Below are 56,055 nucleotides of genomic sequence, written 5' to 3'. Positions count from 1 at the left end.
ACAAAGAGGGTCAGTTGGCCGCGGGACGCCTGCTGCTCGACGCGCTCGCGCCCGGCTCCAGGATCCTGGACGTGGGCTGCGGAACGGGTCTGCCCACCGCCGCGCAGCTGGCCGGATCGGGTCACACGGTGCTCGGCACGGACATCTCTTCGGGCATGCTCGAACTGGCGGGAAAGAACGTCCCGGCAGCGGAGTTCCGGCAACTGGACATCGCGGACCTCAGGGCCGAAGGCCCGGACGGGGTCGGTACGTTCGACGCCGTCGCGTGCTTCTTCGCCCTGCTGATGCTGCCGCGCGCCGAGATCCCCGGCGCGCTGCGGCGCCTGCGCTCGCTGCTGCGTCCCGGCGGCCTGATGGAGCTGTCCATGGTCGAGGCCGACCTGGACGACTCGGCAATTCCGTTCCTGGGGCACACGATCCGGGTATCGGGTTACCTGCGGGACGAACTGCGGCAGGTCGTACAGGACGCGGGCTTCGAGATCACCGGCGAGGACACGTACTCGTACGCCCCCGCGAGCGCCGACGCACCACCGGAACACCAGGTCTTTCTGCACTGCCGACGCGGCTGAGCAACGTGCAACGCTGGACGGCGCGCACGGCGCGCAGCCCCGGACGGACGGATTCGAAACGCGTGACGGAGCACCTCACCCCCCACGAGGGTCGCAAGGCACCAGGTGCCAGGACGACCGCCCCCGCGGACCCGCGCGGGGCGCTGCTGCGTTCCCCCGAGACGCCTCAGGGCGGGGGCGCCGCCCTACCGGCACAGGCACGCACGGGCGACGCGCCCTCGGGAGCCCCGATGACGTCAGGTGACGAGCACTCTCAGCCCTCCGCGTACTCCGCCGCCGAGCCCGACCCGCACCGGCCGCGCCCCGAGCCCGAGGGCGGCCCCGCCCCGCAGGGCCCGCCGGACGGCGAGGAGCGGCGCACCGGGCAGCCGAGGCCGCCGGGGACAGGCCCCACCGCGATGCGGCGCGACGGCGACCGGCTGCGCTACGTCGGCGCGGCCACCCGGCGCATCGCGCGCGGCATCGACCTCGACGAGATCGTGATGGGCCTGTGCCGGGCGACGGTGCCGACGTTCTCCGACGCGATCCTGGTCTACCTGCGCGACCCGCTGCCGGTCGGCGACGAGCGGCCCACCGGACCCCTGGTGCTCCGCCTGCGCCGCACCGACCGGCTGCGCTCCATCGACGAGAGCTCCGAGGACCCGGACACCGAGAGCGGCGGCACGCTGCCCGCGCTCCAGGTCGTGCAGCCCGACATCACCGACGTCATGTCCACCGCGGAGCTGTGCGAGGTGCGTCCCGGCGGCGCGCTCGCCGAGGTCCTGCGGGGCGTGCGTCCGGTCTTCGCGGACTCGGCGGCGGCCCGCGCCGCGCTGCCCGAGCTGCTCGGCGAGGGCCGCACGGTGCCCTCGGGGCAGCGGGCGATCCTGGCCCCGCTGCGGGGCAGGCGCCGGGTGATCGGCGCCGCGGTCTTCCTGCGCCGCCCCGACCGTCCCGCGTTCGAGGCGGACGACCTGCTGGTGGCGGCGCAGCTGGCCACGCACAGCGCGCTCGGCATCGACAAGGCCGTCCTGTACGGCCGCGAGGCGTACATCGCCGACGAGCTGCAGCGCACGATGCTGCCCGAGACGCTGCCGCGCCCGACCGGCGTGCGGCTCGCCTCGCGCTATCTGCCCGCCGCGGAGACGGCCCGGGTCGGCGGCGACTGGTACGACGCGATCCCGCTGCCCGGCAGCCGGGTCGCCCTGGTCGTGGGCGACGTCATGGGGCACTCGATGACCTCGGCGGCGATCATGGGCCAGCTGCGGACGACCGCGCAGACCCTCGCGGGGCTCGACCTGCCGCCCCAGGAGGTCCTGCACCACCTGGACGAGCAGGCCCAGCGGCTCGGCTCGGACCGCATGGCGACCTGCCTGTACGCGGTCTACGACCCGGTCTCGCACCGCATCACCATCGCCAACGCGGGCCACCCGCCGCCCGTCCTGCTGCACCTGGGCGGCCGCGCCGAGGTGCTCCGGGTGCCGCCGGGCGCCCCGATCGGCGTGGGCGGCGTGGACTTCGAGGCGGTCGAGCTCGACGCCCCCGCGGGCGCCACGCTGCTCCTGTACACGGACGGGCTCGTCGAGTCCCGCCTGCGCGACGTGTGGACCGGCATAGAGCAGCTGCGGGAACGGCTCGCCGCCACCGCCCAGTTGACGGGCCCCGACCACCCGCCGCCCCTGGAGGCCCTCTGCGACGAGGTGCTCGACATGCTCGGCCCTGGCGACCGGGACGACGACATCGCGCTGCTCGCCGCCCGCTTCGACGGGATCGCGCCCAGCGACGTGGCGTACTGGTTCCTGGAACCCGAGGACGCGACGCCGTCCCGGGCCCGCCGGCTGGCCCGCAGCGCCCTGGTGCGCTGGGGCCTGGAGGACATGACGGACTCGGTGGAGCTGCTGGTCAGCGAGGTCGTCACCAACGCCGTGCGGTACGCGTCGCGCCCCGTCACGCTGCGCCTCCTGCGTACCGACGTGCTGCGCTGCGAGGTCGGCGACGACGTGCCGCAGCTGCCCAGGCTGCGGCAGGCGCGGGCGACGGACGAGGGCGGGCGCGGCCTGTACCTGGTCAACAAGATGGCGCGGCGGTGGGGTGCCACGCGTCTGAGCACCGGAAAGGTGGTCTGGTTCGAACTGAACCGGAATTAGACCCGGTCCAAATGTTGCCGACATCCCGTCGGCAGCGTTCACTGGCGTGTGTGCCCGAGCTGCCACCAAAGGGAGGACGCTCATGACGTACACGACCAACAACGCCGGGATCCCGATCGAGAGCGACGAGCACTCGCTCACCGTCGGCTCGACGGGCCCCATCCTGCTCCACGATCACTACCTCATCGAGAAGATGGCCCAGTTCAACCGCGAACGGGTCCCCGAGCGGGTGGTGCACGCCAAGGGTTCCGGAGCGTACGGGACCTTCGAAGTGACCAACGACGTCAGCCAGTTCACCAAGGCCGACCTCTTCCAACCGGGCAGGCGCACCGAGATGCTCGCGCGCTTCTCGACCGTCGCGGGCGAGCAGGGCTCCCCCGACACCTGGCGCGACCCCCGCGGCTTCGCGCTGAAGTTCTATACCGAGCACGGCAATTACGACATGGTCGGCAACAACACGCCGGTCTTCTTCGTCCGTGACCCGATCAAGTTCCAGGACTTCATCCGCTCGCAGAAGCGCACGTTCGGCAGCGCGCTGCGCGACCACGACATGCAGTGGGACTTCTGGACCCTCTCCCCCGAGTCCGCGCACATGGTGACGTGGCTGATGGGCGACCGGGGCATCCCGAGGACGTACCGCCACATGAACGGGTACAGCTCGCACACCTACATGTGGATCAACGGCGGCGGCGAGAAGTTCTGGGTGAAGTACCACTTCAAGACGGACCAGGGCATCGAGTTCCTCACCCAGGACGAGGCCGACACGCTGGCGGGCACCGACGGCGACGCGCACCGCCGCGATCTGCACGACGCGATCGCGCGCGGCGAGCACCCGAGCTGGACGCTGAAGGTCCAGGTCATGCCGTTCGAGGACGCGGCGGACTACCGCTTCAACCCGTTCGACCTGACGAAGGTGTGGCCGCACGGCGACTACCCGCTGATCGACGTCGGCCGGATGACGCTGAACAAGAACCCCGAGGATTTCTTCGTCCACATCGAGCAGGCCGCGTTCGAGCCCTCCAACATGGTGCCCGGCATCGGCCCGTCGCCGGACAAGATGCTGCTCGGCAGGCTCTTCTCCTATCCGGACACGCACCGCTACCGGATCGGCCCCAACTACGCGCAGCTGCCGCCCAACCACGCGCGTGCGCCGATCAGCTCGTACGCCAAGGACGGCGCGATGCGCTACGAGCCCCCGAACGTGGCGCGCCCCTACGCCCCGAACTCCTACGGAGGCCCCGCGGCGCCCGTACAGCAGTCCGTCGACCCGGCGGGCTGGCAGGTGGTCGGCGAGATGGTCCGCGAGGCGTACGCGCTGCACGCCGAGGACGACGACTTCGGCCAGGCGGGCACGCAGGTCAGGCAGGTCCTCGACGACGCCCAGCGCGAGCGTCTGGTCGGCAACATCAGCGGCCATCTGCTCGACGGCGTCTCCAAGCCGGTGCTCGACCGCGCCCTGCAGTACTGGCGCAACGTCGACAAGGACCTCGGCGACCGGGTCGCGGCCAAGGTCAGCGAGGGCTGACCGGCCCGCCCTACGACGCGAAGGCGCCCCGGACCTCGCGGTCCGGGGCGCCTTGCGTGCCGTGCGGGCGTCAGTCCCTGCCCATCAGTCCCTGTCCAACAGTGAGTCGTCCGGATCGTCAGGGAGCCCGGCGGAACTCGACGGGTCCGGATCCTGGGTGGGCGGCTTGGTCGTCGGAGTCGGCGTCGTCGGCGGAGCCGTGGGCGTCGTCGGCGTCTGCGTCGGCTCGGTCGGCTTCGTCGTCGGCTTCTTCGTCGGGTCGTCGTCCGGCTTCGTCGGCTCGTTCGTCGGTTCCTTGGGCTCCCCGGTCGTCGGCTCCACGGGCGGGGCGATGGCCGCGCCCATGCTCGTGTCGAGGTCGAACTCGCTCGGCGCGCCCATCGCGTCGAACGTGTACGCGGCCCAGATCTCGGAGGGGAAGCCGGAGCCGTTGACGCGCTTGAAGCCGCCCGCGCCCCTCATGGACACCTGGTTGCCCTTCTCCCCCTCGCCGAACAGGCCGACCGAGGTGACCAGCTTGGGCGTGTAGCCCGTGAACCAGGCCGACTTGTTGTCGTCGGAGGTACCGGTCTTGCCCGCGATGTCCTGCGAGGCGTTGCGCACCGCGCGGCCCGTACCGTCGTCGACCACGCCGGTCAGGACCGAGGTGATCGAGTCGGCGGTGCCGCGCTTGATGACCTCGTCACCGATCGGGTCCGGCAGGTCGACGGTGCGGTCCTTGTGCTCGACGGAGGCGACGAGGGCCGGGGTGACCTTCTTGCCGTGGTTGTCGAGCGTGGCGTAGACGCCCGCCATCTCCAGCGGGCTCGCGCCCATGGAGCCGAGGGTCTGGGCGGGCACCGCGGGCACGCCCTTGACGTCCATGCCGAGCTTGCCCGCCGTCTCCAGGACCTTGGGCATGCCCACGTCCACGCCCATCTGCGCGAAGACGGAGTTGACGGACTTGTTCATCGCCTTCTGGACGGTGACGGGTCCGTAGCTGACGTCGTCCTCGTTGGGCGGTGCGAAGGCCACGTCGCCGCCCTTGACCGGGCGCTCGCTGGTGCCGTCGTAGACGGTGCTCGCCGTGATCGGCTTGCCGTCCTGCGTCGTGGAGCCGTTCTCCAGGGCCGCGGCGAGGATCAGCGGCTTGAAGGTGGAGGCCGACTGGTAGTCGCGGCGGGTGGCGTTGTTCGTGTAGTGCTTCACGTAGTCCTCGCCGCCGTACATGGCGAGGACCTTGCCCGTCTTGGGGTCGACGGACGCGGCGCCCGCCTGGACCCGGGCGTCCGCCTTGTTCTTCTTGCGGTCGAGCTTGTCGTTCAGCTTCGCGTCGACGGCCTTTTCGAGCTGCTTCTGCTTCTTCGGGTCGATGTTCAGCGTGACCGTGTAGCCACCGGCCTCGAACTCGGCCTCGCTGAGGCCGCTGTTGCGCAGGACCTCGCGCTTGGCCTCCTCCACCAGGTAGCCGATCTGGCCCTCACGGCCTGGCGGCGCCTTGGGGTTCTCGGGCGTCGGGAACGTCATCCCGGAGCGCTTGCCGGAGTCCAGCCAGCCCTCCTCGACCATGTTGTCGAGGACGTAGTTCCAGCGCTGCTTCACGAGCTTCTTGCCGGTCGGCGTCGCGGCCGCCCAGTCGTACTGGCTCGGGGCCTGGAGCAGCGCGGCGAGGTAGGCGCCCTGCCGCACGTTCAGCTTCTTGGCGTCGATGCCGTAGTACGCCTGGGCGGCGGCCTGGATGCCGTAGGCGCCGCGGCCGTAGTAGCTGGTGTTGATGTAGCCCGCGAGGATGTCGTCCTTGCTCGTCTCGCGGTCCACCTTCAGCGAGACGACGAGCTCCTTCAGCTTGCGGCTGACGGTCTGGTCCTGGCTGAGGTAGTAGTTCTTCACGTACTGCTGGGTGATCGTCGAGCCGCCCTGCTTGCCCTTGCCGGTCAGCGTGTTGAGGACGCCGCGGGCCGTGCCCTTGAAGTCGATGCCCTCGTCCTTGTAGAAGGACTTGTTCTCGGCGGCGACGAAGGTCTTCTGGACGTCCTCGGGGACCTTGTCCAGGTCGACGATCTCGCGGTTCACGTCGCCCGTGCGCGCGATGACCTTGCCGTTGCTGTACCGGTAGACGTTGCTCTGCTTCTTCGCGGCGGCATTGCCCTCGGGGATGTCCACCACGAGGTAAAGGATCACGAAACCGAGCATGCCGAGCAGGCAGAACCCGAAGAACGTCCCGAGGATCTTCTTCCAGGTGAAGAAGCGGCGTATGCCGGTGCGCTTGCCGCCGGACGGGCGCCCACGGCGCGCTGCCCTGCGGGCACCGCGCGTCCGCGCTTGTCGTGCTTCGGCTCGGCCCATGACTGAGAGTGCTCCGCTTCCGTCTAGTCCTCATGCGTACGTCGAGTCAGCTCATGAAGCTAACACCGCACCTCGGGGCAAACTCCTGCCGATCCGGTCTTTTCCGGACGTGACAATGAGCACCTGTCCCTATGAAACCGACGAACACAGGGCTCGGATGGTTGCCCAGATATCGAACCCGTGAGCTCTACACGAGGGGTATACATCGCAGGTATACACACCGTGTAGAGTGCTCCGCATGTCCATTGGCCACACCCTTCTGGGACTCCTCGAGTCGGGCCCCCGGCACGGCTACGACCTCAAACGCGCCTTCGACGAGCGGTTCGGGCACGACAAGCCCCTGCACTACGGGCAGGTCTACTCGACCATGTCCCGGCTGCTGAAGAACGGCCTCGTCGAGGTCGACGGCATAGAGGCGGGCGAGGGCCCCGAGCGCAAGCGGTACGCGATCACCGAGGCCGGCATCACCGACGTCCAGCAGTGGCTGGCCACCCCGGAGAAGCCGGAGCCCTACCTCCAGTCGACCCTCTACACCAAGGTCGTCCTGGCCCTGCTCACCGGCCGCGACGCCGGCGAGCTCCTCGACGTACAGCGCGCCGAACACCTGCGCCTGATGCGCATACTCACCGACCGCAAGCGCAAGGGTGATCTCGCCGATCAGCTCATCTGCGACCACGCGCTCTTCCATCTCGAAGCCGATCTGCGCTGGCTGGAACTGGCCACCGCGCGGCTCGGCAAGCTCGCCCAGGAGGTGCGCTCCGCATGACCCCCGCAGGTTCTCTCCTCGTGGCCGACGGACTCCGCAAGGTCTACGGCCCCACGACCGCGCTCGACGGCGCCGACTTCTCCATCCACCCCGGCGAGGTCGTCGCCGTCATGGGCCCCTCCGGCTCCGGCAAGTCGACGCTGCTGCACTGTCTGGCGGGCATCGTCCGGCCCGACTCCGGCTCCATCACGTACGGCGGCCGTGAGCTGACCGGCATGTCCGACACCCAGCTCAGCGCCCTGCGCCGCAGCGAGTTCGGCTTCGTCTTCCAGTTCGGCCAGCTCGTCCCCGAGCTCACCTGCGTGGAGAACGTCGCCCTGCCCCTGCGGATGAACGGCGTGAAGCGCAAGGAGGCCGAGGCCACCGCGCTGGCCTGGATGGACCGGCTCGACGTCGCCGAGGTGCGCGACAAGCGGCCCGGCGAGGTCTCCGGCGGTCAGGGCCAGCGCGTCGCCGTGGCCCGCTCCCTCGCCCCGAGCCCGCGCGTGATCTTCGCCGACGAGCCGACCGGCGCGCTGGACTCCCTCAACGGCGAGCGCGTCATGGAGATGCTCACGGACGCCGCCCGCTCCACCAACGCCGCCGTCGTGCTCGTCACCCACGAGACCCGGGTCGCCGCGTACTCGGACCGCGAGATCGTCGTGCGCGACGGCAAGTCCCGCGACATGGAGCGGGCCTCATGAGCGGCACCCACGTGCGCTCCAGGACCCCGATCGCGGCGCCGACCGCCGTGGCGCCGACCGGAGCCGCCGCCTGGGTGCGCGACCTGGGCATGGGCATGCGGTTCGCGACGGGCGGCGGCCGCGAGGGCTGGATCCGCACGATCCTGACCGCCGTCGGCGTCGGCCTCGGCGTCGCCCTGCTGCTCGGCGCCGCCTCGGTGCCGAACATGATGCAGAACCGCGACGACCGGTCCGTCGCGCGCACGCCGCACTCCTCCTTCGACGGCGGTCCCGTCAAGGCGAGCGACTCGACGGTGGTCATACGCAACACCGGCACCACCTTCCGCGGGAAGAGCCCAAGTGGCGTCGTCCTGCGCGCCGACGGCAAGAACCCGGTGCTGCCGCCGGGACTCGACAAGATCCCCGGACCCGACGAGATGGTCGTCTCGCCCGCGATGCGCGACCTGCTCGACGACCCGGCGAACAAGCTCCTGAAGGAACGCTTCAGCAACTACCGCGTGACCGGCACCATCGGCAAGGCGGGCCTCCTCTCCCCGGTCGAGCTCTACTACTACGTGGGCAGCGACAAGATCACCGCGACGGGCAACAACTACCGCGTCCAGAGCTTCGGGCAGGACAACTCTCTGCCCCTCGACCCGTTCCTGATGGCACTCGTCGTCCTGATCTGCGTCGTCCTGCTCACCCCGGTGGCGATCTTCATCGGTACGGCCGTGCGGTTCGGCGGCGACCGGCGCGACCGGCGGCTCGCGGCCCTGCGCCTGGTCGGCGCGGACTCCCGCGCCGTGCGCAGGATCGCGGCGGGCGAGGCGCTGTTCGGCGCGCTGCTCGGCCTCGTCGTGGGCGCCGCCCTCTTCCTGCTCCTGCGGGAGCTGGTGGGCGTGGTCGACATGACGAACGTCAGCGCCTACCCGACGGACATGGTGCCCTCGCCCGGCCTGGTCGCGCTCGTCGCGGCAGGCGTGCCGGTGTCGGCGGTCCTGGTGACGCTGATCTCGCTGCGCTCGGTCGCCATCGAACCGCTCGGCGTGTTCCGGGGCACCAAGCAGCGCAAGCGCCGCCTGTGGTGGCGGCTCGTGCTGCCGGTCCTCGGCATCGGCATCCTGCTCTACTCCGGCCGCATCGACCGCGACATGGGCAACGAAGCGGTCAACGTGACGGCGATCGCCGCGGGTTCGGCGCTCTCCCTGATCGGGCTCAGCGCACTGCTCCCCTGGCTCGTCGAGGCCGTCGTGGGACGGCTGCGCGGCGGCCCCGTGCCCTGGCAGCTCGCCGTCCGCAGGCTGCAGTTGACCACCGGCACCGCCTCCCGCGCGGTCAGCGGGATCACCGTCGCGGTGGCGGGCGCGGTGGCGCTGCAGATGATGTTCGCGTCCATGCACGACGACTTCAACGAGATCACGGGCCAGGACACCACGCGCGCCCAGCTCACGGTCCGCAGCGGGAAGGCCAGCGGCCCCCTCACCCAGCAGATGATCGACGACTTCGCCGCGACCAAGGGCGTCACCAAGGTCATCGGGACCGTGCAGGCGTTCGTCACCCGCCCCGACGGCAAGAAGGTCAACGACCTCACGCCGACCACGGAGGTGACCATCGGCACCTGCGCGACGCTGCGCGAGCTGGCCCACCTCCGCTCCTGCGAGGACGGCGACGCCTTCGTCGTGCACACCGGCAGCAAGGAGCAGGACGGCTGGGTGGACCAGACGGCGCGCCCCGGCAAGCCGGTCAACATCGGGCCCGACCCCGACTTCAACAAGAACGCCAAGCAGGTCCTGTGGACCCTGCCCAAGGACACGCGCACCGTCGACGCGCGGAACAACCCGTCCGGCAGGAAGATCGACGGCATCTTCGCGACGCCGAGCGCCATCGACATCAAGAAGCTGGACGACGCGTCGACGACCTCCTGGGTGCAGACCGACCCGAAGGTGGCGGACGCCGAGGAATACGTACGCAACACGGCGGCCCGCATCGACCCGTTCACCGGCGTGGACACCCTGAAGTCGGTCGACCGCGACAAGCAGTACGCGTCCATCGCGCGCGGCCTGCAGATCGGCGCGAGCGCCACGATGGCGCTGATCGCGGCGTCCATGCTGGTGTCGATGATCGAGCAACTGCGCGAGCGCAAGCGGCTGTTGGCGGTCCTCACCGCGTTCGGCACGCGCCGCTCGTCGATGGGCTGGTCACTCCTGTGGCAGACGGCGCTCCCGGTCGCCCTGGGCCTCGGCCTCGCGATCGTCGGCGGCCTCGGCCTCGGCGTGGTGATGACCCGCATGATCGACAAGGGCGTCACCGACTGGTGGTCGTTCCTGCCCCTGACGGGCGCGGGCGCGGCGATGGTGGCGATCGTGACGCTCCTGAGCCTGCCGCCCCTGCGCCGCATGATGCGCCCGGACGGCCTGCGCACGGAGTAGCGCCCGAAGGGACGCGGGGAACTGCGCGCCCAGCCACACACGGCCCGCGGAGTACCGGGAGACGGCCGTCGCAACGGAACGCCGGTGCGGGTTCACACGACCCGCACCGGCAACGGCCGCACCGCCTCCTTGAGGGCAAGCGCCAACTCCTCGTACTCCGCCCCCCGCGCGGCACCCGCCCGCATCGCGAGCGCGATCCGCCGAGTCGGCGCCGGATCAGCGAAGTACCCGGTCAGGAGTTGATTGCTCCGACTCGTCTCGACCCGCACCGCCGTACGCGGAAGCAGCGTCACCCCGAGCCCCCCGGCCACCAGTTGAACGAGGGTGGAGAGCCCGGCGGCGGTCGTGGTCACCGGGGCGTCCGCACGGCCCGCCTCGCGGCAGATGTCCAGCGCCTGATCGCGCAGACAGTGCCCCTCGTCCAGGAGCAGCAGGTTCAGCTCCTTGAGCGCCTCGCGCGGAATGCCCTCGCGGCCGCCGAGCCAGTGGTCGAGCGGCGTGACGAGCACGAAGTCCTCGTCGAACAACGGCAGTTCGGTCACCCCGGGCACACCGAGCGGCACGGCGAGCAGCAGCAGGTCGAGCCGTCCCGCCGCGAGCCCTTCGAGAAGCGAGGACGTCTGCTCCTCGTGCACCTGGAGATCGAGGTCCGGGTACTTCTCGTGGACCAGCGCGATCACCGTCGGCAGCAGGTACGGCGCCACGGTCGGGATCACGCCGAGCCGCAGCGCCCCGGTGAACGGCGCGCGGACCGCGTCGGCCTCCTCCAGCAGCGCGCCCACCTCGTCGAGCACCGCCTTGGCGCGCACCGCGAGCCGCTCCCCCGCCGACGAGAGCAGCACCTTGCGCGTCGTACGCTCCAGGAGGGTCACCCCGAGTACGTCCTCCAGCGCGGAGACGGCGCCGGACAGCGCGGGCTGGCTCATCCCTATCGCGGCGGCCGCGTCCCTGAAGTGCAGGTGTTCCGCGACGGCGGCGAAGGCCCGCAGCTGGGCGAGGCTCGGCTGGCGCGCGCCCCTCTTGGCGACGGCAGTGACGGCCTTGGGGCTGGCCACGGGCTCTCCTCTATAGGACGGGGACTGATAGCTGGAACCGATCAACACGACCCACTCTAGCTATTTCCCTAATCAATGCACCCTGTGCCACCATCGACAGCAGTCCAACCCCCCAGGAAACTCCCCAAAAGGGATTTTCTTTGCTGCAAGGAGAGCGCGTGCTCACTGTCGGTGACAAGTTCCCCGAGTTCGACCTGACTGCCTGTGTCTCGCTGGAGAAGGGCTCGGAGTTCGAGCAGATCAACCACAAGACCTACGAGGGCAAGTGGAAGATCGTCTTCGCGTGGCCCAAGGACTTCACCTTCGTGTGCCCGACCGAGATCGCGGCCTTCGGCAAGCTGAACGACGAGTTCGCCGACCGTGACGCCCAGATCCTCGGCTTCTCCGGTGACTCCGAGTTCGTGCACCACGCCTGGCGCAAGGACCACCCGGACCTCACCGACCTGCCCTTCCCGATGCTGGCCGACTCGAAGCACGAGCTCATGCGTGACCTCGGCATCGAGGGCGAGGACGGCTTCGCGCAGCGCGCCGTCTTCATCGTCGACCAGAACAACGAGATCCAGTTCACGATGGTGACCGCCGGTTCCGTGGGCCGTAACCCCAAGGAGGTCCTCCGGGTCCTCGACGCCCTGCAGACCGACGAGCTCTGCCCGTGCAACTGGTCCAAGGGCGACGAGACCCTCGACCCGGTCGCGCTGCTCTCGGGCGAGTGAACGGAGCCTTCTGACATGGCACTCGACGAACTGAAGTCCGCCATACCGGACTACGCCAAGGACCTCCGCCTGAACCTGGGCTCGGTCATCGGCAACTCGGACCTGCCCAAGCAGCAGCTCTGGGGCACGGTGCTCGCCTGCGCGATCGCCTCCCGCTCCCCGAAGGTGCTGCGCGAGCTGGAGCCCGAGGCGAAGGCGAACCTCTCCCCCGAGGCGTACACGGCTGCCAAGTCGGCCGCCGCCATCATGGCGATGAACAACGTCTTCTACCGCACGCGCCACCTGCTCTCCGACGCGGAGTACGGGACGATGCGTGCCGGTCTGCGGATGAACGTCATCGGCAACCCGGGTGTCGAGAAGGTCGACTTTGAGCTGTGGTCCCTCGCGGTCTCCGCGATCAACGGCTGCGGCCAGTGCCTGGACTCGCACGAGCAGGTCCTGCGCAAGGCCGGCGTCGACCGCGAGACGATCCAGGAGGCCTTCAAGGTCGCCTCGGTCATCCAGGCGGTCGGCGTGACGCTTGACTCCGAGGACGTCCTCGCGTAACTCGCACGGACGCGAAGAAGGGGCCGGAACCACTGGGTGGTTCCGGCCCCTTCCGCATGCCCCGCGCTACTTCTGCGGCTCCACGGGAGCGACGTCCGTCGCCGACGCCCCCCGCGGCTGCGGCGACTGCTTGAGCGCCGCCTCGCGGGAGTACGCCCGCAGATAGCCCACGACCGTGTTCGTCACGGCGACCAGCGGCACCGCCACGACCGCGCCGCCGATCCCGGCGACGAGACCGCCCGCGGCGACCGAGAGCACGACCGCCAGCGGATGCACCCGCACCGCCCGGCCCAGGATGAACGGCTGCAGGATGTGGCCCTCGATCTGCTGGACGGCGAGGACCACGGCCAGCGCCATCACCGCGGTGAACACGCCCTGCGTGACCAGCGCGACGACCACCGCGAGCGCGCCGGAGACCACGGCGCCGACCAGCGGGATGAACGCGAACAGGAAGATGAAGACGGCGAGCGGCACCGCCATCGGCACCCCGAGGAAGTAGATGCCGAGGCCGATGAAGATGGCGTCGATCAGAGCCACTATCACCGTGCCGCGCACGTACGCGGTGAGCGTGCGCCAGGCCCGCGGGCCCGCGCCCTCCACACCGGGCCGCGCCTGGGCGGGCACCAGCTTCAGCGTCCACTGCCAGATCCGCTTGCCGTCGTACAGCAGGAAGAGCGTCGAGAACATCGCGAGCAGGATGCCGGTCATCGCCTCGACGATGACCGTGACGCCTTCGAGGCCCGCGGAGGTGAGTTCCTCCGTGTTGGCGCCGACCGCGTCGCGCAGGCTCTTGGCGATGTCGTTGATCTGGTCCTCGGTCACGTGGAAGGGGCTGTTCAGCAGCCACTTGCGCAGGTCCTCGATGCCGTCCTGGACCTGCCGCGACAGTTCGTCGACGTTGTCCATGACCTGCCAGACCACGAACCAGCCGACCAGGCCCATGATGACGAAGCCGAGGATCGCGGTGACGGCCGTCGCGAGCCCGCGCGGCAGCCCGAGGCGCTTGAGCCTGGCCACCGTGGGCTGCAGCATCGCGGTGATCAGCAAGGCGGCCACGAAGGCGAGCACCACCAGCTGCACCGCGCTGATGACCTTCATCAACACCCAGAGCGTGCCCGCGAGGACGAGCAGCCGCCATCCGGCCTCGGCCGCGACCCGCATCCCCCACGGCACGGCCGCGACGGGGTCGGGCCTGGCCGCTATGGCCGGCGCGTAGGCGGGCGGCGGGGGCACGTGCTCGTGGTCGCCGCCGTGCTCCTCCGCGTCGTCGTCGACGTGGTCGTGGCCGCGGCGGTGCTCGTGACCGCCGTCGCGCTCCCTGGCCTCCCTGGCCAGGTCGTCGCGGACCTCACGCTCCACGTCGTCGCCGTCGTCGACGTCCTTGTCGCGGCGCTGCTCGTTCAACCGCTCGCTCATCTCGCTCAGGCCCGCGCCGAGCCGCCCGAGCCACCCTGGCACTCGCGACATGATCCGTCCTCTTCCCCCGTCTTTCCCCACCACTCCCCCCTGGAGCTGTCCGGACCGACCGTACACGTGCGAGACCCCTCACCGAAGGACGGTGAGGGGCCTCGAAAGGTTGAGCACGGCAGTGACCCGTGAGGGCCTAGTACCAGTTGTTGGCCTGCCAGAAGCTCCAGGCACCGCACGGGCTGCCGTAGCGGTCGTTCATGTAGTTCAGGCCCCACTTGATCTGGGTGGCGGGGTTCGTCTGCCAGTCGGCGCCGGCCGACGACATCTTGGAACCCGGCAGCGCCTGGACGAGGCCGTACGCGCCCGAAGAGGCGTTGGTGGCCTTGTAGTTCCACGTCGACTCGTGGTTGACGATGTTGCTGAAGCACTGGAACTGATCCCCGGGGATCATCTGCCGTGCCATCGCCTGGACCTGCGAGACGCTGTAGGAGCTCTGAGGAGCGAAGCTGGAGGCATCGCGTCCGGAGGAACGGCTGGCCTTGGTCTCGGCCTTCTCCTCGCGTTCCTTCTTCGCGGCGGCCTTCTTGGCCGCCTCTGCCTTCTCCGCGGCCTTCTGCTTCTCGATCGCCGATGCGGCGGCCTGCTTGCGGGCCTCCTCCGCGGCGGTCTTCTTGGCAGCGGTGTCGGCGGCCATCGCCTGCGCGTCGGCCTGCTGCGTCAGAGAAGCGGTCTGGACCTGGGCCTGCTGGCCCGCGGGTATGTCTGCGAGGAGCGTCGCGTCGCTTGCCGCTGCCTCGAGGTCGTTCGTGTTCGAGGGCTGGGTGTCGCCCGAAGCCACACCCACGACAGCGCCGACGGTGGTGACCGCGGTGGCGGATGCCACGGCGAATCCCCGGACCGAAATCCGGCTCACACGGTTTCCTTCCAGCATCGCCCGCATAGGTGACCTCGCGGACGCAATCGTGCCCCTGGCGCTGGCCTCCGCTTGCTACTCGGTCACGGGAGGCACGGGCCCGGTGGACAACTCCCGTGGTGGGAGCGCCGCGTGGTGCTTCGGGCGGCATGCGACGGCCACTATGAAGTTCTGTTGTGCTGTACCGCTGGGGGTACACGTGTGTCGCATGCGGGGCCTGACAGGACCCAGACTCTGCCCCAGCCGTACGCCGCAAGGCAATTATCTGTTGCGTGGGAAAGCTCACACCCCGTTTGCCCCAGGAGTTTTCTGGAAACCGGGGCGCATCAAGAAGCCGCCCGGCTAAGCTCCTTCGCTTTGCCGGGCGGCGCCTCGTGCGGCACAACTGCCGCTCAATGCCTCAGATCTGACCGTCCTCCAGCATTTCGGTCACCAGGGCCGCGATCTGCGAACGCTCCGAGCGCGTGAGCGTGACGTGGGCGAAGAGCGGATGGCCCTTCAGCTTCTCGACGACGGCGACCACTCCGTCGTACCGCCCCACGCGCAGGTTGTCGCGCTGGGCCACGTCATGGGTCAGGACGACCCGGGAGTTCGCCCCGATCCGGGACAGAACGGTCAACAGGACGTTCCGTTCCAGGGATTGCGCCTCGTCCACGATCACGAACGCGTCGTGCAGCGAGCGCCCGCGGATGTGGGTGAGCGGAAGCACTTCCAGCATCCCGCGCGCCGTGACCTCCTCGATGACCTCCTTGCCCGCCACCGAGCCGAGCGTGTCGAAGACGGCCTGCGCCCAGGGCCCCATCTTCTCGGCCTCGGTGCCGGGCAGATAGCCGAGCTCCTGCCCGCCCACCGCGTACAGCGGCCGGAAGACCATCACCTTCTGGTGCTGCCTGCGCTCCAGGACGGCCTCCAGGCCCGCGCAGAGCGCGAGCGCCGACTTGCCGGTGCCCGCGCGCCCACCCATCGACATGATGCCGATGTCCGGGTCCAGGAGGAGATCGAGCGCGATGCGCTGCTCGGCGCTGCGGCCCTTGAGGCCGAATGCCTCCCGGTCGCCGCGCACGAGGCGCACGTTGCCCTCGGCCGTGACGCGGCCGAGCGCCTTGCCGCGCTCGGACTGGATGGTGAGGCCCGTGTGCACCGGCAGGTCGGCGGCCTCGGGGACGTACAGGGTGTCTTCCTCGAAGAGGAGGTCGACCTGCTCACCGGAGAGGGGTAGTTCGGACATTCCGGTCCAGCCGGAGTCCGTGATGGCGAGTTCGGCGCGGTACTCCTCGGCGAGGAGACCGACCGACGACGCCTTGATTCTGAGCGGCAGGTCCTTCGACACGACCGTGACGTCGTACCCCTCCGCCTGGAGGTTGCGGGCGACGGCGAGGATCCGTGAGTCGTTGTCCCCCAACCGGTAGCCGGCCGGGAGCACGCCGGGATCGGAGTGGTTGAGCTCGACGCGCAGCGAGCCGCCGAGGTCCCCGATGGGGATCGGGGCGTCGAGCCGGCCGTGCCGGATGCGGAAGTCGTCCAGCAGACGCAGCGCCTGCCGGGCGAAGTAACCGAGCTCCGGATGGTGCCGCTTGGCCTCCAGTTCCGTCACCACGACGATCGGCAGCACGACTTCGTGCTCGTCGAAGCGGGTCAGGGCGTTGGGGTCGGCCAGCAGGACGCTGGTGTCGAGAACATAGGTGCGCCTGTCGGGCATGCGGCGCTTTGTGCTGGTCACCACGGAAGGACGTACCCCCTCGGATGAGGTCGGGGAGCGACGGAGGGTTTGCTGGGCCGGGGTCGGGCGGGAGGAATCCCGGCCGGTCTCGGACCGCGATGCGCGGGCCGGAATCCGGCCCTCCCGATTCCCGACGGAGTACGTGCTCTCCGTGCGGTCGTCCTGGTGCAAAGGGCCTCCCGGGCGGACGGCCCCGTGCCGTCCGCTGAGATCCGACATCCGTGAATCGGTTGTCGGCCTGGAAGGCTTATTCCCTCGAACAAGCGCAGCCATGCCAGGGCATATGACGACGCGTTGGTTAACTCTGGGTTACCCCGACCTCAGGGGCGAGCGGGAGTCAGCCACCGTAGCGACGGTGCCGCGCCGCGTAATCCCGCAGCGCGCGCAGGAAGTCGACCTTCCGGAAGGCCGGCCAGAAGACCTCGCAGAAGTAGTACTCGGAGTGAGCGGTCTGCCAGAGCATGAATCCGGACAGCCGCTGTTCACCACTCGTACGGATCACCAGGTCCGGGTCCGGCTGGGCCCTGGTGTAGAGGTGCTTGCCGATCAGGTCGACATCCACCTTGTCGGCCACCTGTTCGAGCGACTCGCCCTTGTCGGCGGCGTCAAGCAGCATCGAGCGGACGGCGTCGGCGATCTCCTGGCGGCCGCCGTAGCCGATCGCGACGTTGACCACTATCCCGTCGACGTCGGCCGTGGCCTCGGCCGCCTCCTTGAGGACGTTGCGCATCTCCGACGGCAGGATGTCGGTGGCGCCGACGTGCTGGACGCGCCAGCGGCCGTCGCGGCCCAGCGAGCGGACGGTGTCCTCGATGATGCCGAGCAGCGGGCCCAGCTCTTCCTTGGGACGGTCGAAGTTGTCCGTCGAGAGCAGCCACAGCGTGACGACCTCGACGTCCGTCTCGCTGCACCAGCCGAGGAACTCCCCGATGTTGTCCGCGCCCGCCTGGTGGCCCTGGGCGGTGGTGGATCCGGCGGCCTTGGCCCAGCGTCGGTTGCCATCCATGATGACCCCGATGTGCTTGGGCACCTGGTCGTGGTCCAGGTGGCCTTCCACCCTGCGTGCGTACAGCCTGACCAGCAGGCCGCGCAGCCTGTCCCGCAGGTTCACGGTCTTTCAGCCCCTCCGTGCAGACGGCAGTCCCCGAAGGCGAAAGCCTACCGCCGTGAAACGGGGGCGAGCGCCACGCGGTGACGGTGGACTGTCGTAGCTTCGTCACCATGAACGACACCTCTCCCTACGCCGCATCGGCGAACCGTTACGACTCGATGGAGTACCGGCGCACCGGCCGCAGCGGCCTGAAGCTGCCCGCGGTCTCGCTCGGCCTCTGGCACAACTTCGGCGACGACAAGGCCCTCGACACCCAGCGCTCCATCCTGCGCCGCGCCTTCGACCTGGGCGTCACCCACTTCGACCTGGCGAACAACTACGGTCCGCCGCCCGGTTCCGCGGAGCTGAACTTCGGCAAGATCTTCGCGCAGGACTTCGCGCCCTACCGCGACGAGCTGGTCCTCTCCACCAAGGCCGGCTACATGATGCACCCCGGTCCGTACGGCGAGTGGGGCAGCCGCAAGTACCTGCTCTCCTCGCTCGACGCCTCCCTGGCGCGGATGGGCGTGGACTACGTCGACATCTTCTACTCGCACCGCTTCGACCCGGACACCCCGCTGGAAGAGACGATGGGCGCGCTCGCCTCCGCCGTCCAGCAGGGCAAGGCGCTGTACGTCGGCGTCTCCTCCTACAACAGCGAGCAGACCGCGGAAGCGGCGCGCCTGCTGCGGGAGATGGGCGTGCCCGCGCTCATCCACCAGCCGTCGTACTCGATGATCAACCGCTGGACGGAGGAGGACGGCCTGCTCGACACCCTGGAGGCGGCGGGCATGGGCTGCATCTCCTTCGTGCCGCTGGCCCAGGGCCTGCTCACGAACAAGTACCTGAAGGGCATCCCGGAGGGCTCGCGCGCGACGCAGAACAAGTCGCTGGACCCGGGCCTCCTGAGCGACGAGGTCCTGCGACGCCTGGGCGGCCTGAACGACATCGCCGCGGGCCGTGACCAGTCCCTGGCCCAGCTCGCCCTCAACTGGGTGCTCCGCGACGAGCGGATGACCTCGGCGCTGATCGGCGCCTCCAGCGTCAAGCAGCTGGAGGAGAACGTGGCGGCCCTCGCGGGTCCGAAGCTGACGGACGAGGAACTGAAGGCCATCGACACGTTCGCGGTGTCGACGCCGGGCACCAACATCTGGGCCGGGCGGGGCTAGGGCCCGGAGCGGCCCCGGACCGTGCACGGGAGCCCCGGCCGGATGCGTTCCGGCCGGGGCTCCTTGTCGTACGTCAGGCCGTACGTCAGGTGGTACGTCAGGCGCGCGGGCGCTTGAACCACGCGCCCGCCGCGCCCTGGGAGAGCAGGACGACGACGGCGATGGCGGCGAGCAGCGGCAGCAGGCCCGCCGGGTTGCCGCTGGCCGCGCCGCCGAGGGCGAAGGCGATCTGCACGCTCATCAGGACGATGCACGTGACGCGGATGCCGTTGCCCGCGGTCCCGTAGCGGAAGGCCATGCCCGCGGAGACCAGCAGGCAGAGGTTGACGCCGAGCGCGGCGCCCGCCGTCTCCGGGTTGACCGTGAAGATCAGGCCGATCGTGCCGAGCACGACGAGTCCGCCGAGGACCCACAGGACTATCTGTGCGGCGCGGACGACGCCGGGCATCTGCTGCGGGGGCACCGGGCCGTAGCCGTAGCCGTACGCGCCTGCGGGGTCCTGCGCGGGACCGGTGTAAGTAGGGAGACCCGCCTGGGGGTTGAGCTGGGGGTTGTGCTGGGGGTGGGACTGCGGCTGGGACTGGGGGTCCTGTCCCGGGCCGGGCGGTGGGGGGAACTGGTTCGACATGCCCCTGACCATAACTGGATGTCGATCTTCCGCCGCCGGACGGGCCGTCGCGCGGGGCCGGTGGGTGCCGCGGCGCGCGGGGACAAAAAAATCGGGCCGGTCCGTGGGGGGGGAGACGGACCGGCCCGAGGGGGGGTTTCCACCATAACCCTTCGTAAGTGATGCTGCGTGCATTGGCGTGCCACAACTACTCTCCGAGACCGGCCGACGACTGCGAGACCCCGTTCTCACGGCGGAATTCCGCGTTCTGCGGCGGATTTCGGCCGGGCGCGGCGATACCCCCCAAGAGGGACCCCGGCGAGGTTCGCGCGCTTGACGCATCGGGACGCCCGGCCGCTACCGTCGCGGCCATGGCGACGATGACGGTCTCCGGGGCCCCGGAAGGAACGCCGTGGGAGAGCGGGGCGGCGGCCCCGGAGAGCGCGGTGGAGATCGAGGTGGAGATCGCGGACTCGGCGCGGGCGCGGCGGCGCGGGCTGCTCGGGCGCGCGGGGATCGCGGGGGCGCTCCTGCTGACTCCGGCGCGCGGTGTGCACACCCTCGGAATGCGGTTCGCCCTTGATGTGGCGTACCTGGACCGGGAGTTGCGCGTGCTGTCCGTGCGGACGATGCGCCCCGGGCGGGTGGGGGTGCCGCGGGTGCGGGCCCGGCACGTGCTGGAGGCCGAGGCCGGGGCGATGGCCCGGTGGGGCGTACGCCGGGGCGCGCAGATCGCCGTACACGGTACGGAGTGACGGCTCGCGGTGCCGCGCGACCCCCTCCATCGCACGGCACCGCACACGGAGCTTTGCTCACGCGAATTAGCCTTGGTCTGAACTTACGTGACGCTTAGGGGCGGATCGAGCCAGTCTCGATAACGATGCGGAATCAAGGCTTCGATTCCGGGGCTTACGTCACTGTCTGCGCCCTATGCGAAATTCGCTCGCCATACAGAAAATAAACCGTATGCCGGAAATGCCGCCGCTCCGCCCCGGTCTACCCCGCGACGGCGGCGGCTTCCTCCGCCCTCGCCTTGTTGGCGATCACCTGGTGCATGTGCTCGTCGCCCCACAACCCGAGGGGAACGAGTGCGGTGTTGAGGGAGTCGCCGAGCGCGGTCAGTGAGTACTCGACCTTCGGCGGCACCTCCCGGTACACCTCACGGTGCACGATGCCGTCCGACTCCAGCTCGCGCAGCTGCTGGATCAGCACCTTCTCGCTGACCCCGGCGATCTGCCGCCGCAGCTCGCCGAAGCGCAGCGTCTTCCCCTCGTGCAACGCCCACAGGATCATGGGCTTCCACTTGCCGCCGACGACATCCACCGCGGCGTCGAGTCCGCAGGAGTACGGCTCGTTGTCCTTTCGCATGGTCAACTCCTCTGATCCGCCCGGTCCCTTGTCCGATCGACAGTACCCAAGGGCGTGACGGAGCTGACGGCGGAAGGCCGTCGGCGCTAGGGCTTGCGGAGTTCGAAGAGGTGGCGGGCGCTGTGCGCCACGAACGGGCCGTCGGCCCGGATCCGCTCGTCCAGCTCGATGAGGACCGACCGGTACTTCTCGACGCTGAAGTCGGGCACCATCCAGATGACCTTGCGCAGGAAGTGCACGACGGCGCCCACGTCGAAGAACTCCATCCGCAGCCGCTCGGACCGCAGATCGACGACCTCGAGACCGGCCGCCGCCGCCTCGGCGCGCTCCAGGTCGGGGTGGCGCGCGTTCCTCGTCTCCGGCGACTGCGGCCCCAGGAAGTACTCGACGACCTCGAAGACGCTGGCGGGCCCGACGTGCTGCGCGAAGTACGTACCACCGGGGCGCAGCACGCGGGCGATCTCGTCGAAGTGGGCCTTCACCGGGTGCCGGGAGGTCACCAGGTCGAACGCCTCGGCCGCGAACGGCAGCGGGGCGTCCTCCGGGGACGCGACGACGGCGACGCCGCGCGGATGCAGCAGGGCGGTGGCCTTGGCGACGTTCGCGGGCCAGCCCTCGGTGGCGACGGCCAGCGGGGGCAGCGTCGGCGCGGAGGCGAGGACCTCACCGCCGCCGGTCTGGATGTCGAGCGAGGCACCGGCCCCGGCGAGCCGCCCGGCCATGGCCTCGGCGTACCGCCACGAGGGCCGCGCCTCGGTGGCCCTGCCGTCGAACCAGGAGAAGTCCCATCCCGCGGTGGGCGCGGCGACGGCTTCCTCGACGAGCTCGTCGAAGCTGCGGGGGTTGTCGGTGTTCGGGGAACTCATGGGGCCATGATCGCATCGGGGGCGGGAGCACGGTTGTACGTCGGGCTGTACGTCGGCGCGGCCGAGCCGTCACACTCCGAAGGACGGGAGGGCCACGCCATGACGGAGACCACCGACCGGGCCGCGAACGACCGGGCCGCGAGCAACCGGGCCGCGAACGCCATGACCGACGAACAGCGCAAGTCGGTCGCGCTCGCCTATCTCAAGGCGTTCGACCACGGCGGCAGGACCGTCGAGGGCGTCCCGCTCCTCGACCTCTTCGCGGACGACGCCCAGGTGTACTTCCCCAAGTGGGGCCTAGCCGACGGCAAGGCGGAGATCACCAGGATGTTCGCCGACGTGGGCGGCACGCTCCGTGCCATCACCCACCACTACGCCGATTTCAACTGGGTGTTCTCCGGCACGGACACCGTGGTCTGCGAGGGCAGCAGCCACGGGGAGCACAGGGACGGGCCGTGGCGGGCGGATCTGCCCGCGTGGGGCGCGGGCCGTTTCTGCGACGTCTTCGAGATCAGGGACGGGCTGATCCAGCGGTGCTTCATCTACCTGGATCCGGACTACGCGGGCGGTGACGTGGAGCGGTATCCGTGGATCAGCCGCTAGTCCCGGTCGCGCCCCGGGGGAAGGAGACCTCTACCCTGCGGTTCTTCTTGCGGCCCTCCTCGGAGCCGTTGTCCGCGATCGGGTAGTCCTCGCTGTAGCCGCGTACGGCGTAGGTGACCTCCGGGCCGAGGAACTTCGACATCTGGTCGTGCACGGCTTCCGCGCGCTCGCGGGAGAGCTTCTTGCCGTGGGAGTACGAGCCGAGGTCGTCCGTGAACCCGAATACCCGTACGTCCGTGGCCTTCTGGTTCTTCGCCTCCTCCGCGATCGCCTTGATCCGGGCGTTGGCCTCGGGATTCAGCTTGGAACTGTCCTTGGGGAACAGCACCTCCGCCTGGAGCGCGAACTTCACATCCGTATTGGTGTCCTCGCGCCGCTCCTCACCGCCGAGGTCCTCGACGACGGACTTGATGTCCAGGACCTTGGCCGGCGCGAGGGTGGCACCGTCGGCGAGCTTGAGGCCCGGGCTGTTGGAGTCGACTTCGGGGGGTGGGGATGTGGTGGTGCTGCCGGGGGGCGTGGAGGGGTCGTCATCGTCGGCGACCGCTGGGAGCGGGGCGAGCAGGAGGACCAGGGCCGTGAGGGTGGCCGCGCCCGCGGTGCGGGTGAGGGGGTGGCGGGTCATGGGTCACTCGCCCTCGGAGATCTCGATGGGGGCGGGGGGCATGGTCGGTACCTGGAACTCCACCTTGGAGGTCCCCTCCGGCGGCGCCGGGAACTGCGCGTACCAGTCGACCGACTGACTCTCGTTGATACCGCCCTCGAATTTGGTGCACAGACACCGTCCCATGGTGTCCCTGAGTACGAGGTACTTCTTCTTCCCCTGCTGATCGATGATGCTCGCGCCCGCCAGGGATCCGCCGTTCTTCTTCAGCTCGTTCTCGTCGCTGCGCCACTCGCTGCCGACCCAGATGCCGGAAGTGCCGTTCGTCACCTTGCCGTTGATGGTGAGGAAGCCACCTTCGTCACGGGACACCGAGGTGATCGTGAGTGTGATGCCGTTGCTCTTCACCTCGGCCAATGCCTTGTCGGCTTCCGGCGCCTCTGGCTCACCCTTGTCCTCGCCGTCGTCACCCTTCTTGGCCGATGCGGTGGGAGAGGAGCCCTTGTCGGACTTGCCCTCGTCTCCGCCACCGCCGCAACCGGCGACCGTGAGGACCAGCCCGGTCGTGATCGCCACAGCGGTCATCGCCCTACGAGCAGCGACCATGGTGCGCCGAGTATTCATGGCTACGGCTTCCTTCTTTCGTCGATCGCCGGTCAGTCGGCCAGGTGGACAGAGAAGAGGACGGACGGGTCCGGCAGGTCACCAGGTTCGAAATCATCGGGGTCGATCTCGATGGGGCCTTCACCGTCGCAGTCGAGTTCCACGACCTTTTCCGGGTCGGCCGACGGGTCGAAGTCACAGCGCGGCTTGATGATTGCCGTGGCGTCGGCCTTGGCGTGCTTCGACTCCGTGCCCGGGATGATCGAGTCGCCAACGGTGTAATTGGTCTCGATCTCCGCGCGGAAGCCCGGATAGCCGTTCACTTCGGTGGGTTCGACGACAGCGGTCGAGTCGTTCTCCGCGGCCAGCGCGTCGGCCGCCTGCTGGGCCCCTTCACCGGTGAACTTGTCTCCGGCCAGCCAGTCCAGCCAGTCGTCCCCCTCGCCGATGGACAGCACCAATCCATCGACGAGTTCGTCCCTGGCATCCTGGGCCGCGGCCAACGCCGCCGCATCGGCGGCTGTTTGGGCGCCGTTTCGCGCAGAGGCGGCCTGGGCGAACGCGAAGAAGGCGAACGCGACGAAGAGCAGGATTCCCGTCAGCCAGATATAGATGGGCAGGGTCTGCCCGCGGTCACCGCGCCACCAGGTGGCTGTCAGGCGCCGATCACGTCGTTGACCGCGTTGCCGATCGCCTGCGAGATCTTGCCGTCGAGCCCCAGTTGGTCGATCAACGTATAGATCCCCGCAATGAGAATCATGAGCCCCGCATACTCCACAAACCCGGCACCCGCGTCCCGGTCCCTCCCCCGCACACGGGAAGCGACCGCCACCGTCCAGTCCACCCAGACTCTGAGCACGCGTTCCTTCAGCACGACGGCTCCTTCTCTCCCACCAGATACCGCGCCCTTTGTGGTCAGAGGAAACGTACGCCACAAGGCGTGCATCGGCAGCAACTCTGCGCAACGTATGCGGTATCCCGGTTGCCCGGCCCGTAAGTTGGCGGGTTCTCTTCCCCCTCGTCGAGATCACCATGCACGAAGTCCCCTTCCCGTGAACCGTGAACTCAGAGCCGACTGTCCCACATCGAGTTGCATCCGCGAAGGGTTTTCGCGGAGTCCGCTTCACCGCGGTGGCCCGGCGCACTTCAACGCCCCAGGATGGAGCCGAAGTCGGAGCCCGAACCGAGGAACATGCCCGCCGCGATCAGGATCATCGTGGCCGGGAGCATGAAGACGAGCGTCACCATCGTCGCCTTCGGGATCGTCTTCGCCGCTCTTCGGCGGGAGTTCTGTGCGTCCGTGCGGCGCATGTCCGTGGCGAGTTGGATCAGGGTCTCCGCGATCGGGGAGCCCAGCTCCTCGCCCTGCTGGAGGGCCGAGACGAACTGGGCGACCTGCTCGGACGCGTTGCGGCGGCGCAGTTCGTCGAAGGCCTGGCGGCGGCTCACACCCATGTCCATCTGGCGCAGGGTGATGCGGAGTTCGTCCGCCCACGGACCCTCGTACTTCTCCGCGACGCGGTCGAGCGCCTGGCGGAAGCCCAGGCCCGCCGAGACCACCACCGCGAGCACGTCGAGGAAGTCGGGCAGGGTGCGGTCGATGACTTCTTTGCGTTCCCTGATCGCCTGCCAGATCAGTCCGTCCGCCGCGGTCGCGCCGAAGGCGAGGGTCAACAGGCCGAAGAGGGGGGAGCCGTTGGTCAGGAAGACGAGGCCGAGAACCACGCCGAAGATGCCGTAGACCGCGCGGCGGGCCGCGTAGCGGTCGATGGTGAGGCCGCCGGGGTTGCCCGCCATGTCTATCCTGCGGCGCTTGGCGTCCACCCGGCGCGGACCCATCAGGCGCAGGACGAGGGGCGCGAAGCGCATGCCCAGGCGGTCCACGGCGGAGCCCGCCGCAGAGACGCGGGTCGCGCCCACCTCCAGGGCGACGGCCAGGTCGGTGGGGAGCTTCGCCTCCGCGCGGTACATGCGGATGCCCTGGCAGACACCCGCCACCGCCAGGCCCATCACGGCCGCAAGCGCCAGCGCGATCAACGTACCTCCCTGGTCCCGTAGGTGGTTTCTAGACTTCGATCTTGCCGAGGCGTCTGATCACGAAGAAGCCGACGCCGTACAGGCCCAGCGAGATCAGGATCAGCGTCTGTCCCACCGGTGAGCCGGTCACCCGCTCCAGCGCGCCCTCGTTCGAGGAGTTGATGAGGAGCAGGGAGCCGAGGCCGAGCAGCGGCACCGTGAAGGCCGTCGCGTGGACCTCCGAGAGCATGGTGCGGACCTCGCGGCGCGTTTCCTTGCGGTCCTCCAGGGTCTGGGTGAGGTTGCGGAGCGAGTTGACCACCGTGCCGCCCGCCTTGTTGGACAGGACCAAGGTGGTGACCAGGACGATCAGCTCCCGGGACGGGAGTCGTTCGGCCAGTTCGCCGAGGGTGTCGTCGATGGAGCGGCCGAGGGTCAACTGGTCGGCGACGTGGGAGAGTTCCTCGCCCGCTGGGGCCTCGAGCTCCTCCGCCGCCATCGCCAGCGACGTCCGCAGGGCCAGACCCGCCGCCGTCGCGTTCGCCAGGATGCGGGCCACGTCGGGGAGTTGGTTGATGAACGCCTCGATGCGCTTCTGCCGCTGCCAGTTGAGGAAGGCGGCCGCGCCCCATATCGCCACGATGCCCGCGATCGGGCCGAAGAAGGGGGCGAGGGTCGCGGCCGCGATCAGCCAGAGCGCGGCGACGACCGCCACGACGTACGTGAAGAACTCGCCCGCCGTCAGGTCGAGTCCTGTCGAGGAGAGCCGCAGGTGGATCGAGCGGCCGAGGCGGGTGCGGCGCAGTCTGCGGTCGACGGCGGCGAAGCGGCGGGTGCGGCCGGGACGGCCCCCGTCGCCGCTGCCGGGGCCCAGCGCCAACCGGTCGACCAGAGCCTGGCGTTGGGCGTGGCCCGAGGCGTACGTATGGATGCCCGCGACGGCGAGCGTGCCGGTCAGGATCGTGGCGCCGAGCGCAAGGAGGGCGGGGTTGTTCATCGGCATCCCCTCAACCGATCGCTTCGCGCGTGTTCAGTACGTCGATGGCCTCCGCCACGCCGAACGCCGGTGGCACCGGTTCGTTGGCGACGTACAGCTTGTCCGCGATCTCGCGCGGCAGCGGCAGGTGTTCGAAGTAGCCGTGCACGACGCGGTCGGCGCCGAGCGGACGCGGCACGAAGCGGGTGACCGGCACTATCCGGAAGTTCTGGCGGCCGTGCGAGACGAGCAGGACGATCTCGGAGACCTTGCGGGAGCCGTCGCCGTGCCGGGAGAGCTGGATGACCACGTCCACGGCCGAGTTGATCTGGTCCTTGAGCGCCTCGAAGGGGATCTGCACCTCCGACATGGAGCCGAGGGTCTGCAGGCGCATCAGGGCGTCCTCGGCCGTGTTGGCGTGGACGGTGGCGAGCGAGCCGTCGTGGCCCGTGGACATCGCCTGGAGCATGTCGAGGGTCTCGCCGCCGCGGACCTCGCCGACGATGATGCGGTCGGGGCGCATGCGCAGGCTGTTGCGGACGAGGTCGCGGATGGTGATCTGGCCCTTGCCCTCGACGTTCGGGGGGCGCGATTCGAGGCGGATGACGTGCTCCTGCTGGAGCTGGAGCTCCGCCGAGTCCTCGATGGTGATGATGCGTTCGTGGGCGGGGATCAGCCCGGAGAGCGCGTTGAGCAGGGTCGTCTTGCCGGTGCCGGTGCCGCCGCTGACGATGAGGTTGAAGCGGGCCCGGACGAACGCGGCGAGCAGCATCAGCATGTGCTCGTCGAGCGAGCCCAGGCCGATGAGTTCGGGCAGCGTGTAGGCGCGCGGGAAGCGGCGGATGGTGAGGGTCGCGCCCGTGAGGGCGAGCGGCGGAATGATCACGTTGACGCGCTCGCCGGTGGGCAGCCGGGCGTCGACCATCGGATTCGACTCGTCCACGCGGCGGTTGACGGTCGACACGATGCGCTCGATGGTCTGCATGAGCTGGTCGTTGGAGGCGAAGCGGAGCGGGAGCTGCTCCACGCGGCCGTTGCGCTCGACGAAGACCGAGTCGGGGCCGTTGACCATGATCTCGGTGATGGACGCGTCGGCGAGGAGCGGTTCGAGGACGCCGAGGCCGAGTGCCTCGTCGACGACGCGGCGGATCAGCTGGGAGCGCTCCGAGGTGGAGAGGACCGGTCCCTCGCGGCTGATGATGTGGCCGAGTACGCGCTCCAGGCGGACACGGCGGTCCGCGGCGGCGAGCGAGGACATCTCGGCGAGGTCGATCTCTTCGAGGAGTTTGGAGCGGTATATGGCGACGAGGCCGTCGTCGCGGCTCGGCTCGGTCTGGTGGGTGGGGGCCACGCGGTCGCGCAGGCTCATGTCGTGCTTCAACCTCCCTGTTGCGTGGACCTGTTCAGCTGCCGTCGTCGTCGTTGGGCATGGTGGCCTCCTTGGTGACGCTCCAGTCCGTGTCGATGAAGGGGAGGAGTGTGGGCACGTGGACTTTGACGGTGGCTGTCGTCGTGGTGCCGCCCTGGCCGACGTTGACGTCGGCGTCCAGCCCTTCGTCCATCGCCGCCGTGCCCGCGGCTGTGCCCGAGTCCCCCTGAGAGGCCGCGCGGGCCGCCGCGCGGGCGCCGGAACCGGCCTGGTTCGCGGCGTAGCCGACGAGTCCCAGTTGGATCGCGGCAAGCCCCACGAGGAGCAGGATCGGCAGGAATCCCGCGAACTCCAGGATGGACACTCCTCGGTCGTCCCAGCGGCGCCGCCTGGACATTCGAGACGCCACTCGCCCTACGGCGTCCGTCGTCCCGCGACCGCGGGTCCGTCGGGGTTGCTCGCCCAGTTCCCCGCGCCCCTTGAGGGGCGCCCGAGCGTGCTCAGGAGTCACCCTCATCCCCCTCCTTCGCCGCCCCGGCCTCCCCCTTCACCGTCCAGCCGGCGTCGAAGCCCGGGAAGAACACCGGGACCTCGACCGAGACGCGGGCCTTCCACACGGGGCCCTCGTCCGTGCAGGAGACCGCCGCGTCCTGCCAGGCGTCAGGGAGGTGCTTCTTGGCCGCCGCCGCGCACGCCGCGCCTCCGCCGTCGCCCATCGCGTACGCCGCGGTGGCCGCCCGTGCCGCTTCGTCGGCCGCGTTGCCCGCGAGGGAGTACGAGTAGCCGTAGAGCGCGCACTGCCACAGCAGGGTCATGACGACGAGCAGCAGCGGGAACATCCCGGCGAATTCCAGCGTGACCGCGCCCCGGTCGGCGGCCGCCGCCTTCCTGCGCAGGGCCAGGCCGCCGCGCCTGCCGTGGCCCGCGGCCTCCTGGTCGATCAGGCCGAGCTCGCCGGCCAGGCCCCACAGCGCCTGTTTCACCGAGGAGCGGCTGTCGAGGTCCTGCATGCGTCCGGCGTCGACGGCGCCCTGGAGCTCCTTGAAGGCGGCGGGCACCGTGGACGTGGCGGTCCGGGTGCCGGTGACGCGCTCGACCAGCGAGGGCTGGATCTCGGAGGCTTTTCCGTGCCGGTTGACGACGGTGACGGTCTCCTCCGCCTTGCGGATCTGAAGGCGGTCCCAGAGCCGCACCATGCGCTTGGCGGCGCGCACGGCGACGACGTCGGGGGTGACCAACAGGAGCGCCTGGTCGGCGAGTTCGACGGCCACCGCGCTCGCGGCGGTGACGAAGGCGCCGCAGTCAACGACGACGACGTCGTAGCGGGCGCGCAGGGCGCTGACGGTCTGGCGGGCGACCCGGTCGGTGACCTCTTCGCCGCGTTCGCCGTCGGCGGGGGCGAGGAGCAGGCCCAGGCCGCTCTCGTGGGTGTAGACGGCGTCCTGGAGGACCCGGGGCGTGATGTCGGTGATGGCCGCGAGGTCGGCGACGGAACGCCGGAACTGCACGTCGAGGTAGGAGGCGACGTCGCCGGACTGGAGGTCGAAGTCGAGCAGGGCCACCGAGCGCCCCGACGCCTGCGCGGCGAGGGCGAGCTGGACGGCGGTGACGGTCGCGCCGACGCCGCCCTTGGCCCCGCTGACCGCGACGACGGTGCCCGCGCCGGGCGCCCCGGGAGCGCCCCCGCCCGCGTACAGCTCGATGCCCCCGCTGCCCAGGTGGCGCCGCATCCCGGTGGACCAGGCGGCGGCGGCCTGGACGCGCTCGGCGAGGGCGTCGTAGGCGAGCGGGAAGGTGACGATGCCCCGCGCCCCCGAGTCCATGGCGGCGGTGAGCAGCCCGGGGCTGGTGTCGGCGGTGATCAGGACGACGCCGACGGCGGGGAAGCGCAGGACGAGGTCGCGGATGAGGTCGAGCGCGGGGACGGGGCCGATGCGTTCGTGGACCAGGACGACCTCGGGCAGTTCGTCGAGGGACTCCGCGGCGAGCCTGGCGAGGGTGTCGAGCAGCGCGGTGGAGTCGCCGACGGGCAGCGCGGGTTCCGCGTCGGGCAGTTGTCCCACGAGCGTGGACAGCGCCCGAGCGGCGTCGATGTCGCCGACGGCGGGGAGGATCCGAGTGGTCATACGAGACCCCTTACTTGTCCTCGTCGAGGGTGTACGTCCGGTCCCGCGGCGGCACGGTGGCGTCGCCGCCCGCGCCGACGAGCGCGAGCCGGACGTGGGTCGCGAACGACTCGGCGTACGCGACGCGCTGCGCGTCCGCCGTGCCGAGGGCGAACGTGATCGGCACGGCCTCCGTCGCCTTGCGGCGCGTGCGGTCGTCCTGGTTCGGTTCGAGCGGGGTCAGCTTGCCGACGTCGAGCACCTTGGCGCCCTCCACGATGACTTTGGACTGGTCCTTCGCCTTGTCGGTCTCGCCCTTGAACGTGGCGTAGATGTTGACCGTCGAGCCCGGGGTGATCTTGCCCGCGACGCCGGTGGCCGCGTCGATCATGATGGCGATCTCCTGCTGGCCCGGGCCGAGTTCGGGCCGCTTGACGATCATGTCGGACTGGAGCAGCGAGCCCTTGCGGAGCTGGGTGACGGCGATCTTGCCGCGGATGGCGCGCAGGTCGGTGACGGCGTTGTCGGAGAGCCACCGCTCGGGCATCTCGACCTTCTCGAACTGGTCGGAGCTCAGCTCCTTGTAGGGCGCGATGTCGCCCTTGAGCTTGTACGCGGCGACCTCGGGACCCACCTTGGAGTTCACGTCGCGGATCACCGAGAGGACGCCCGCGAACGCGCCGAGCGCGCACAGGACCGAAAGGACCAGCAGGATGACGCCTCGGCGCTGGCGTGAGTTCATGGTCCTGACTACCTCGATCGGGTGCGGCTGGCTACGGACAGTGAGCGGGGTGGCGCGTGTGCGTTCGTCGGTCGCGTACGAGGTGCGGGCCTGGCGGGTGGAGCGGCTGGAGCGGGCCGGGCTTGCGGGCTAGGTCGCGCCTCTGGGCAGGGCTGTCGGGCCCCGCCCGGGACTCGCTCCCGAGGGGCGGGCCCTGGGGCCCTGCGGTGCCAGGGCGCGGGCCGGTTGCGCGGGGCGTTCGCCGGGCGGCGGCAGGGGCGCGGCGCAGAACGCGCAGCGGTCACCGATGAGTTCGAGCCCGCACCAGTGGCAGTCCTCGCGGCGCACGGAGGACACCAGTTGGTAGAGGACGGAGATGTCCGGGATGGCGGCGGCGAACTCGACCAGCTTGCCGGTCGCCCACCAGCGCGCGGACTCCGCGGGCAGCCGCGTCTCCTCGACTCCCTGGGTCCCCCACGCGGGGGCGAGCGTCGTGGTGACCCAGTCGGCGGCGACGCGCCCCGGCGCGTAGAGCAGCTTGGTACTGAATCCGGGTCCCTGGAGGTGGGCCTCGCCGTCGCCGGTGACCTTGACCAGCGCGGGCCTCGGCGTCGCGAGGACGGCGAACTGGGTACCGGGCATCCAGGACTTGGCGTGCGACTGGAGGGTGACGGGCACCCGGTCGAGCTTGGCGACGGAGCCGAGCAGGGCGCCCGCGTAGATGTAGTGCGAGAGCAGCCGCGCGGCGGAGGCGAGCACGCCGGGACTGAAGTCGCAGATCGACAACTGCCGCAGCTGGAGCGCGAGTACGGCGATGCCGAGCGGCGGCAGGTCGGAGCGGAGCACGGCGATGCGGTCGCTCTCCAGGACCGAACGGACCGCGTGCAACCGCTGGGTGACGGCCGCGGGCGCGGAGGCCGGGCACAGCACGACCACATAGCCGTGGTGCTCGATGAGCGTGTCCATCTCGGTGATCGACTGGTCCAGCGAGTACGCCCCGGGGGGCGGCGCCGCGCACCGCAGGACGGCGGCGGACGGGGTGTGCCGGTCGGGCGAGGGCAGCACGAGATCGGGGCCGGTGACGGCTATGGCGGTCGGCAACGCGTACACCCCCGGTCCTCGTGCACTCCTGCCTCAGCACCATATCCACGTCATGGTCGCCTCAACACCCAACTTCGCACTGTTCATGTGGAGGTGGACGTCGTCCGGCGTGAACCGAGTGGCGCTTGAGCCCTTGACAACTCAATTGGTCTGGACCAACTTGTACGACCAAGCCAGGGACACCATGCCGAGCGGGCACCACCCTGGCGAACGACGGTGGCCACCGTTCCCGCAGCACCACCTCCCCCCCCCAACTCCCCCCACCGGAGGCAGCAGTGGACCGCACACGGAGCAGAACGGGAGCAGTAGTCGGGTCCCTCACGGCCCTGGCCCTCGCCCTCACCGGACTGTTCACCGGCGGCGCGGGCAGCGCGAACGCGGACAGCACGGACGCAGGGACCCGCGCCGTGCCGAAGCACGCGGTGACCGGCTACTGGCAGAACTTCGACAACGGCGCCCAGGTGCAGAAGCTGGCCGACGTGCAGGACGAGTACGACATCGTCGCCGTCGCCTTCGCCGACGCGACCGCCACCCAGGGCGAGATCACCTTCAACCTCGACTCGGCCGGGCTCGGCGGCTACACGGTCGACGAGTTCAAGGCGGACATCAAGGCCAAGCAGGCCGCGGGCAAGTCGGTGATCATCTCCGTCGGCGGCGAGAAGGGCGCGGTCGCGGTCAACGACTCCGCCTCGGCGAACGCGTTCGCCGACTCCACGTACAAGCTCATGCGGGAGTACGGCTTCGACGGCGTCGACATCGACCTGGAGAACGGCCTCAACTCCACCTATATGACCCAGGCGCTCAAATCGCTGGCCGCCAAGGCCGGTTCGGGCCTCGTCCTGACCATGGCGCCGCAGACCATCGACATGCAGTCCCCCTCGAACGAGTACTTCAAGACCGCGCTCGCCGTGAAGGACATCCTCACGGTGGTCAACATGCAGTACTACAACAGCGGTTCGATGCTGGGCTGCGACGGCAAGGTCTACAGCCAGGGCACGGTCGACTTCCTCACCGGACTCGCCTGCATCCAGCTGGAGAACGGCCTCGCGCCGCCCCAGGTCGGCATCGGCGTGCCCGCGTCGTCGCGCGCGGCCGGTGGCGGCTACGCCTCGCCCGACGTCGTGAACAGCGCGCTCGACTGTCTCGCCAAGGGCACCGGCTGCGGCTCGTTCAAGCCGTCCAGGACGTACCCGGGCATCCGGGGCGCGATGGCCTGGTCCACCAACTGGGACGCGACGGCGGGCAGCGCGTGGTCCACGTCGGTCGGCGCGCACGTCCACGGGCTTCCGTAGCCCGTCCCCCCACCCCGAGAACCGCAGCGCCGCCGCTCCCCCGGCGGCGCTGCCGTCCGTCGCCCGCCGTCGGCGGGCCGCTAGAAGAAGCTGCCCCAGTCCTGGTCGGTGATCTGCTTGACGCACAGGACCAGGAACAGCAGCCCCGCGATGGCCAGCATGCCGTTGCTGAGCCAGCCGTTGCGCCATTCCCTGGGCGTGCGCGAGGAGTTGAGCAGCCAGACCAGGGTGAGCGAGAGGAAGGGCATGAAGGCCGCGCCGAGGACGCCGTAGAGGATGATCAGGCGGAACGGCTGCCCCTGGAAGAGCAGGATCATCGGCGGGAACGTCAGCCACAGCAGGTACGCGCGGAACGGCACGGACTTCTCGTGCGTGCCCGACGCCACCGCCTCACCGGTCGGCTTCGCGCCCTCGGCGCCGACGCGGTCCCTGCGGTAGCGCTCCACGAAGTCGGCGAACATCAGGCTCACGCCGTGCCACACGCCGATCAGCGAGGTGAACGAGGTGGCGAGGAAGCCGATGAGGAAGAGCTTGGCGGTGGCCGAGCCGTACTCCTTCTCCAGGATGTCGGAGAGCTGGACCAGGCCCTTGTCGCCGCTCGCGATGGCCACGTTGGCGGAGTGCAGGAGTTCGGCGCCGACGAAGAGCATGGCGACGACGAAGATGCCGGTGGTGATGTACGCGACGCGGTTGTCGAGCCGCATCACCTTCATCCAGCCGGTGTTGGTCCACCCCTTGGCGTTGACCCAATAGCCGTACGCGGCGAGGGTGATGGTGCCGCCGACGCCGCCGATCAGGCCGAGCGTGTTGAGGATCGAGTCCTTCTCGTCGGGCAGCACGGGCAGCAGGCCCGCGAAGGCGTCGCCCAGGTGCGGGGTGACGCGGATCGCTAGGTAGACGGTGACGACGAACATCACGCCGACGAGGACCGTCATGACCTTCTCGAAGACGGCGTACTTGTTGAACCAGACGAAGACCAGACCGACGATCCCGGTGAGGATCGACCACCACTTGAGCTCCATGACGTCGGGGAACAGCGCCTGGAGCGGCAGCCCGGACGACGACATGGCGGCAGCGCCGTAGACGTACCCCCAGATCACGACGTAGACGACGAAGAACCAGGTGGTCCAGCGGCCCAGGCTCGCCCAGCCGTCGAAGAGGGTGCGCCCGGTGGCCAGATGCCAGCGGCCCGCGGCCTCCGCGAGCGAGATCTTCACGACGCAGCCGATCACGGCGGCCCACAGCAGCGTGTACCCGAAGTTGCTGCCCGCGATGAGGGTCGCGACGAGGTCACCCGCGCCGACGCCGGTCGCGGCGACGACGATGCCGGGGCCGATGTACTTCCAACTCGACTTGCGGGGTTGGGGGGTCGCTTCTCCCGTGCCGGTGGCGCTGCCAGTGGTTTCAGCCATGCGATCAAGAAAGCGCAAAGACAGCCGGGGCACAAGGGGGCGGGCGGGGCGGGCGTGCCGGTCAGCGCGGTGCCTGCCGGTTTGGCCAAAGACAGCGTTGACCGGAGCATGCCACGCATCCACGATGGGCCCGCACCGCACGCGTCGCACTGAACCCACCCCCACCCCCGAGGAGACTTCATGCGACTTCGGATACGCGGCAGAAGATCGGCCGCGCTCGCGGCACTTCTCGCGCTCGCCGTGGCGGCACCCATCACCGCCAACGCCTCACCGGGCCCGGCCGACCAGGCTCCCCGGAAGGCGGCCGCCACGGACGACAGCGAAATACGCCAGTACCAGATCCCGCTGCGCGACGACCGCGCGGCCCGCACCGCGCTCGCCCGCACCGGCGTCGCCATCGACGAGGTCGACGCCCGCGCGGTGGTCGTCTCGGCCGACGGTCGAGAGGCGGCGAAACTGAGGGAGTTGGGCTACGAGCTCAAGGCCCTGGCAGGGCCCCCGAAGCGTACGGGCGGCCACGCGATCGAGCCCAAGGACTTCCCGCCCGCCGACGCGAAGTACCACAACTACGCCGAGATGAACGCGGAGATCGACCAGCGCATCGCGGCGTACCCGAGCCTGATGACGAAGAAGGTCATCGGCAAGTCGTACTCCGGCAGGGACATCGTCGCCATCAAGATCAGCGACAACGTCGGGACCGACGAGGCCGAGCCCGAGGTGCTCTTCACCCACCACCAGCACGCCCGCGAGCACCTGACGGTCGAGATGGCGCTGTACCTGCTGCGCGAACTCGGCGCGGGCTACGGCTCCGACGCGCGCATCAAGAAGATGGTGGACTCGCGCGAGATCTGGATCGTCCCGGACATGAACCCGGACGGCGGCGAGTACGACATCGCGACCGGCTCCTACCGCAGCTGGCGGCTGAACCGGCAGCCCAACTCCAACGGGCGCACCGGCACCGACCTGAACCGCAACTGGGGCTACAAGTGGGGCTGCTGCGGCGGCTCTTCGAGCACGCCCGGATCCGAGACCTACCGGGGTTCGGCCGCCGAGTCGGCACCCGAGGTGAAGGTCGTCGCCGACTTCGTGCGCAGCCGCGTCGTCGGCGGCAAGCAGCAGATCAAGGCCGCGATCGACTTCCACACGTACAGCGAACTGGTCCTGTGGCCGTACGGCTACACGTACAACGACACGGCCCCGGGCCTGACCCAGGACGACCGTGACGCGCACGCCGCCGTCGGGAAGAAGATGGCCGCGAGCAACGGCTACACGCCCGAGCAGTCCAGTGACCTCTACATCACGGACGGCACGATCGACGACTGGCTGTGGGGCAACCAGAAGATCTTCAGCTACACCTTCGAGATGTACCCGCGATCCGGTGGCGGCGGCTTCTACCCGCCCGACGAGGTCATCGAGCGCGAGACGTCCAGGAACCGGGACGCGGTGCTCCAACTCCTGGAGAACTCCGACTGCATGTACCGGTCCATCGGCAAGGAGCAGCAGTACTGCACGAGCTGACGCTCGCGGCAGCGCGGCCCCGGGCCCACGCAGGGGTCCGGGGCCGCGTCACCCGCCCGGCCCCTGCCGGATCGTTGCGCCGGGGGCAGCCCCCAGCGAAAGCCGGGGGCCAGCCGTAGTGAACGGGGGAAGCGGTTCCACTTAGCGTCTGACGGTATGAGACATATACGGAACGTCGGCCTCGTCCTCGCCGCCTGCCTCGGCGCGGCCCCCGCGGCGACCGCCGCGACCGGCACGACGGCCACCACCCCGGCGAACTCCCCCGCCGGGCTCGGCCGTTACTACGACCAGCACCTGAGCTGGGGCGGATGCGCCAAGAGCCCGGACGACACCATGGGCCGCGACCTGGACAAGGCGGGCGTCCAGTGCGCCGACGTCACCGTGCCGCTCGACTACTCCAAGCCCCGTGGCCGTACGATCACGGTCGCGATATCCCGGCTCAAGGCCACCGACACCCGCCACCGCATCGGCTCGATGCTGCTCAACAACGGCGGCCCCGGCAACGGCGCCGTCCAGTCCCCGCCGGAGTTCCACGGGTGGATGAAGAAGACGGGACCGCGGTACGACATCGTCGGCTTCGACCCGCGCTTCGTCGGCCGCAGCACCCCGCTGGACTGCGGCTGGAACGTCGGCACCACGCTCTTCTCCGCGGGCCTCGGCCGGGCGGGCTTCGAGCGCCAGGTCGACCTGCACAAGGGGCTGGCCGCCAAATGCCGGGCCACCGACGCCGACGTGCTGCCGCACGTGAGCACCCGCAACACGGCCCGCGACATGGACGTCATCCGCGGCGCGCTCGGCGAGAGGAAGATCTCCTACTTCGGCTACTCGTACGGCACTTACCTGGGCACCGTGTACACCCAGATGTTCCCGGGACGCACCGACCGCGTGGTCCTGGACGGCGCCATCGACCCGCGCGAGTTCGGTCCCCGCCTGCTGGCGGAGTCCGTCGGCGAGAACGAGCGGGCCCTCGCCGCCTGGGCCACCTGGGCGGCCGGGCGGAACGACGCCTACGGCCTGGGACGCACCCGCGCCCAGGTCCTCGCCACCGTCGACCGCGTCATCAAGAAGTCCGCGCGCGGCCCGCTGACCGTCGGCACCGCGCCGGACGCCTTCCGGCTCGACGACAGCCAGGTCCCGTTCGTGCTCCTCGCCGGGCTGGACAGCGACACCGACGCGTCACGGGCGTCCCTCGGCGAGCAGCTGTCCGTGCTGAACAAGGCGGCGGCCGGGCAACCGACCACGCTCTCACCCCAGTTCGCCGGGCTCCTGCGGCTCGCGACGACCGGCGAGCAGTCGGCCATGGGCAGTGCGCAGACCGCCGTCATCTGCGGGGACGCGGCCGCCCCGCGCGACCCGGAGGTCTACTGGCGGACCATCGAGCGCAGCCGCGCCGCCTACCCGCGCTTCGGCGCGCTGAACAACAACATCGGCCCGTGCGCCTTCTGGGACCGGCCCCGCGAGCGGCCCACCCGGGTCGAGCACGACGCGAAGGCGCTGATCGTGTCCGCCACGGGCGACCCGCGCACCCCGCACAAGGGCGCCGTCGCCCTGCACGGCCTGCTGGCGAGCTCCAAGCTGATCACCGTCAAGGGTGCCAACCGGCACGCGGTCTACGGCCTCTACGAGAACGCCTGCGTCGACAACCAGGTCAACCGCTACCTGGCCACCGGCAAGCTGCCCGCAGGCGACCGGACCTGCTCCCAGCAGACCGGCTAGGGCGAGCCGCTAGACGAACAGGCTGACCGCGCCCGCCACCGCGAACCCGGCCACCGAGAGGACCGACTCCAGGACCGTCCACGTCTTCAGCGTATCCCGCTCCGAGATGCCGAAGTACTTCGCCACCATCCAGAACCCGCCGTCGTTGACGTGCGAGGCGAAGATCGAGCCCGCCGAGATCGCCATGATGACCAGGGCCACGAAGGCCTGGGAGTAGTCGCCCTCGGAGAGGAGCGGGGCCACGATGCCCGCCGTGGTGACGATCGCCACCGTCGCCGAGCCCTGCGCGACGCGCAGGATCAGGGAGAGCAGGTAGGCGAGGACGATGATCGGCAGGCCCACGTCCTGGAAGGTGTCCGAGATGGCCGTGGCGACGCCGCTGGCCTTGAGGACCGCGCCGAAGATCCCGCCCGCGCCGACCACCAGGAGGATGTTGCCGACCGGCTTGAGGGACGAGGTCGACACCGTCTCCAGGGACTTGCGGGACCAGCCGCGCCGGATGCCGAGCAGGTAGTAGGCCATGAGGAGCGCGATCGTCAGGGCGACGAAGGGGCTGCCGAAGAACTCGATGACCGACCGGAAGGTGGAGGGGTCGAAGGCGATCGAGGAGAAGGTCGCCAGGAGGATCAGGAGCAGCGGCGTACCGATGATGGTGAAGACGATGCCGAGCGGCACCGGCTTCTCGCTGGGCTGTACGCCCGCCGCGCGCTGCTCGGCGACGACCGCGGCCTTCGCCTCGTCGGCGGCCTCGACCATGTCCTGCGGCACGGGCACGAAGATGCGCTTGCCGATCCACGCGGAGAAGGCCCAGGCGGCGAGGACCGCGGGGATGCCGCAGACGATGCCCATGAGGATGACCCAGCCGAGGTCGACCTTCAGGAGGCCCGCCGCGGCCACGGGGCCGGGGTGCGGGGGCAGGAACGCGTGGGTCATGGAGAGACCCGCGAGCAGGGGGAGGCAGTAGAGGAGGATCGACTTGCCGGAGCGCTTGGCGGCGGCGTAGACGATCGGTGCGAGGACGAAGATGCCGACGTCGAAGAAGACGGGGACACCGAAGATGAGGCCCGTCAGGCCCATCGCCAGGGGGGCGCGCTTCTCGCCGAAGAGGCCGAGCAGTCGGGAGGCCAACGCCTCGGCGCCGCCGGAGACTTCGAGGATCGCGCCGAGCATCGTACCGAGGCCGATGATGATCGCCACATGGCCGAGGATGCCGCCCATGCCCGATTCGATGACCGAGACCGCGTCGGACTTCTGGACCGTGCCGAAGAGTTCGGTGACGGAGAGGCCGGCCGAGAGGCCGACGACTATGGAGACCGCGAGCAGCGCCACGAAGGGCTGCAGCCTGATCTTGATGATCAGGAAGAGCAGGAGCACGATGCCGAGCGCGGCGACGGTCAGCAGACCCGCCGTGCCGTCGATCAGGGTGAGGATTCCACCGGTGTGCGGTGGCGGCTCGGTGGCGGGGGCGGCCGCGAGCGCGGAGAGGGGCGACGGGGACATCTTTGACCTCGTAAGTGCATGGAGCTTTCAGGGAAGGGGGGATCGCGGCACGGCGCCCCGGGGGTGGGCGCCGTGCCGTGACGACGTACGGCTTGCTGGGTGGTGATGCGCGTCCTCAGGACGGCGAGCGCGTCGACTCAGGACGGCGAGCGCGTCAGCTCAGGACGGCGAGCGCGTCGATCTCGATGAGCAGACCCTTGGGCAGACCCACGTAGACGGTGGTGCGGGCGGAGGCCGGGGCCTTCAGGCCCTGCTCCTCGAAGTACGAGTTGTAGATCTCGTTCATCTCGGCGAAGTGGTCCACGTCCGTGAGGTAGACGCGCATCATCATCACGTCGTCCCAGGTCGCGCCGCCCTCTTCGAGGATCGCCTTGACGTTGGCGAAGGTCTGGAGGGTCTGCTCGCGCAGGGTCGGGCCCGCGGGGGTGGGGGCCTTGCCCTCCTCGGCCGGGAGGAAGCCGACCTGCCCGGCGACCTGAAGGATGTTGCCCTTCTTCACGCCGTGGGAGAACTTCGCGGGCGGGGTGGTGTGGGTGGCCGGGGTGAGGGCGATCTTCTCGGTCATGAACTTGCTTCCTTCATAGGGGCGTTGCCGGAGTACTCCCTGCTGATGGCGTCCGCCGTGCGGCGCACCAGCGGAAGCAGGGTGAGGAGTTCCTCGGCCGTGACGACCACGTTCGGCGCGGAGACCGACATGGCGGCGACGAGACGGCCGTCCGCACCGCGGATGGGGGCCCCGATGCAGTTGATGGACTCCTCGTGGCCACCGAGGTCGGTGGCCCAGCCCTGTTCGCGCACCTTGTCCAGCTCCCTGAGGAAGGCAGCGGCGTTGGGCGTCGAACGGGACGTGTAGGTGGGGTAGTCGAGCTTCTCCGCGATGGCGCGGCGCTCGGCTTCCGGGAAGTCGGAGAGCAGCAGCTTGGCGACGGCGGCGACGGTGATGGCCACCGGCTTGCCGATGCGCGAGTACATCCGCACCGGATAGCGGCTCTCGACCTTGTCGATGTAGACGACCTCCTGCTCCTCGTAGACGGCGAGGTGGACCGTGTGGCCGCACTTCTCGTTGAGGGCGAGGAGGTGGGGGTGGGCGATCTCGCGCACGTCGAGGTTCTCGACGGCCTCCTGGGCGAGCGCGAAGAGCCGCGCGCCGAGGCGGTAGCGCTGGTCGGACTGGCGGAAGACCAGGCCGTGTTCGAGGAGGGTGCGGAGCAGCCTGAGCGCCGTGGACTTGTGGACGCCGAGCCGGTCGGCGACCTGGCCCAGGTCGGCGGGGCCCTCGGCGAGCAGCGGCAGGATCGAGAGAGCGCGGTCGACGGTCTGGCTCATGGGGTACGTACCTCCTCCTCGGCCTCGGCGTCCTCCGGGACGGGTGCCGTCCAGCCGGGGCCGAGACGCAGTCTCCCCCAGGCGGCGTCGTCCAGGGCGGCGAGGCGGTCGGCGTGTGCGCGGGAAGGTGGAGCGGCGAGGTCACCGGGGACGGTGAGCGCGGCGGCGGCCATGAGGTGGCCGTGCCGCAGGCGCTGCGCGGCGGTCAGGCCGCGCAGGGTGGCGGAGAGGAACCCGGCCGCGAAGGCGTCGCCCGCGCCGACGGGCGCGACGACGTCGACGCGCAGGGCGGCCTGGAAGACGGGGTCCTCGCCGTGCCGCAGGACGGTGGCGCCCCGGCTGCCCTGTTTGACGACGAGGGTGGCGGGCTCGGGCAGGGCGGCGCGGATGGCGTCGGGGCCGCCGGTCACGCCCCAGGCCGCGGCCGCCTCGTCCTCGCCGACGAAGACCAGGTCGGCGCCCCGGGCGAGGTCGAGCAGGACGTCGGGGCCCGCGCCCGCGTCCTTCCACAGGCCGGGGCGGTGGTTGACGTCGAAGGAGACCAGGGTGCGGCGCCCTGCGCTCGGGGCGCAGAGGTGGCGTACGAGGTCCAGGCAGTCGGCGGAGAGCGCGGGGGTGATGCCCGACAGGTGCAGGATGCGGCCCGAGGTGAGCGCGTCCCCGTCCAGGGAGCCCGGTGACATGGCGGAGGCCGCGGAGCCCGCGCGGTAGTAGACGACCTCGTGGGCGTCGGTGTCGCGGTCGTCCGCGGTGCGGAAGTAGATGCCGGTGGGGCGGTGCGGGTCGCGGCCCACGGCGGAGGTGTCCACTCCGTAGCGGGCGATCGTCTCCACGAGGTGGTCGCCGAAGCCGTCGGTGCCGACCCGGCTGACCCAGCGGGCGGTGTGTCCGGCGGCGGCGAGGGCGCAGGCGACGTTCGACTCGGCGCCGCCGATCCCCCGGTCGAAGGACGGCACGTCGGCGAGGCGTCCGGGCCGCGCGGGCAGGAACGTGACCATGGACTCGCCGAGCGCCACGACATCCACTGCTGCGGGTGCGGCCGCCTGTGCGGCTGCCTGTGCGGTCACGATCTCTTCAGCCCCTCAACCGACTCTCCGGATCCGTTGACCCGGCGTTGGCTCGGATGTTAGACAGCAGTAAGCGACATACGCAATGACCGTTGCACATGATGCAACGCACTCCTGAAGGAGACGCCCATGGCCGCCGACAACGCCGTCGACCGTCCCGCCGAGTCACCGGACGACAGGCTCGCCCGGCTCGCCGACGAGCGCGTGGACCACCGCTTCAAGGGTCTGCCGCCGGACGCGGAAGGGCTCACCGTCGGCGAGCTCGCGGCCCAGCGCAGGAACCTCTTCACCGGCGGCTTCACCACCCCGGTCCTCGCGCTCTCCGCCGAGCGCCTCGAGCACAACCTCGCGCTCATGGAGACGTACGCCGAGCGGCACGGCCTCGCCTTCGCCCCGCACGGCAAGACGTCCATGGCCCCGCAGCTCTTCCACCGCCAACTGGCGCGCGGCGCCTGGGGCATCACGCTCGCGGTGCCCCACCAGGTGCGCGTGGCAAGGGAGTTCGGCGTCTCGCGGATCTTCCTCGCCAACGAACTCGTCGACGCGGCCGCGCTGCGCTGGCTCGCCGGTGAACTCACCGCCGACCCCGGCTTCCGCTTCGTCTGTTACGTCGATTCCGTACGCGGAGCCGACCTCATGCACGCCGCCCTCAGCGAGGCGGGCGCCACCCGTCCGGTCGACGTCGTGGTCGAACTGGCCGCGGGCGACGGGGCGCGGACCGGCGCGCGGACCGAGGTCGAGTGCTTCGAGATCGCCAACGCCGTCGCGGGCGCGGACACGCTGCGGCTCGTGGGCGTCGCCGGGTACGAGGGCGAGGTCCCCGAGGCGTCGACCGCGACGGTCACCGCGTGGCTGCGCCGGCTCGTCGCGCTGCTCGTCGAGTTCGACAAGGCGGGGCGGTTCGCCGATCTGCCGGAGGTCGTGGTCAGCGCGGGCGGCAGCGCGTGGTTCGACGCGGTCGCCGATGTCTTCGCGGAGATCCCCGAACTCTCCCTGCCCGTCCTGAAGTTGCTGCGCTCCGGCGCGTACGTCTCGCACGACGACGGCCACTACCGGCATCTCACCCCGTTCAACCGCGTGCCCGACGAGGGCGCTCTTGAGCCCGCCTTCCGGCTCTGGGCCCAGGTGGTCTCCCGGCCCTCCGCCGAGCAGGCGTTCACCAACGCGGGCAAGCGGGACGCGGCGTACGACCTCGATCTGCCCGAAGCGCAGGTCGTACGGCGCGGTGGGCTCGAGCGCCCCGCGACCGGGGTCACGGTCACCGGGCTCTCCGACCAGCACGGGTGGGTCCGTACGGCCCCCGAGGCGGAACTCGCCGTGGGCGACTGGATCGGGATGGGCCTCTCGCACCCGTGCACGGCGTTCGACAAGTGGCAGCTGATTCCTCTGGTCGAGGGGGACGGGACGGTCGTCGACTACATCCGCACGTATTTCTGACCGGGGGGTCTTGGGCGGGGGTAGGAACAGGCCCGCCGCTCCGCGGCGGATCACCCCCACCCGCCCACCCGATTGCTCCGCACCGCACCGTGGGCGTAGGGACCGCACCCTCGGCGTAGGGGCGTCGGAGGCCCCCCGCCCGTCAGCCGCCGGCGGTGGGCAACCCCCGCCGGGGCCACCCGCACCCGGCGACGAAACCCGCACGGGTGGTGCGGGTGGGAACGAAATACCCGGCCGGAGGTCGGGTGCACCACAGCAGAGCCGCAGCCGAACGAACAAGGAGAGGCACCCATGGACCTGGTGATCCGAGACGCACGCGTCATAGACGGCACCGGAGGTGCCTCCTACCGCGCCGACGTCGGCGTACACGAGGGCAGGATCACCACGATCCACCGGGAGGGGGAGAGCACAGGCCCCCGCCCGACGGGGCAGAGCAACCTGGACGCCCAGGGCCTGGCGCTAGCACCCGGTTTCATCGACATGCACGCGCACAGCGACCTCGCCCTGCTCAGAGACCCCGCGCACACCGCGAAAGCCGCCCAGGGCGTCACCCTGGAGGTCATCGGCCAGGACGGCCTGAGCTACGCCCCCGTGGACGACCGCACCCTCGCCCAGGTCCGCCAAGCCATCACCGGCTGGAACGGCGACGGCAGCGACATCGACTTCACGTGGCGCACGGTCGGCGGCTACCTGGACGCGCTCGACAACGCGCACGGCGGCCACGGCATCGCGGTGAACGCCGCGTACCTGATCCCCCAGGGCACCGTCCGCATGCACGCCATGGGCTGGGACGACCGCCCGGCGACCCCCGCCGAGCTTGACCGCATGAAGCAGCTCGTCGCCGAGGGGATGCGGGAGGGCGCCGTCGGCATGTCGTCGGGCCTGACGTACACGCCCGGCATGTACGCCGACGACTCCGAACTCACCGAGCTGTGCAAGGTGGTGGCCCGGTTCGGCGGCTACTACTGCCCCCACCACCGCAGCTACGGCGCGGGCGCCCTCCAGGCGTACGAGGAGATGGTGAACCTCACCCGTACCGCGCACTGCCCGCTCCACCTCGCCCACGCCACCATGAACTTCGGCGTGAACAAGGGGAAGGCACCCGACCTGCTCGCGCTCCTGGACGACGCCCTCGCCAAGGGCGCCGACATCACCCTGGACACCTACCCCTACACGCCGGGCTGTACGACGCTGGTCGCCATGCTGCCCAGCTGGGCCAGCGAGGGCGGCCCGGACGCGATCCTCGCCCGGCTCCAGGACGACGAGACCGCCGAGAAGATCCGGCACCACATGGAGGTCATCGGCGCCGACGGCTGCCACGGCGTGCCCATCGAGTGGGACACGATCGAGATCTCCGGGGTGAGCGACCCGGGCCTGGCCTCCTGCGTCGGCAAGACGATCGCGCAGTCCGCCGCCCAGCGCGGCGAGGAGCCGTGGGTGACCGCGCGCCGTCTGCTCATCAACGACAAGCTGGGCTCCACAATCCTCCAGCACGTGGGTCACGAGGAGAACGTCCAGGCGATCATGCGGCACCGGGTGCACACCGGCGGCAGCGACGGCATCCTCCAGGGCTTCAAGCCGCACCCGCGCGCGTACGGCACGTTCCCGCAGTATCTCGGCCGCTACGCGCGCGAGTTGGGCGTCCTGTCCCTGGAGGAGACCGTCGCGCACCTCACCTCGCGCCCCGCCGCCCGGCTCCGCCTCGCCGACCGGGGCACGGTCCGCGAGGGCTACCGCGCCGACCTGGTCCTCTTCGATCCGGAGACGGTCGCGGCGGGGTCCACCTTCGAGGCCCCCCGCACGCTCCCGACCGGCGTCCCGCACGTCCTGATCGACGGCAGGTTCGTGATGCGGGACGGCCGGCGCACGGACGTCATCGCGGGACGCGCCGTACGCCGGACTCCCTGAACAGCCCGACGTTTCCCGCCCGTTACCGCCGCGCCGCTGTCGGCCGGGGCAGCTTGCAACCCTTCCGATCCAGGTCGATGCTGCTGCCCTTGCCGAGGCACGGCACGATCCCGTACGTCTCCTGCGCGTAGTTGATGCCCTTGCGCACGGTCACGTTGCCCTTGCGGTCGACCTCACACGGGTTGTTGAACGTGCACTTCTCGCCGTCCTCGTTGCCCGTGTTGTTGATCGCGGCGACCTTGCCGGTCTTGTGGTCGATGACGGGCGAGCCCGAGGTGCCCCCGATGGTCTTGCAGGCCGGGGTGTAGCGCACCGAGTCCTTCCAGGTCCAGTCGCCCTCCTTGAGGCGGTACGCGAATCCGTCGATGGCGCAGCTGTAGGTCTTCTTCCAGTAGCCGGAGACGACCGTGATGGCGCGTCCCTTCACCGGGTGGGTGCCCGCGAGCTCAAGGGGCTTGATGCCGTACTTCTTGGTGATGTCGCGGTAGCTGCTGGTGAGTTGGTAGATCGTGATGTCGGTGTCCGTCATCGTCGCGTAGGACACCTTGGACGCGGTGAGCGTGGCGACCTCGTTCGCCTTGGCGTCGAGCAGCTTGAAGGTGCGGGTGGACGGCTGGTCGACGACCACCTCGCCGGGACCGGGGAAACCGGACTCGACGCAGTGGCCGTTGGTGAGCACGAGCGCCGGGTCGCCCGGCTTGGACTTGGGGCCTCGGACGACGGAGCCGGAACAGTTGCTGAGCGCCACCGTCCCCGCGAAGTCGACGGCCTTGGCCTTCTCGGCCGGTCCCTTCCCGGCCGCCTCGGCGTGCCCCGCGAAGGCCGGTGCCGCCCCCGCACCGGCCAGTGCGAGCGCGAGTATCGAGCCCGCGAGCGCCTTGCTCGTCTTTCCCATCTGTGGAGCCCCCCTTGTGACGTACGCCTGTCGTGCGGTTGTCAGGGGCATTCTTGGGGTCCCTGTGGCGACCGGACAAGGGGCGGGAACTCTTCCCTTTCACCCACGCGGTGTGATGCGGACGGTGTGCTCGCCGGGTCCCGAACCGAGCGTGAGCGTGCGGGACTTGGCGTCCCATGAGCCCTGGTCGCCGCCCCCCGCGCCCCCGCCGCCCGTCACGCGCCCGCCCTCGGGGAAGTGCCGCGCGGGCAGATACACCTCCGTGCCGCCCCGCACCCCGGCCCTGCCCCGCCAGCGCACCGTGAGCGCCTTGTCGGCCGCGTCCCACCGGTAGGCCACGGGGTCCCCCGCGATGGCCTTGGGGTAGGGCCGGTCGAGCACCGGCAGCAGCGCGGTCGGTTTCATGTCCGCGTCCCAAGGGGCCCAGGAACCCGGGTCGTTGGACCAGTACGCGATGCCCGCCCCCATCTCGTCGGCGGTCCGCTGCACCTTCTCGACGTACTCCATGGCGCCCGGAAGGCCCACGTCGAGGCCGAACTCCCCGATGACGACGGGGGCCCCGAGCCGCCGCGCGGCCTTCTCGGTCTGCTCGCGCCAGGCCCCGAGCGACGTGTCGACCCGCCCCTTGGTGTCGCCCGCGTAGCCGCCGCCGAGGTCCATGGGCAGCGGATAGAGGTGGGGCGCGTACGCGATGCGGGCCGCGTCGCCGTCGCCGCGCGGGTCGGCCAGGCGCGGAAGCCCGGTCGCGAAGCCCCAGTTGGCGCCGATGGCGGACGGTTCGACGAAGATCCAGTGGTCGGGGTCGACGGTGCGGACGGCGTCGATGCCGTCCTGGTAGAGCCGGGCGAGCGGCCCCGACTCGAACGCCGGGCCCTGCACGCTGCCGCCCCAGGGCTCGTTCATCAGGTCGTACCCGATGACGGTGTCGTCGTCGGCGAAGTACCTGGCCACCTCCCGCAGGGCGCCCACGTAGTGCTTGCGCAGATCGCGCCCGCCGCCTTCGACCGTCCCCCAGAAACGGTCGAAGGCGCGGACGGTCCCCGGCTCGGCGTAGCCGAGCTCCCAGGGGTCGGTGGGGGCGGCGGGCAGCCCGTCGGTCTCGGTGGCCCACGGCGGCGCGCCGTTGCCGCCGACCGCGGGCCCGTACACGTCCTGGTGCATGTCGAGCAGCACGTGATAGCCCCGCTCGCCGTACCAGCGCACGCGCTCGGCGACCCGCTTCAGATACGTCCTGTCGTACGTCCCCGGGGCGGGCTCGACGTTGCGCCACTGGACGAGGAAGCGGACGAAGTTCGTGCCGAGCTCGCGCCGCTCGCGCGCGACGTCCTTCTCCTTGATCCACGGCATGCCGTCGGCCGCCGACTTGGCGCTGCTCGCCGTGGACAGGCCGCGCAGCACCAGGGCCCTGCCCTGCCGGTCGGTGATCCACCGGTGGCCGCTCGCGGTGTCGGCGCGCCCGGCGCCCGCGCCCTCGGGGCCGACCGCGACGAGGAGGGCGGCCGCGACGGCGAGCACGACACCGCCGAGTACCCAAGTCCGCCACGCCACAGGGGTTTTCATGGCCCGGATGGTAGATCGCGGGCACCCCGCCGCAACAGACCTGAGCATTGTTCACTTTTCTTCGTCCCGAACCCTGTCGGCGCCGCTCCGCGCGGCCTACAGTGACCCGCCATGCGGACGACGATCGACTCGCTGCGGGCGCGGACGGACGGCACGGTCGTGGTGGCCTGCGTCTGTCTGCTGCTCGTCCTGCTGCACGGCAGCGCGACGCTGCTGACCGCGTTCACGGCGCGGGCCGGCCTCTCGGTGGCGCCGAGCGCGCTCGGCGTGCCCTACGCCCTGCCCGGCCTGCGGGCGACCCCGCTGGGCGCGACGGACTGGTCCTGGCAGCTCTGCGAGAACTTCGCGGCCCTGCTCCTGATCGCCGTGGCCGCCGCGCGGATGCGCCGCCACCTGCGGCTGCGCCCGCGAGCGGGCAGGGGGCGCCGGCTGCTCGCGGGCTGGACGGCGCTGGTCGCGGGCGCGGGCGCCGCGGGCGTCTGGCGGGGCATGGTCGCGGCCCGCATGGTCGAGGCGGGGATCTGGGGCTGGCTGGGCCTCGCCCTCGCCGGGGCGCTCTTCGGCGCGCTGTGGGGCCTGGCGCTCGGCTGGCTGCCCGGCGCGACGGCGGCCTTCATCGGCACGGCGCGCGGGACGGAATTCCCATCGGCGACGGAAATAACCGCGACATCCGGTGAAGAAATGAAAAACAATGCAGAACGCGGGAATTGATCCCTGAAATGCAACGAGTCGGGGCCCGCACCGAAGTGCGGGCCCCGACTACGAAGTACGCGTCAGCGTCAGGCGGGAACGATGTTCTCGGCCTGCGGGCCCTTCTGGCCCTGCGTGACGTCGAAGGTCACCTTCTGACCCTCCTGGAGCTCGCGGAAGCCCTGGGTGGCGATGTTCGAGTAGTGGGCGAAGACGTCAGCGCCGCCACCCTCCTGCTCGATGAAGCCGAAGCCCTTTTCCGCGTTGAACCACTTCACGGTGCCAGTAGCCATGTCATATCTCCTTCGGGGCAGTGCCCGGAAGCCCACACTGTGCGGACTCCACGTCGCCGCGATGATTGCCCCGTCCGGAAAAGCTCCGGCAATACAAAGTGCCCCGTCGGCACGGACCGCCGACCGGAGCACCTGGAGTCTCTGGGAACCACAACTGCAACTGAAATCGACAGTAGCACGGCACTCGCTTCCGCGCCGGATTTCCTCTTTAGAACTGTCGGCCGGAACCGTCACCCGCGAATGACCCTCATCGCGCATCGTGCGAAATTCTGCATTTGCCGGAACAGATATCTAGGCGTCTTCCGCACGACGCAGCTCCGCGTTGAGGCGCAGCGCCTCGTCGAGCTGGTCCTCCAGGATGACGATGCGGCAGGCCGCCTCGACCGGCGTGCCCTGGTCGACGAGCTCGCGGGCGCGCGCGGCGATGCGCAGCTGATAGCGGGAGTAGCGGCGGTGGCCGCCGTCGGACCGCAGCGGCGTGATCAGCCCGGCCTCGCCGACCGCCCGCAGGAAGCCGGGCGTGGCACCGATCATCTCGGCGGCCCGGCCCATCGTGTAGGCGGGATAGTCGTCGTCGTCGAGCCGGTCGGGGCCGTGCGAGGGTTTCACCGGTGGAACGCTACCAACGGCGCCCGAGCATGTCTGCTCGGGCCGTGACAGGTTTCCGTCGGGCACGGGTGCCCGGCGGGGGCGGCGCCACGGACGCCGCTCCCCCGCCGGGACCGGGAAGGGCTACTTCACGGCCGAGGGCTTCGGCAGCGCACAGCCGGAGCGGCTCAGGTCGATCTTGTTGCCGGGTGCGACGCACGGCACGATCCAGTAGGTCTGCTGGGCGTAGTTGATGCCCTCGCGGACCGTGACCTTGCCGTTCTCGTCGACCTCGCACGGGTTGTTGTCCGTGCACCTCTCACCGCTCTCGTTGCCGGTGTTGTTGACGGCGACGACCTTGCCGGTCTCGTCGTCGATCACCGGAGAGCCCGACGTGCCGCCGATCGTCTGGCAGGCGGAGGTGTAGCGGACCGAGTCCTTCCAGGTCCAGTTCCCCTCCTTGAGGCGGTACGCGAAGCCGTCGACGTTGCACTTGTACAGCTTCTTCCAGTAGCCGGAGGCGACGGTGATCGCCCGGCCCTGCTGGGGGCGCGCCGAGTTCAGTTCGAGGGCCTTGATCCCGTACTTGCTCTCGATGTCGCTGTAGGTGCTGGTGAGCTGGTAGAGCGAGATGTCGGTGTCGGTCATCGTGCCGTACGCGATCTTGCTCGCCCTGACCGTGCCCGCGTTGCCGCCCGAGGCGTTGAGCAGCGTGAAGCTCCGGGACGACGGCTTGTTGACGAGGACCTCACCGGGCCCCGGGAAGCCGCTCTCCAGGCAGTGCCCGTTGGACAGGACGAGCGCGGGGTCGCCGGGCTTCGAGCCGGGCACGCGGACGACGGAGCCGGAACAGTTGCTGAGTGCCACCGTTCCCGCGAAGTTGACGGCCTTGGCCTTCGGCTTCGCGGGTGCCTCGTTGCTCACTGCCGTGGCGGGCGCCGCCGTCGCTCCGATCAGGAGGGCGGCGAAGCACGCACCGACGAGAGGCTTGTTCATGTGGGGGTCCCCTCTAGTGACTGTGTGACCGAAGTGACTTCGGCTTTGTCATGCGCATTGTTGAGTCCCGGGACCCGGAGGGCAAGACCACAAACGGACACAACTGACCGCTGACAGAACGGTTTTGCCGCGCGGGGGCGCCCCGTGAGGGGCACGGGGAACTGCGCGCCCAGCCGACACGAAGCCGCACCCGCGCACCGGGGACCAGGCAAAAGCCCCGCTCCTGCGCACCCGAAACGCGTACGCTCCACCGCATGCAGGTCATCCAGTCGACGAAGCTCGCCAACGTCTGTTACGAGATCCGAGGCCCGGTCCTAGAGGAGGCCATGCGGCTGGAAGCCGCAGGCCACCGCATCCTCAAGCTCAACACCGGCAACCCCGCCGCCTTCGGTTTCGAGTGCCCGCCCGAGATCCTGGAGGACATCCTCCGCAACGTGGGCGACGCGCACGGCTACGGCGACGCGAAGGGCCTGCTCGCGGCCCGCCGCGCGGTCGTCATGCACAACCAGACCCTCGGCATCGAGACCGACGTCGAGCACGTCTTCATCGGCAACGGCGTCTCCGAGCTCATCGTGATGGCCATGCAGGGCCTGCTCGACGACGGCGACGAGGTGCTCGTCCCCGCGCCCGACTACCCCCTGTGGACCGCCGCGGTCTCCCTCTCCGGCGGCACCGCCGTGCACTACCGCTGCGACGAGCAGGCGGACTGGATGCCGGACCTCGCCGACATCGAGCGCAAGATCACCGACCGCACCAAGGCGCTCGTGATCATCAACCCGAACAACCCGACGGGCGCCGTGTACAGCGAGGACATGCTGCGCGGCCTCACCGACATCGCGCGCAGGCACAACCTCCTGGTCTGCTCGGACGAGATCTACGACAAGATCCTCTACGACGGCGTGACGCACACGCCGACCGCCGCCATCGCCCCCGACCTGCTGACCCTCACCTTCAACGGCATGTCGAAGGCGTACCGGGTCGCGGGGTACCGGGTGGGCTGGATGGCCATCTCGGGCCCGAAGGCGCACGCCTCCTCGTACATCGAGGGCCTGACGATCCTCGCCAACATGCGCCTGTGCGCGAACATGCCGGGCCAGCACGGCGTCGTCGCGGCGCTCAGCGGGCGCCAGACCATCAACGACCTCGTCCTGCCGGGCGGCCGCCTGCTGGAGCAGCGCGACACGGCGTACGACCTGCTGACCCAGATCCCCGGGGTGAGCTGCGTGAAGCCGAAGGGGTCGCTCTACCTCTTCCCCCGGCTCGACCCGAAGGTCTTCAAGATCAAGGACGACCGGCAGATGGTCCTCGACCTGCTGCGGGCCGAGAAGATCATGGTCGTGCACGGCACGGGCTTCAACTGGCCCGAGCCCGATCACTTCCGGGTCGTGACGCTGCCCACCGCGACCGACCTCACGGAGGCGGTCACCCGGATCGGGCGCTTCCTGGACGGCTACGGCCAGCCGTGAGGCGGCTCCGATAGGCCCGACTCAACTTTAGACAGAATCTAAGCTAGGATGGCTTTCAAGATACCGCTTGGAGGCCATCCCATGTACGAGCCGATCCGCACCAAGTCGGTCCACTCGATGGCCGACGACGCGGGCTTCCCGCACCGCTCCCGCGAGGAGGAGCTGGACATCCAGCTCGCCGGGCACCTCGCGGCGCTGCTGGCCGTCACCGACGAGCTGCGCGCACTCGCCCCGTCCGCCGACCTTGACGCGGCCGCCGAGCGGCTGGCGGATCAGGTCGCCCGCCTGCGGCACGGCGCACAGCCCCCGCGGTCCTCCGTGGCGAGCGCCATCCACGAACCCCACCTCACCGCCCTGCACCAGCGCGCCCATGCCCTCGCGGGCCGCGCCCTGGTCGTCGCGGCATCGCGCGCCGACACCGCGGCCGCGATCCTGGCCGCCGAGCGCATGGACGTCCACGCGGACGCCACGCGCCTGGTCGGCGCCTCCTGAACGGCCCCGGTCCGCGGCCGGGGAGGCCGCGGACCGGGCGCCACCAGCGGTGACGACGACCGGGGGTATGCGTCGCCTAGCCGGTGATCTTCACGGTGGCCCGCGCCGCCGACGCCGTGTGCAGCGCGTCGCCGTCGTAGCTCACCTCGTAGAGGGTCCTGCCGCGCTTGTTCGGCAGGTCCTTGATCCGGAACGTGCCGTCGGCCGCGACCGACGCCGACGTCAGCTCGCCCGTCGTACCGAACCGGTCGGTCCGCGTCACCTTCAGCGCGATCCCCGACGGCAGCGCGCGGCCCTGGCCCGCCAGCTTGCCGGTGATCTCGACGCCGCCCGCGCGGGTCGCCTCGGCGGGCGCCGTCAGCTCGATCGACGTCGGCGCCTTGGCCACGTCGACCGTGAGCGTGACGTCCTCGGCGGGCCGGTGCGTCACGTCGCCGAGGAAGCGCAGCGTGTACGTCGCCTCGCCGAGCCTGTCCGGCACGTCCAGGACGGTGAAGCTGCCGTCGGCCGCGACCCTGGCGGCCGCCACCTCCTGGGTGCCCTCGGCGTCCTTGCGGACCGCGACGACCTTCACGGGCTCCGCGGGAGCGGGTCCGTCGAGCTCCAGCCTGCCGCGGATGCCGAGCGGCTCACCGACCACGGGCGTGGCCGGGCTGGTGCCGAGCGTGCCGGTGAAGCGGGAGTCGTACTGGGCGGCGGGCGGCTTGATGACGTGCAGCCAGTGCTGGCTGCCGCTGGCCGTCACGGCGAAGAGCCGCGAGCCGTCCTTGGCCCAGCCGAGCCCCTGCGGCACGACCCGCGCGCCGTCGAGCTCGCTCTCGAAGGCGAATTCGATGGGCGTCGTGCCTTCCGCCGGGTCGGCGGGCTGGATCAGCAGGTCGGGCGTGCTGCCCGAGGCGGCGGCGCCCCGCGCCACGTACTTCCCGTCGCCGCTGAACGCCACCGCCGACGACTTCGCGCCCGCCGGGAGCGGCTGGTAGCCGGTCGGGGCGTCCGCCAGGTCGGCGGCGTCGAGCAGCCGGGTGCCGTAGGCCGCGTCGGCGACGGCGATCCGCTTGCCGTCGGCGCTCTGCGCGATGTCCTTCAGGTCGAGCGCGCCCTTGCCGTCGGCGTCCGCGAAGCGCCGCTGGGGGCCGCGCACCAGGGTCTCGCCGCTCGCGTCGAACGTGGTGAGGAACGGGTTGGCCTTGTCGCCCGCGGCCGCCTGCCCCATCACGAGCCGGTCCGGCGCCTCGGGACCGGCCTCCAGCTTGAGCCGTCCTGCGGCGCTCCAGCCGGTCTGCACCGAGGAGGTGTCGACGACCTGGTGCAGCCACGTGGTGTTGTCGACCCGGTCACAGTACGAGTCGCTGTAGGGCGTCTCCGTGAACCACGTCTTGCCGCCCGCAAGGGCCACGTCGCGGCCGCAGGTCACGTCGTAAGGCGCGAAGGTCGCGCCGGTCCTGGTCTGCGTCTCCGTGTCGAACTTCAGCATGCGGTTGGACTGCGATACGTGCAGCGTCGCGCCGTCCGCGCTGAGCGCCATGCCGGAGACCGGCTTGTCGGTGGCGAGTGAACCCACCCGCTGGCCCTGGAAGTTGTAGACCAGGACCTGGCTGGCGTCGCTGCCCTTACCGCCGTCGGTGACGTAGACGCGCTCGTGCGCCGAGTCGACGACCATCGCCCCGAACGACGAGATCGGCAGCTTGGCCACCTCGTCCGAGGGCGTGGCCGCGTACGCGGCGGGCGTGCCGACCGCGACCAGGCCCGCCGAGCCGATGACCACCGCGAGCGCGGCGCCCGTCACCCCTCTTAACCGCTGAGACTTCTTCAACTCGGCCCCCCACAGGCATTCTTGGCGGCACGCGTCGATCAGCGGCCCCCCGTGTGGGCACATTGAAACATGTGAGAGCCATGTGAAGGCAAGGTGCCCAAGATGCGTGTATGAGCGGATGTGTTCCTTCCGCACACGCCGATGGGCCCCGCACGCCGTTGTGCGGGGCCCATCCGGAACGTGCGGGCGTCAGCCGAGACGCTTCACGAGGGCGCGGTACTCGTCCCACAGCTCCTTGGGCGTGTGCTCGCCGAAGGTGTTGAGGTGCTCGGGGACGAGCGAGGCCTCCTCGCGCCAGACCTCCTTGTCGACCGTGAGCAGGAACTCCAGGTCGTCCTTGGCCAGGTCGAGCCCTTCGGTGTCCAGCGAGTCGACCGTCGGCAGGATGCCGATGGGGGTCTCGACGCCCTCGGCGCGGCCGTCGAGACGGTCCACGATCCACTTCAGGACGCGGGAGTTCTCGCCGAATCCGGGCCACACGAACTTGCCGTCGGCGTTCTTCCGGAACCAGTTGACGTAGTAGATCTTGGGCAGCTTCGACTGGTCGGGCTTGTCCGCGCCGACCTTCACCCAGTGCGCCATGTAGTCGCCCATGTTGTAGCCGCAGAACGGCAGCATGGCGAACGGGTCGCGGCGCAGCTCGCCGACCTTGCCCTCGGCGGCGGCGGTCTTCTCGGAGGCGACGTTCGCGCCGAGGAAGACGCCGTGGTTCCAGTCGAAGGACTCGGTCACCAGCGGCACGGCAGAGGCGCGGCGGCCGCCGAAGAGGATCGCCGAGATCGGCACGCCCTTGGGGTCCTCCCACTCGGGCGCGATGATCGGGCACTGCGAGGCCGGGGTGGTGAAGCGGGCGTTCGGGTGGGCGGCGGGACGGTATCCATTTGCTTCGCGGGCCGACTCGGGCGTCCAGTCGTTGCCCTTCCAGTCGGTGAGGTGGGCGGGAGTCTCCTCCGTCATGCCCTCCCACCAGACGTCGCCGTCGTCGGTGAGCGCGACGTTGGTGAAGACCGAGTTGCCCCACAGCGTCTTCATCGCGTTGGCGTTGGTGTGCTCGCCGGTGCCGGGCGCGACGCCGAAGAAGCCCGCCTCGGGGTTGATCGCGTAGAGGCGGCCGTCCTCGCCGAACCGCATCCAGGCGATGTCGTCGCCGATGGTCTCGACGGTCCAGCCGGAGATCGTGGGCTCCAGCATGGCGAGGTTCGTCTTGCCGCAGGCGCTCGGGAACGCGGCGGCGACGTACTTCGACTCGCCCTGCGGCGGAGTGAGCTTGAGGATCAGCATGTGCTCGGCGAGCCAGCCCTCGTCGCGCGCCATGACGGAGGCGATGCGCAGCGCGTAGCACTTCTTGCCGAGCAGCGCGTTGCCGCCGTACCCGGAGCCGTACGACCAGATCTCGCGGTCCTCGGGGAAGTGCGAGATGTACTTCGTGGAGTTGCAGGGCCACGGCACGTCGGCCTCGCCGTCGGCGAGCGGGGCGCCGAGGGTGTGGACGGCCTTGACGAAGAACCCGTCGTCGCCGAGCTCGTCCAGGACCGCCTGGCCCATGCGCGTCATGGTGCGCATGGAGACGGCGACGTACGCGGAGTCCGTGATCTCCACACCGATGGCGGACAGCGGTGACCCGACCGGGCCCATGCAGAACGGCACGACGTACATCGTCCGGCCGCGCATCGAGCCGCGGAAGACGCCGCCCTCGCCCTTCTCGCCCTGGAAGATCTCCCGCATCTCGGCGGGGGCCTTCCAGTGGTTGGTCGGGCCCGCGTCCGCCTCCTTCTCGGAGCAGATGAAGGTGCGGTCCTCGACGCGCGCGACATCGGTCGGGTCGGAGGCCGCGTAGTACGAGTTCGGACGCTTGATCGGGTCGAGCTTCTTGAACGTGCCCTTGGCCACGAGCTCTTCGCACAGGCGCTCGTACTCGGCCTCGGAGCCGTCACACCAGACGACCCTGTCCGGCTGCGTCAGTTCGGCGATCTCGTTGACCCAGGAGACCAGCTCCTGGTGGTTGGTCGGGACTGTGTCCAGGGACACGGGAGCCGCGATGTCGCGCGCCACGATTGCTCCTAATCGAGGGGTTTTTGAGGATGTATGCCCCGTGGGGGCTGCGACCCGGACGCTTCACGTGTAGTTCC

Annotated in this window: 52 protein-coding genes (1 of these 52 cut by a window edge); 20 read left to right on the top strand and 32 right to left on the bottom strand. The window is 70.2% G+C overall.

What is annotated here, in order from left to right; translation table 11 throughout:
* The 3 genes from KY5_RS26240 to KY5_RS26230 form a co-directional block, all read left to right on the top strand.
* Positions 1-569, top strand: the 3' portion of a protein-coding gene (locus KY5_RS26240; protein ID WP_234362871.1) for a class I SAM-dependent DNA methyltransferase. The gene continues 73 nt to the left of window position 1, outside the view; 569 of the gene's 642 nt are visible here — the last part of the coding sequence; the start codon falls outside the window, past its left edge; its stop codon occupies positions 567-569.
* A 62-nt stretch (positions 570-631) separates the two neighbouring features.
* The gene (locus KY5_RS26235; protein ID WP_199843241.1) at positions 632-2,695 is read left to right on the top strand and encodes an ATP-binding SpoIIE family protein phosphatase; all 2,064 of its coding nucleotides are present in this window, start codon (positions 632-634) and stop codon (positions 2,693-2,695) included.
* Positions 2,696-2,777: 82 nt separating this feature from the next.
* Positions 2,778-4,220, top strand: coding sequence for a catalase (locus tag KY5_RS26230; RefSeq protein WP_098244523.1), 1,443 nt, complete (start codon positions 2,778-2,780; stop codon positions 4,218-4,220).
* An 84-nt stretch (positions 4,221-4,304) separates the two neighbouring features.
* Here KY5_RS26230 and KY5_RS26225 read toward each other — a convergent pair whose 3' ends face one another.
* A complete protein-coding gene (locus KY5_RS26225; RefSeq protein WP_098244522.1) occupies positions 4,305-6,545 on the bottom strand; it encodes a transglycosylase domain-containing protein in 2,241 nt (746 codons plus the stop codon).
* 238 nt (positions 6,546-6,783) lie between these two features.
* Between KY5_RS26225 and KY5_RS26220 the strand changes: the two genes are divergently transcribed.
* The 3 genes from KY5_RS26220 to KY5_RS26210 are packed head-to-tail and all read left to right on the top strand — an operon-like array spanning position 6,784 to position 10,402.
* Complete coding sequence (locus tag KY5_RS26220; protein ID WP_055551314.1) at positions 6,784-7,311, top strand: PadR family transcriptional regulator; 528 nt, start codon at positions 6,784-6,786, stop codon at positions 7,309-7,311.
* Positions 7,308-7,994 (top strand): ABC transporter ATP-binding protein, encoded by a 687-nt coding sequence (locus tag KY5_RS26215; protein ID WP_055551316.1) that lies wholly within the window; start codon positions 7,308-7,310, stop codon positions 7,992-7,994. The genes KY5_RS26220 and KY5_RS26215 overlap by 4 nt, the downstream gene beginning before the upstream one ends.
* A complete protein-coding gene (locus KY5_RS26210; protein WP_159072600.1) occupies positions 7,991-10,402 on the top strand; it encodes an FtsX-like permease family protein in 2,412 nt (803 codons plus the stop codon). The genes KY5_RS26215 and KY5_RS26210 overlap by 4 nt, the downstream gene beginning before the upstream one ends.
* Before the next feature lie 92 nt (positions 10,403-10,494).
* On the opposite strand, the gene KY5_RS26205 is transcribed toward KY5_RS26210, so the two are convergent.
* Entirely contained in the window at positions 10,495-11,457 is a 963-nt protein-coding gene (locus KY5_RS26205) for a LysR substrate-binding domain-containing protein (RefSeq protein WP_098244521.1), read from the bottom strand.
* Positions 11,458-11,615: 158 nt separating this feature from the next.
* Here KY5_RS26205 and KY5_RS26200 point away from each other — a divergent pair, with 158 nt between their 5' ends.
* Entirely contained in the window at positions 11,616-12,170 is a 555-nt protein-coding gene (locus KY5_RS26200; RefSeq protein ID WP_098244520.1) for a peroxiredoxin, read from the top strand.
* Positions 12,171-12,185: 15 nt separating this feature from the next.
* Positions 12,186-12,716 (top strand): alkyl hydroperoxide reductase, encoded by a 531-nt coding sequence (locus KY5_RS26195; RefSeq protein WP_098244519.1) that lies wholly within the window; start codon positions 12,186-12,188, stop codon positions 12,714-12,716.
* A gap of 66 nt (positions 12,717-12,782) precedes the next feature.
* On the opposite strand, the gene KY5_RS26190 is transcribed toward KY5_RS26195, so the two are convergent.
* The 4 genes from KY5_RS26190 to KY5_RS26175 form a co-directional block, all read right to left on the bottom strand.
* Positions 12,783-14,183: an AI-2E family transporter gene (locus tag KY5_RS26190; protein ID WP_098244518.1), complete on the bottom strand. Its 1,401-nt coding sequence runs from the start codon at positions 14,181-14,183 to the stop codon at positions 12,783-12,785.
* A gap of 136 nt (positions 14,184-14,319) precedes the next feature.
* Positions 14,320-15,057, bottom strand: a complete 738-nt coding sequence (locus KY5_RS26185) for a transglycosylase SLT domain-containing protein (RefSeq protein WP_199843239.1) — start codon at positions 15,055-15,057, stop codon at positions 14,320-14,322.
* Positions 15,058-15,439: 382 nt separating this feature from the next.
* Positions 15,440-16,762 carry a PhoH family protein gene (locus KY5_RS26180; RefSeq protein ID WP_098244516.1) on the bottom strand — a complete coding sequence of 441 codons (1,323 nt, stop codon included), beginning with the start codon at positions 16,760-16,762 and terminating at the stop codon, positions 15,440-15,442.
* A gap of 334 nt (positions 16,763-17,096) precedes the next feature.
* Positions 17,097-17,870 (bottom strand): isoprenyl transferase, encoded by a 774-nt coding sequence (locus KY5_RS26175; protein WP_055551332.1) that lies wholly within the window; start codon positions 17,868-17,870, stop codon positions 17,097-17,099.
* Positions 17,871-17,980: 110 nt separating this feature from the next.
* On the opposite strand from KY5_RS26175, the gene mgrA reads away from it, so the two are divergent.
* Positions 17,981-19,018: an L-glyceraldehyde 3-phosphate reductase gene (gene mgrA / locus KY5_RS26170; RefSeq protein WP_098244515.1), complete on the top strand. Its 1,038-nt coding sequence runs from the start codon at positions 17,981-17,983 to the stop codon at positions 19,016-19,018.
* A gap of 97 nt (positions 19,019-19,115) precedes the next feature.
* On the opposite strand, the gene KY5_RS26165 is transcribed toward mgrA, so the two are convergent.
* Positions 19,116-19,646: a hypothetical protein gene (locus tag KY5_RS26165; RefSeq protein ID WP_159072599.1), complete on the bottom strand. Its 531-nt coding sequence runs from the start codon at positions 19,644-19,646 to the stop codon at positions 19,116-19,118.
* A gap of 350 nt (positions 19,647-19,996) precedes the next feature.
* Between KY5_RS26165 and KY5_RS26160 the strand changes: the two genes are divergently transcribed.
* The gene (locus KY5_RS26160; RefSeq protein WP_098244513.1) at positions 19,997-20,380 is read left to right on the top strand and encodes a DUF192 domain-containing protein; all 384 of its coding nucleotides are present in this window, start codon (positions 19,997-19,999) and stop codon (positions 20,378-20,380) included.
* 241 nt (positions 20,381-20,621) lie between these two features.
* Here the strand turns inward: KY5_RS26160 and KY5_RS26155 are convergent, their stop codons facing one another.
* On the bottom strand, positions 20,622-20,993 hold the full coding sequence (locus KY5_RS26155) for a winged helix-turn-helix transcriptional regulator (protein ID WP_098244512.1): 372 nt from the start codon (positions 20,991-20,993) through the stop codon (positions 20,622-20,624).
* Positions 20,994-21,079: 86 nt separating this feature from the next.
* Complete coding sequence (locus tag KY5_RS26150; RefSeq protein ID WP_098244511.1) at positions 21,080-21,859, bottom strand: class I SAM-dependent methyltransferase; 780 nt, start codon at positions 21,857-21,859, stop codon at positions 21,080-21,082.
* A gap of 6 nt (positions 21,860-21,865) precedes the next feature.
* Between KY5_RS26150 and KY5_RS26145 the strand changes: the two genes are divergently transcribed.
* Positions 21,866-22,462 (top strand): nuclear transport factor 2 family protein, encoded by a 597-nt coding sequence (locus KY5_RS26145; protein ID WP_234362870.1) that lies wholly within the window; start codon positions 21,866-21,868, stop codon positions 22,460-22,462.
* On the opposite strand, the gene KY5_RS26140 is transcribed toward KY5_RS26145, so the two are convergent.
* The 10 genes from KY5_RS26140 to cpaB form a co-directional block, all read right to left on the bottom strand.
* The gene (locus tag KY5_RS26140; protein WP_098244510.1) at positions 22,452-23,087 is read right to left on the bottom strand and encodes an OmpA family protein; all 636 of its coding nucleotides are present in this window, start codon (positions 23,085-23,087) and stop codon (positions 22,452-22,454) included. The genes KY5_RS26145 and KY5_RS26140 overlap by 11 nt on opposite strands.
* Positions 23,088-23,090: 3 nt before the next feature.
* A complete protein-coding gene (locus KY5_RS26135; RefSeq protein WP_098244509.1) occupies positions 23,091-23,690 on the bottom strand; it encodes a hypothetical protein in 600 nt (199 codons plus the stop codon).
* A 32-nt stretch (positions 23,691-23,722) separates the two neighbouring features.
* Complete coding sequence (locus tag KY5_RS26130; protein ID WP_234363216.1) at positions 23,723-24,259, bottom strand: pilus assembly protein TadG-related protein; 537 nt, start codon at positions 24,257-24,259, stop codon at positions 23,723-23,725.
* 65 nt (positions 24,260-24,324) lie between these two features.
* Positions 24,325-24,528, bottom strand: coding sequence for a hypothetical protein (locus KY5_RS26125; RefSeq protein ID WP_098247490.1), 204 nt, complete (start codon positions 24,526-24,528; stop codon positions 24,325-24,327).
* 287 nt (positions 24,529-24,815) lie between these two features.
* Complete coding sequence (locus KY5_RS26120) at positions 24,816-25,706, bottom strand: DUF5936 domain-containing protein (RefSeq protein ID WP_199843237.1); 891 nt, start codon at positions 25,704-25,706, stop codon at positions 24,816-24,818.
* A gap of 28 nt (positions 25,707-25,734) precedes the next feature.
* Positions 25,735-26,682, bottom strand: a complete 948-nt coding sequence (locus tag KY5_RS26115; protein WP_098244508.1) for a type II secretion system F family protein — start codon at positions 26,680-26,682, stop codon at positions 25,735-25,737.
* Between the two features lie 10 nt (positions 26,683-26,692).
* Positions 26,693-28,030: a CpaF family protein gene (locus tag KY5_RS26110; protein WP_098244507.1), complete on the bottom strand. Its 1,338-nt coding sequence runs from the start codon at positions 28,028-28,030 to the stop codon at positions 26,693-26,695.
* A gap of 34 nt (positions 28,031-28,064) precedes the next feature.
* Positions 28,065-28,427 carry a TadE/TadG family type IV pilus assembly protein gene (locus KY5_RS26105; RefSeq protein ID WP_098244506.1) on the bottom strand — a complete coding sequence of 121 codons (363 nt, stop codon included), beginning with the start codon at positions 28,425-28,427 and terminating at the stop codon, positions 28,065-28,067.
* 103 nt (positions 28,428-28,530) lie between these two features.
* Entirely contained in the window at positions 28,531-30,156 is a 1,626-nt protein-coding gene (locus tag KY5_RS26100; protein ID WP_098244505.1) for an AAA family ATPase, read from the bottom strand.
* Positions 30,157-30,166: 10 nt separating this feature from the next.
* Positions 30,167-30,877 (bottom strand): Flp pilus assembly protein CpaB, encoded by a 711-nt coding sequence (cpaB, locus tag KY5_RS26095; protein ID WP_098244504.1) that lies wholly within the window; start codon positions 30,875-30,877, stop codon positions 30,167-30,169.
* Here cpaB and KY5_RS42975 point away from each other — a divergent pair.
* Complete coding sequence (locus KY5_RS42975; RefSeq protein WP_267894298.1) at positions 30,876-31,010, top strand: hypothetical protein; 135 nt, start codon at positions 30,876-30,878, stop codon at positions 31,008-31,010. The two genes, cpaB and KY5_RS42975, sit on opposite strands and share 2 nt — an antisense overlap.
* Here KY5_RS42975 and KY5_RS26090 read toward each other — a convergent pair.
* Positions 31,007-31,966: a hypothetical protein gene (locus tag KY5_RS26090; protein ID WP_324964462.1), complete on the bottom strand. Its 960-nt coding sequence runs from the start codon at positions 31,964-31,966 to the stop codon at positions 31,007-31,009. The two genes, KY5_RS42975 and KY5_RS26090, sit on opposite strands and share 4 nt — an antisense overlap.
* 266 nt (positions 31,967-32,232) lie before the next feature.
* On the opposite strand from KY5_RS26090, the gene KY5_RS26085 reads away from it, so the two are divergent.
* Entirely contained in the window at positions 32,233-33,249 is a 1,017-nt protein-coding gene (locus KY5_RS26085) for a chitinase (protein WP_098244503.1), read from the top strand.
* A gap of 80 nt (positions 33,250-33,329) precedes the next feature.
* On the opposite strand, the gene KY5_RS26080 is transcribed toward KY5_RS26085, so the two are convergent.
* Entirely contained in the window at positions 33,330-34,661 is a 1,332-nt protein-coding gene (locus tag KY5_RS26080; RefSeq protein WP_098244502.1) for an Nramp family divalent metal transporter, read from the bottom strand.
* A gap of 180 nt (positions 34,662-34,841) precedes the next feature.
* On the opposite strand from KY5_RS26080, the gene KY5_RS26075 reads away from it, so the two are divergent.
* Together KY5_RS26075 and KY5_RS26070 are read left to right on the top strand one after the other, a co-directional pair.
* A complete protein-coding gene (locus KY5_RS26075) occupies positions 34,842-36,179 on the top strand; it encodes a M14 family metallopeptidase (RefSeq protein WP_098244501.1) in 1,338 nt (445 codons plus the stop codon).
* Positions 36,180-36,335: 156 nt separating this feature from the next.
* On the top strand, positions 36,336-37,895 hold the full coding sequence (locus KY5_RS26070; RefSeq protein ID WP_098244500.1) for an alpha/beta hydrolase: 1,560 nt from the start codon (positions 36,336-36,338) through the stop codon (positions 37,893-37,895).
* Positions 37,896-37,904: 9 nt separating this feature from the next.
* On the opposite strand, the gene KY5_RS26065 is transcribed toward KY5_RS26070, so the two are convergent.
* The 4 genes from KY5_RS26065 to KY5_RS26050 all read right to left on the bottom strand — a co-directional run bounded on the left by KY5_RS26065 (position 37,905) and on the right by KY5_RS26050 (position 41,719).
* Positions 37,905-39,395 (bottom strand): GntP family permease, encoded by a 1,491-nt coding sequence (locus KY5_RS26065; protein ID WP_098244499.1) that lies wholly within the window; start codon positions 39,393-39,395, stop codon positions 37,905-37,907.
* Between the two features lie 154 nt (positions 39,396-39,549).
* Positions 39,550-39,960, bottom strand: a complete 411-nt coding sequence (locus KY5_RS26060) for a RidA family protein (RefSeq protein WP_055554813.1) — start codon at positions 39,958-39,960, stop codon at positions 39,550-39,552.
* On the bottom strand, positions 39,957-40,721 hold the full coding sequence (locus KY5_RS26055) for an IclR family transcriptional regulator (protein WP_098244498.1): 765 nt from the start codon (positions 40,719-40,721) through the stop codon (positions 39,957-39,959). The genes KY5_RS26060 and KY5_RS26055 overlap by 4 nt, the downstream gene beginning before the upstream one ends.
* A complete protein-coding gene (locus KY5_RS26050) occupies positions 40,718-41,719 on the bottom strand; it encodes a sugar kinase (protein WP_098247488.1) in 1,002 nt (333 codons plus the stop codon). Before KY5_RS26050 ends, KY5_RS26055 begins: the two co-directional genes overlap by 4 nt.
* A 198-nt stretch (positions 41,720-41,917) precedes the next feature.
* On the opposite strand from KY5_RS26050, the gene KY5_RS26045 reads away from it, so the two are divergent.
* Together KY5_RS26045 and KY5_RS26040 are read left to right on the top strand one after the other, a co-directional pair.
* The gene (locus KY5_RS26045; protein WP_098244497.1) at positions 41,918-43,225 is read left to right on the top strand and encodes an amino acid deaminase; all 1,308 of its coding nucleotides are present in this window, start codon (positions 41,918-41,920) and stop codon (positions 43,223-43,225) included.
* A 291-nt stretch (positions 43,226-43,516) separates the two neighbouring features.
* Positions 43,517-45,133, top strand: coding sequence for an N-acyl-D-amino-acid deacylase family protein (locus KY5_RS26040; RefSeq protein WP_098244496.1), 1,617 nt, complete (start codon positions 43,517-43,519; stop codon positions 45,131-45,133).
* A gap of 22 nt (positions 45,134-45,155) precedes the next feature.
* Here KY5_RS26040 and KY5_RS26035 read toward each other — a convergent pair whose 3' ends face one another.
* Both KY5_RS26035 and KY5_RS26030 read right to left on the bottom strand, forming a co-directional pair.
* Positions 45,156-46,028, bottom strand: a complete 873-nt coding sequence (locus KY5_RS26035; protein WP_098244495.1) for a trypsin-like serine peptidase — start codon at positions 46,026-46,028, stop codon at positions 45,156-45,158.
* A gap of 99 nt (positions 46,029-46,127) precedes the next feature.
* A complete protein-coding gene (locus tag KY5_RS26030; RefSeq protein WP_098244494.1) occupies positions 46,128-47,588 on the bottom strand; it encodes a cellulase family glycosylhydrolase in 1,461 nt (486 codons plus the stop codon).
* A gap of 111 nt (positions 47,589-47,699) precedes the next feature.
* Here KY5_RS26030 and KY5_RS26025 point away from each other — a divergent pair, with 111 nt between their 5' ends.
* Positions 47,700-48,299 (top strand): hypothetical protein, encoded by a 600-nt coding sequence (locus KY5_RS26025; protein ID WP_098244493.1) that lies wholly within the window; start codon positions 47,700-47,702, stop codon positions 48,297-48,299.
* Positions 48,300-48,367: 68 nt separating this feature from the next.
* Here KY5_RS26025 and KY5_RS26020 read toward each other — a convergent pair whose 3' ends face one another.
* The 3 genes from KY5_RS26020 to KY5_RS26010 form a co-directional block, all read right to left on the bottom strand.
* The gene (locus KY5_RS26020) at positions 48,368-48,571 is read right to left on the bottom strand and encodes a cold-shock protein (protein WP_030788646.1); all 204 of its coding nucleotides are present in this window, start codon (positions 48,569-48,571) and stop codon (positions 48,368-48,370) included.
* 291 nt (positions 48,572-48,862) lie between these two features.
* A complete protein-coding gene (locus KY5_RS26015; protein ID WP_234362868.1) occupies positions 48,863-49,180 on the bottom strand; it encodes a MerR family transcriptional regulator in 318 nt (105 codons plus the stop codon).
* A gap of 123 nt (positions 49,181-49,303) precedes the next feature.
* Positions 49,304-50,155 carry a S1 family peptidase gene (locus KY5_RS26010; RefSeq protein ID WP_098244492.1) on the bottom strand — a complete coding sequence of 284 codons (852 nt, stop codon included), beginning with the start codon at positions 50,153-50,155 and terminating at the stop codon, positions 49,304-49,306.
* Between the two features lie 254 nt (positions 50,156-50,409).
* Between KY5_RS26010 and KY5_RS26005 the strand changes: the two genes are divergently transcribed.
* Positions 50,410-51,621, top strand: a complete 1,212-nt coding sequence (locus KY5_RS26005) for a pyridoxal phosphate-dependent aminotransferase (protein WP_098244491.1) — start codon at positions 50,410-50,412, stop codon at positions 51,619-51,621.
* Positions 51,622-51,702: 81 nt separating this feature from the next.
* A complete protein-coding gene (locus KY5_RS26000) occupies positions 51,703-52,113 on the top strand; it encodes a hypothetical protein (protein WP_098244490.1) in 411 nt (136 codons plus the stop codon).
* A 76-nt stretch (positions 52,114-52,189) separates the two neighbouring features.
* Here the strand turns inward: KY5_RS26000 and KY5_RS25995 are convergent, their stop codons facing one another.
* Positions 52,190-53,926 carry an Ig-like domain repeat protein gene (locus tag KY5_RS25995; RefSeq protein ID WP_234362867.1) on the bottom strand — a complete coding sequence of 579 codons (1,737 nt, stop codon included), beginning with the start codon at positions 53,924-53,926 and terminating at the stop codon, positions 52,190-52,192.
* A 189-nt stretch (positions 53,927-54,115) separates the two neighbouring features.
* Positions 54,116-55,978: a phosphoenolpyruvate carboxykinase (GTP) gene (locus KY5_RS25990; RefSeq protein ID WP_098244489.1), complete on the bottom strand. Its 1,863-nt coding sequence runs from the start codon at positions 55,976-55,978 to the stop codon at positions 54,116-54,118.
* Positions 55,979-56,055: the final 77 nt, after the last annotated feature.

Origin of the sequence: Streptomyces formicae, from assembly GCF_002556545.1 — a bacterium.
Taxonomy (GTDB): domain Bacteria; phylum Actinomycetota; class Actinomycetes; order Streptomycetales; family Streptomycetaceae; genus Streptomyces; species Streptomyces formicae_A.
Note: the sequence above shows the minus strand (reverse complement) of the source record. Positions and strands in the feature narration are given on the sequence as shown.

What these genes read in the sequence shown, in the direction of transcription:
- KY5_RS26230 (WP_098244523.1), top strand. Translation starts at nt 2,778, where the DNA reads ATGACGTACACGACCAACAACGCCGGGATCCCGATCGAGAGCGACGAG.
- KY5_RS26225 (WP_098244522.1), bottom strand. Translation starts at nt 6,545, where the DNA reads ATGGGCCGAGCCGAAGCACGACAAGCGCGGACGCGCGGTGCCCGCAGG.
- KY5_RS26220 (WP_055551314.1), top strand. Translation starts at nt 6,784, where the DNA reads ATGTCCATTGGCCACACCCTTCTGGGACTCCTCGAGTCGGGCCCCCGG.
- KY5_RS26215 (WP_055551316.1), top strand. Translation starts at nt 7,308, where the DNA reads ATGACCCCCGCAGGTTCTCTCCTCGTGGCCGACGGACTCCGCAAGGTC.
- KY5_RS26210 (WP_159072600.1), top strand. Translation starts at nt 7,991, where the DNA reads ATGAGCGGCACCCACGTGCGCTCCAGGACCCCGATCGCGGCGCCGACC.
- KY5_RS26195 (WP_098244519.1), top strand. Translation starts at nt 12,186, where the DNA reads ATGGCACTCGACGAACTGAAGTCCGCCATACCGGACTACGCCAAGGAC.
- KY5_RS26190 (WP_098244518.1), bottom strand. Translation starts at nt 14,183, where the DNA reads ATGTCGCGAGTGCCAGGGTGGCTCGGGCGGCTCGGCGCGGGCCTGAGC.
- KY5_RS26185 (WP_199843239.1), bottom strand. Translation starts at nt 15,057, where the DNA reads ATGCTGGAAGGAAACCGTGTGAGCCGGATTTCGGTCCGGGGATTCGCC.
- mgrA (WP_098244515.1), top strand. Translation starts at nt 17,981, where the DNA reads ATGAACGACACCTCTCCCTACGCCGCATCGGCGAACCGTTACGACTCG.
- KY5_RS26165 (WP_159072599.1), bottom strand. Translation starts at nt 19,646, where the DNA reads ATGTCGAACCAGTTCCCCCCACCGCCCGGCCCGGGACAGGACCCCCAG.
- KY5_RS26160 (WP_098244513.1), top strand. Translation starts at nt 19,997, where the DNA reads ATGGCGACGATGACGGTCTCCGGGGCCCCGGAAGGAACGCCGTGGGAG.
- KY5_RS26155 (WP_098244512.1), bottom strand. Translation starts at nt 20,993, where the DNA reads ATGCGAAAGGACAACGAGCCGTACTCCTGCGGACTCGACGCCGCGGTG.
- KY5_RS26150 (WP_098244511.1), bottom strand. Translation starts at nt 21,859, where the DNA reads ATGAGTTCCCCGAACACCGACAACCCCCGCAGCTTCGACGAGCTCGTC.
- KY5_RS26145 (WP_234362870.1), top strand. Translation starts at nt 21,866, where the DNA reads ATGATCGCATCGGGGGCGGGAGCACGGTTGTACGTCGGGCTGTACGTC.
- KY5_RS26140 (WP_098244510.1), bottom strand. Translation starts at nt 23,087, where the DNA reads ATGACCCGCCACCCCCTCACCCGCACCGCGGGCGCGGCCACCCTCACG.
- KY5_RS26135 (WP_098244509.1), bottom strand. Translation starts at nt 23,690, where the DNA reads ATGAATACTCGGCGCACCATGGTCGCTGCTCGTAGGGCGATGACCGCT.
- KY5_RS26115 (WP_098244508.1), bottom strand. Translation starts at nt 26,682, where the DNA reads ATGAACAACCCCGCCCTCCTTGCGCTCGGCGCCACGATCCTGACCGGC.
- KY5_RS26110 (WP_098244507.1), bottom strand. Translation starts at nt 28,030, where the DNA reads ATGAGCCTGCGCGACCGCGTGGCCCCCACCCACCAGACCGAGCCGAGC.
- KY5_RS26105 (WP_098244506.1), bottom strand. Translation starts at nt 28,427, where the DNA reads ATGTCCAGGCGGCGCCGCTGGGACGACCGAGGAGTGTCCATCCTGGAG.
- KY5_RS26100 (WP_098244505.1), bottom strand. Translation starts at nt 30,156, where the DNA reads ATGACCACTCGGATCCTCCCCGCCGTCGGCGACATCGACGCCGCTCGG.
- KY5_RS42975 (WP_267894298.1), top strand. Translation starts at nt 30,876, where the DNA reads ATGGTCCTGACTACCTCGATCGGGTGCGGCTGGCTACGGACAGTGAGC.
- cpaB (WP_098244504.1), bottom strand. Translation starts at nt 30,877, where the DNA reads ATGAACTCACGCCAGCGCCGAGGCGTCATCCTGCTGGTCCTTTCGGTC.
- KY5_RS26080 (WP_098244502.1), bottom strand. Translation starts at nt 34,661, where the DNA reads ATGGCTGAAACCACTGGCAGCGCCACCGGCACGGGAGAAGCGACCCCC.
- KY5_RS26075 (WP_098244501.1), top strand. Translation starts at nt 34,842, where the DNA reads ATGCGACTTCGGATACGCGGCAGAAGATCGGCCGCGCTCGCGGCACTT.
- KY5_RS26070 (WP_098244500.1), top strand. Translation starts at nt 36,336, where the DNA reads ATGAGACATATACGGAACGTCGGCCTCGTCCTCGCCGCCTGCCTCGGC.
- KY5_RS26065 (WP_098244499.1), bottom strand. Translation starts at nt 39,395, where the DNA reads ATGTCCCCGTCGCCCCTCTCCGCGCTCGCGGCCGCCCCCGCCACCGAG.
- KY5_RS26060 (WP_055554813.1), bottom strand. Translation starts at nt 39,960, where the DNA reads ATGACCGAGAAGATCGCCCTCACCCCGGCCACCCACACCACCCCGCCC.
- KY5_RS26055 (WP_098244498.1), bottom strand. Translation starts at nt 40,721, where the DNA reads ATGAGCCAGACCGTCGACCGCGCTCTCTCGATCCTGCCGCTGCTCGCC.
- KY5_RS26050 (WP_098247488.1), bottom strand. Translation starts at nt 41,719, where the DNA reads ATGGTCACGTTCCTGCCCGCGCGGCCCGGACGCCTCGCCGACGTGCCG.
- KY5_RS26045 (WP_098244497.1), top strand. Translation starts at nt 41,918, where the DNA reads ATGGCCGCCGACAACGCCGTCGACCGTCCCGCCGAGTCACCGGACGAC.
- KY5_RS26040 (WP_098244496.1), top strand. Translation starts at nt 43,517, where the DNA reads ATGGACCTGGTGATCCGAGACGCACGCGTCATAGACGGCACCGGAGGT.
- KY5_RS26035 (WP_098244495.1), bottom strand. Translation starts at nt 46,028, where the DNA reads ATGGGAAAGACGAGCAAGGCGCTCGCGGGCTCGATACTCGCGCTCGCA.
- KY5_RS26030 (WP_098244494.1), bottom strand. Translation starts at nt 47,588, where the DNA reads ATGAAAACCCCTGTGGCGTGGCGGACTTGGGTACTCGGCGGTGTCGTG.
- KY5_RS26025 (WP_098244493.1), top strand. Translation starts at nt 47,700, where the DNA reads ATGCGGACGACGATCGACTCGCTGCGGGCGCGGACGGACGGCACGGTC.
- KY5_RS26020 (WP_030788646.1), bottom strand. Translation starts at nt 48,571, where the DNA reads ATGGCTACTGGCACCGTGAAGTGGTTCAACGCGGAAAAGGGCTTCGGC.
- KY5_RS26010 (WP_098244492.1), bottom strand. Translation starts at nt 50,155, where the DNA reads ATGAACAAGCCTCTCGTCGGTGCGTGCTTCGCCGCCCTCCTGATCGGA.
- KY5_RS26005 (WP_098244491.1), top strand. Translation starts at nt 50,410, where the DNA reads ATGCAGGTCATCCAGTCGACGAAGCTCGCCAACGTCTGTTACGAGATC.
- KY5_RS26000 (WP_098244490.1), top strand. Translation starts at nt 51,703, where the DNA reads ATGTACGAGCCGATCCGCACCAAGTCGGTCCACTCGATGGCCGACGAC.